Raw genomic sequence first — 44158 nt, forward strand, 5'->3', positions numbered from 1 at the left:
CGCAGGCGGCCGGGCAGCGCGGCGTCGAGCTCCTCGCGGGCGTCCTCGAGCTCACCGTACTCCTCGACCAGGGGCATGAGCTCGTTCACCCGCTCGACGATGCGGCGCTGCTCGGCGAGAGGCGGAACTGGGACCAGAATGACGTTCAATGACTTCTGATTAGTCTTTGGCATTTTGACACGCGTATCACCCTTAAGCGTCTCCTCAGTGAAGAAATTGCTGAGGAGAACCGTGAGGACATATTCAGGTTGCAGCTTGGTGTTGAGCGGATACATATCCGCACTACACAGCCCATCAAAAGGGGCGATAACCGCCTTTCGAAGAGCTGGACGAATCTTCGAATAGAGAATCTGTCCTGCAGAGAACAGGTGATTGGCGCTCTTAACCTCGTCGGCCTTAACACTATGACAGAACAAGAGCTTTCCGGTGCCTTTTTGGATGTTGTCAGGCGCGATATGAGGAAAGTCCTGATATTTCAACGGGTCGACCAAACGCGCTGCAATTCCAATGACTTCACTAAATCTCGCCCAGGCCCAGCTTTCCGGAATCCCAAACGGAACCTCGTCCGCGATGCACTTGTCGCTCAGAACGCGTCCCTTAGTGTCCACGTGCTTCTCATAGGGGGAGCCATCGGAACCGGATTGGCTTTCAACTGTATTCGCGACAAGCGTTGTAAAATCTAGTGAGACGAGCATCCCGGTTGCTCCAGTGCTTCGATGCTCTGGTCTTTGGCGCCTTTCGTTCAGTGGAGGACTGACCGCAAGCGGCGTAAACAAGAAAGGGGACAATCGCAAATGAAAGCAACCGAGGCAAATCTACTCGACCTTATGGGCGTGGCGAAGATGCAGTTCGTCATTCCCGTGTACCAGCGAGTTTACTCGTGGAGTGTAAAAGAGTGCGAGGTGCTTTGGGATGACGTCATGCGAGCGGGTCGTGATGGCGTATCGCACTTCGTGGGGTCAATGCTTTATATCCCCGAGTCCGAGAGCTCTGCCACGAGCATTTCGCGCGTGCTTCTGATTGACGGACAGCAGCGCATGACGACGTTTTCGTTGATGATTGCAGCTTTGGCTGACTATTTGGAGAGCAACCCCGACAAGGCTGGCTTCCTTGGCGACCTCAAAATCTCGGTGCTGAGGAAAAATTACCTCTTTAACGATGACGACTACAACGGTCTGGCACGCTACAAGCTGGTGCTCTCGCAGGACGATAAAGAGACGCTGTTCTCCATCGTGTCTGGGGCTCCCGTGCCAGATGAAAAATCGGATCGCATTGTCGAAAACCATGCGTTCTTCCGTGAAAAGATGCACGGGAAATCATTCGACCCTGCAAGGCTTTGGGCGGGGCTAAACCGCGTGCAGGTCATCGACACTAAGCTCACCGCTGGCGTTGATAATGCCCAGCTCATATTTGAGTCCATGAACTCCAAGGGCAAGCCGCTCACGCCCATTGACCTCATCCGTAACTACGTTCTAATGTCGCTTCCCAACGACGAACAGACCAAGCTTTATGAGGGTTATTGGCATCCACTCGAGTGCTTGTTCGGAAAAGGCGGCGAGGACGAGTTCAATGCATTTATCTGGTACTGGCTGTGGCTTAAAGTTCCCAATAGGATGCCGAAGGAGAACGAGGCCTACTACGAGTTTAAGCGCTATTTCGCCGACGACTACGATGGTGACACCGAGGGCCTGCTTAAGGAGCTGCGCGGGTATGCACATAGATACGCCAGTCTGTTCCTTGGTAAGGAGAAGGACGACGGACTGCGCCGAGTGTTCGGCAGAATCGTAAGCCTCGACGTGAAGCAGATAAGGCCCCTCTTAATGTTGCTTTATTCGGTTTACGAGGGGAATGGACTAGACCGCAATGCGTTTTTACGTATCTGCGAGACTATCGAGTCGTTTCTGTTCAGGCGAGCGGTTTGCGGCAGACTTACCACGGGCCTAAATAATTTCTTTGCCGGCATGTATCGCAATCTCGAGCAGCAGGACGATATCGAGGAGTACGTTACGGCGATGCTCCTTATCCACAGCAGCGGTATGACCGCATACTTTCCGACAGACGAGCATTTTGTCGAGGAGTTTAAGACGCGTGACTGCTACAACCGCTTCTCTAAAAAGCGCTATTACCTGGAACGCATGGAGAACTGGCACCACCCGAAGGAGTCCATCTCAGCCGACGATTACCAGATCGAGCACATCATGCCCCAGACGATCGATGATGAGCACGGCTGGAAGGAATCGCTTGGTGAGAATTGGGAAGACGTCCACGACAGGCTGTGCAACAACTTGGGAAATCTTACGCTGACGGGATACAACCAGGAGTACTCAAACCGGTCGTTCTCGGACAAGCTCAATCTGCCTGACGTCGGATTTAAGTGCAGCCCGCTCTACCTAAACAAATCGATTGTCTCGCATGAAAAATGGGGTGAGGAAGAGATTGGGCAGCGCGCGGACGAGCTGGCGAAAGAAGCGTGCGAGATATGGAAGTATCCCGACCTCCCGGCAGACGTCGTCGACAAGTACCGTCCTTCTCGCGGGGAGTCTGACGAGGCGCCTATTTGGACTCTGCAGGAGAATCACCCCACTTTTGCCGAAGGCGGACTCAACCAGAAGCTTTTCGATGAGGTGCGCGAGTCTGTTCTGAGTGGTAATCCTTCGTGGGAGTCCTATATAGCCAAGTACTATGTAGGACTCAGGTCGGGCAAGCGAAAACTGCATGCCGTGCTAGAAGGCAGGACCAGCAACGGTGGTTGGATCGCCGTTGGCCTGGCAAAGAGCGTGGACGACCTAATTGATCCAGAGGACATGTGTCAGGACAAACGCGCACAGGGCGGATTTGGCCCGGGCTTACCCACTTACGTTGCGCTTCGGAACGCCGATGACATTCCTGCGGTGCTCGATCTCATAAAGCAGTGCTAGGTTGAAGGCCGGGAATCTAATTCCCGGCCCTTGCCAGCTCAAAATCGTCGATGGCCCATTCGCCCGTCTACGCCCCCACAATCCCGCGAGTCGCTTGATTTGGTTTACGGCCCTCAGTTTTCGGCATCTGTTACTCGTCGTCTCCGTCGTTGGGGTCGCCCTTAAGGGTGTTGATGTCCAGGTACTGGTTATCGTCCTCTTTTTGCTGGGTCTCCGACTCCGCTTGGGTGGGGCCGCGGAACAGCTGGAATCCCTCAAACGCAATGATACCGAGCAGGGCAATGATAATGGCGATAAAGGTAACCTTGACTGCCTGCGGAAATTCCGAGAAACGCAGCGCCTTTTCCTCGGCGTAATAATCGGCGAAGCGCTCTTCGCCCGTGCTTTTGGTATAAGCCGGCGCGGACGCGGCCTCCGGATCATATTCCGGTGCGGGCGTGGCAGCGTACGGATCGTTGAGATAATCGCTCGATGCGGTGCCATAATCCTCGGTCTCGATGCGACCGTTGCCAGCATAGCCATCGGAATAATCGGAATATGCCGCACCGCCCTCATAGTCCGCGGCGCTCGTGTTGGCGGCAAAAAGCGGGTTAACTGGAACATCGAGCGCCAGCATGCCGGTAGAGGTCTCATCCAGATCGGCTGCAGCCCAGGAATCATGGCCAACCTGATGGGCAACGGGCTCATCGAGCCGTGTGACCGGAGGCTTGCGTGCCGCAGGAACGGGCAACTGCTGGGCGCTGTACATAACGGTGCTGTCGGCCGATTTGCCCTGCGTCGCCGCAGCGAGAAATGCCGCCGTCTCGGACGGGTCGCTTGCGGGGCGGGGAGCGGTCGTGGGCGCCGAAGTGGGTGCGGGCGTAGGCGCGGGCGTCGAAACAGGCGACTGCGCAGGAGTCGGCGCAGATGCGGACTTAGGTGCAAGTGCGGGATTGGGGCTTGACGGGCGAGCCCCGCCGCCCATGAGTTCGTCGGCGGTCCACGGGCGATCATCCATCACGTCGTCAAGGCTCAGCGAAAACAGGTCGTCTTCACCCTCATCGAACATGCGGTGCACATGTCCACCAATTGCCGGAATCAATCCGCGACCGGTGCATGATGCCTTGCTCAACGCCATTCTGTTCCATCCTTTCGAAATACTAATGACATCGATTATATGGAACTTCCCAAGCTGCTCGGTCTTGGATTCGTGCTTTCCAGAACTCGCGCCCAAAAGGGGAGGGGCAATCCAGGCGAGCGCTTACTTGTCGCCGGCCGCCGCCTTGGCCTCATTGAGGTAGCTATAGAAGCTGTACTTGGAGATGCCAAAGAACTCGCAGGCGCGCTCGCTCGACTTGGAAATGAGGAAGGCGCCGCGACGGTCGAGGTAGCCAATGGCACGAATGCGCTCGTCTTTGGTCATGAGTGCCGCGGGCTTGCCCACAAACTGCTCGCACTCGTGCAGCAGGTCCTCGAGCAGGTCGCCGATGTTCTTGGTAATGGGCTCGGGCTCGGTATAGCCCGTGCCGCCGGTGCCGGTAAAGGCGTCGAGCGAACGCTCAAAAGCCTTCATGAGCGTAATGTCAAAGTTGATGCCCAAAATGCCGACGGGCTTGCCCTCGTCGTTGCGGATAAAGATGGTAGAGGACTTGAGCAGCTTGCCATCGGTGGTTTTGGTGAGGTATGGCTCGCGGTCGTGCACGTCGTTGGTGCCCTCGTGCATGGACTCAAACACGATATGGCTGGGGCCGTCACCCAGTTTGCGCCCGCTGACGTGGCCGTTTTCGATCACTACGATGGAGTGGTCCACGTCCTCGGTCTCCAGATCGTGGACGACGACTTCGCAGTTGGGGCCAAATTGGAGCGCCAGGCCGTGTGCGAGGCGCTTGTAAAACTCAATCTGTGCGGGGGTCATGGGTGCCTTCCTAAAAATTAGTTTGGGCACACTTTGCCATAAACCACACTTGACCGCAAACAAATCCATCAACAAGGCAATTCATGACCGTTCGGCGGCGGAAAAGTACCGATTACGGTAACAAACAATTCGTTAGGTATGCCAATCAAAAAGTGTGATAGAACATTACTAACAAACTTTTTGTTTGGCATCCACATAAAAGTTCAGCCGTGTGAATGGGATCGGGCTGAAACGCGTATGCGGGGGCCGGCAAGAGAGGACTTAAGGAGTTCACCGTATGGCCGATAAGATCCAGTGGGCGGGCAACACGATGCCCAAGAGCGATGACAAGCACTTGGGAATCATGAGCCTCGACCACGTGAAGAAGGCCCGTGCCTTCCACCAGTCGTTCCCTCAATATACCGTCACTCCGCTTGCCCGTCTGGACGGTCAGGCTGCGCGCCTGGGCCTGTCCAACCTGTGCGTTAAGGACGAGAGCTATCGCTTTGGCCTCAACGCCTTTAAGGTTCTGGGCGGCTCGTTTGCCATGGCCAACTACATTGCCGATGAGACCGGCAAGGACGTTGCCGACTGCACCTTCGATTACCTGACTTCCGATCAGCTTGCCAAGGACTTTGGCCAGGCCACCTTCTTTACCGCCACCGACGGCAACCATGGCCGCGGCGTGGCATGGGCTGCCAACAAGCTGGGTCAGAAGGCCGTCGTGCACATGCCCAAGGGTTCCACCAAGCCCCGCTTCGACAACATCGCCGCTGAGGGCGCCACGGTGACCATCGAAGAGGTCAACTACGACGAGTGCGTGCGCATGGCCGCCGCCGAGGCCGACGCCTGCGAGCGCGGCGTCATCGTTCAGGACACCGCCTGGGAGGGCTACGAGAAGATCCCGTCTTGGATTATGGAGGGCTACGGCACCATGGCTTCCGAGGCTGCCGAGCAGCTGCGCGAGATGGCCATCAACCGCCCGACGCACGTCTTTGTCCAGGCCGGTGTAGGCTCGCTCGCCGGCGCCGTGGTGGGCTACTTCACCAACCTGTATCCCGATAACCCGCCCACCTTCGTCGTGGTTGAGTGCGCGCCTGCCGCCTGCCTGTACAAGGGCGCTGCCGCCGGCGACGGTGACCCGCGCATCGTGGACGGCGACATGCCCTCCATCATGGCCGGTCTGTGCTGCGGTGAGCCCAACATCCTGGGCTGGGATATCCTGCGCAACCACGCCACCGCCTTCGTGTCCTGCCCCGACTGGGTCACCGCTCGCGGCATGCGCACCCTGGGCGCTCCCGAGAAGGGCGACCCGCGCGTCATCTCCGGCGAGTCCGGCGCTGTGACCACCGGTCTGGTCGAGACTCTCATGCTCGATCCCGAGTACGCCGAGCTCAAGGAACTCATCGGCCTGGACAAGACGAGCTCCGTGCTCTGCTTCTCCACCGAGGGCGATACGGATCCCGACCAGTATCGCCGCATTGTTTGGGAAGGCGAATATCCCACTTGCTAATCGTTGGGGCGGAGTAAATAGGTATCGCTCCGCCACCTCAAAGGTAGATTCCTTCGTTTGAAAGGTTATGAACAATGGCTAAAGAACTCGATTTCGACGCTATCAAGGCTGCTGCTGAGTCTCATCGTGCTGATATGACTCGCTTCCTGCGCGCTATGATCTCCCATCCCTCTGAGTCCTGCGAGGAGGGTGAGGTTGTTGCTTGCATCAAGGCCGAGATGGAGAACCTTGGCTATGACGAGGTCAAGGTCGACGGCCTGGGCAACGTTATGGGCTTTATGGGCGAGGGCGACAAGATCATCGCCATCGACTCCCACATCGACACCGTCGGCATCGGCAACATCGAGAACTGGGATGCCGATCCCTACGAGGGCTACGAGACCGATGAGATCATCTACGGCCGCGGCGGCTCCGACCAGGAGGGCGGCATGGCTTCTGCTACCTACGCTGCCAAGATGATGAAGGACATGGGCCTCATCCCCGAGGGCTACAAGATCATGGTCGTCGGCACCGTCCAGGAAGAGGACTGCGACGGCATGTGCTGGCAGTACATCTACAACAAGGACGGCATTAAGCCCGAGTTCGTCATTTCCACCGAGCCCACCGACGGCGGCATCTACCGCGGTCACCGCGGCCGCATGGAGATCCGCGTCGACGTTCACGGCACCTCCTGCCACGGCTCCGCTCCCGACCGCGGCGACAACGCCATCTACAAGATGGCCGACATCATCGCCGACGTCCGCGCCCTCAACAACAACGGCTGCGACGAGTCGACCGACATCAAGGGTCTCGTCAAGATGCTCGACCCCAAGTACAATCCCGAGCACTTCGAGGATGCCCGCTTCCTGGGCCGCGGCACCTGCACCGTCAGCCAGATCTTCTACACCAGCCCCAGCCGTTGCGCCGTGGCCGACTCCTGCGCCATCTCCATCGACCGTCGCATGACCGCCGGTGAAACCTGGGAGTCCTGCCTGGACGAGATCCGCAACCTGCCGGCTGCCAAGAAGTACGGCGACGACGTGAAGGTCTCCATGTACATGTACGACCGTCCGTCCTGGACCGGCGAGGTCTACGAGACCGAGGCTTACTTCCCCACGTGGATCAACAAGGAGACCGCTCCGCACGTCAAGGCCCTCGTCGACGCCCACAAGGCCATGTTTGGTGACGAGCGCATCGGCTGTGAGCCCAGCATGGACAAGCGCACCGGTCGCCCGCTGTGCGACAAGTGGACTTTCTCCACGAACTGCGTCTCCATCCAGGGCCGCTACGGCATCCCCTGCGTGGGCTTTGGCCCGGGTGCCGAGTCTCAGGCTCATGCTCCCAACGAGGTCACCTACAAGGACGACCTGGTCACCGCTGCCGCCATGTACGTGGCTGCCCTGAACCTCTACGATCCGAGCCAGGCCGATGGCGACGCCACCGTGTTCCGCGCCGGTCTGACCAACAACAAGATCGATTAGTCCCATTCCTCGATTTTGTTGAGCCGGGGGCCGCTCGTGTCCCCGGCACCCCCTGTTGACTTGGGGCCCGCGGTCGTTATCTCCCATGCTTCCTCAACGGTGGCGGGTCCTCGTCATGGTGCTCTGCATGTTCTAGCCACACGCGCATGCCGGAGCACATCTACTCACTGCGATCGTTTCATCTTTAGAAAGGACATTTCCATGGACGCTAAGTTTACCGAGCTCGTCGAGCAGCTGAACGGCCTCGATTTTAAGGGTATGTACGGCAGCGACTTCCTGCACACCTGGGACAAGACTACCGATGAGCTCAAGGCTCTCTACATCGTCGCCGACGCCCTGCGCGAGCTGCGCGAGAACAACGTCTCGTCCAAGATCTTCGACTCGGGCCTGGCCGTCTCCCTGTTCCGCGACAACTCCACCCGTACGCGCTTCTCCTTCTCTAAGGCCGCCAACCTGCTCGGCCTTGAGCTGCAGGACCTGGACGAGAAGAAGTCCCAGATCGCTCACGGCGAGACCGTCCGCGAGACCGCTACCATGATCTCCTTCATGGCCGACGTCATCGGCATCCGCGATGACATGTACATCGGCAAGGGCGACGCCTACATGGCCGAGGTCTCTGAGTCCGTGCAGCAGGCCTACGAGGACGGCGTTCTGGATCACCGTCCCACGCTCATCTCCCTGCAGTCCGATTCCGACCACCCCACGCAGTCCTCTGCCGACATGCTCTACCTCATCAACGAGTTTGGCGGCCTCGAGAACCTCAAGGGCAAGAAGGTTGCCGTCACCTGGGCCTATTCGCCCTCTTACGGCAAGCCGCTGTCCTGCCCGCAGTCGCTGATCAGCCTGCTGCCCCGCTTTGGCATGGACGTCACCCTGGCTCACCCCGAGGGCTATGACCTCATGCCCGAGGTCGTCGAGCGCGCCAAGGGCTACACCGCCGAGTCCGGCACCACCTTTAAGCAGGTCAACACCATGGCCGAGGCCTTCGAGGGCGCCGACATCGTGATTCCCAAGAGCTGGGCTCCGTTTGCCGCCATGGAGAAGCGTACCAATCTGTACGCCGAGGGCGACGACGCCGGCATCGCTGCGCTCGAGAAGGAGCTGCTCGCCCAGAACGCCACCCATCAGGACTGGTGCTCCACGACCGAGCTCATGGAGAAGACTGCCAACGGCCAGGACACCATCTTTATGCACCCGCTGCCCGCCGACATCTCCGGTGTCTCCTGCGAGCACGGCGAGGTTAACGCCGACGTCTTCGACATGCACCGCGTGGGCATGTACAAGGAGGCCAGCTACAAGCCGTACGCCATCGCAGCCATGATGTTCCTGCAGAAGGTTGCCGATCCCGCCGCTACCCTCAAGGCCCTCGACGAGCGCAACACCGCCCGTTGGTTCCAGGCCTAAAGCCGGGTTGAGGTAAGCCATGTAAAGGGGGCGCTCTGCCAACCGGCGGGGTGCCCCTTTTTTGCATCGCGGGCGTGCGGGATAAGCGCTTTCGATGTGGATGCCCGCGGCGCGAGTTATGGGTACGATGGTTTCAGGGGAGGTATCACCATGAAACTTGGATGCGTCATTATGGCATCGGGCGAGGGCAAGCGGTTTGGCTCTAACAAGATGCTTGCCGATATCTATGGCGAGCCGCTGATTGCCCGGACCATCGATTCGGTTCCCCGGGGCTTTGACGTCGTGGTTTCGACGCGTTGGCCCGGGGTCGCTCAGATTTGCGAGGACAAGCATTGCCCGTGCGTGCTGCATGATAGCGAGCTGCGTAGCGAAAGCGTTCGTGCGGGCCTTTCGTGGGGAGTCGAACGCAACTGGAAAGGTTGCCTCTTTTTGCCGGGCGACCAGCCGCTCGTGAGTTCGGATTCTTTTGAGGCTATGGTTCGTGCATTTGACGAGCGTGGCCGCAAGCATCCGGTGCGTCTTGCGTGCAACGGTGAGCCTTCGAGCCCGGTGCTCTTTCCGGCGGAACTGTTCGATGCACTTATGTGTCTTGAGGGCAAGGACGGCGGCGGTTCGATCCTCAAGGACCGTACCGACGTGGTGCTGGTCGAGGCGCGTGCCTACGAGCTGTGGGACGTCGATACCGCCAAGGGACAGCAACGCATAACGGAGCATATCGCCGCCTGCTCGTATTTTGATCGCGTGGCCAACTGCATCAATCAATAAGGAGCAATTATGATCATCATCAAAAACGGCGCGCTCGTGACGCCACAGGGGCTTCGCCGCGCCGATCTTGCCATGGAGGGCGACAAGATCGTGCGGATTGCCGCGGCGATTGAGCCGGGCGAGGACGATACCGTCCAGGACGCCACGGACTGTTGGGTGTTCCCCGGCTTTATCGACGGCCACACGCACATGCAGTGCTGGACTGGCATGGATTGGACAGCCGATAGCTTTGAAACCGGCACGCGTGCGGCTGCCTGCGGCGGTACGACGACCATCGTGGACTACGCGACGGCCGATCGCGGCGTGACCATGCCCGACGCCCTTGCCGAGTGGCATCGCCGTGCCGACGGAACCTGCACGGCCAACTACGCCTTTCATATGGCACTCGCCGAGTGGAATGAGCGCAACCGCGCCGATCTCGCGGCTATGCGCGAGGCGGGCGTATCGTCGTTTAAGACCTACTTTGCCTACGACCACCTGCGCTTGGACGATGCCGAGACACTCGAGGTGCTGGAGGAGCTCAAGCACCTGGGCGGTATCCTGTGCGTGCATTGCGAGAACGGCACGCTGGTGAATGAACTTCAGAATCGCGTGTACGAGCAGGGGATTCATGGACCCGAGGGGCATGCGCTCAGCCGTCCGGACGTGTGTGAGGCCGAGGCCGTGAGCCGCCTGCTGTATCTGGCGCACCTGGCCGGCGACGCCCCAGTCAACGTGGTGCACCTTTCGACCAAGCTGGGGCTCGAGGCCATTCGCGCTGCCAAAGCGCGCGGGCAGAAGAACATCTATGTCGAGACATGCCCCCAGTATCTGATGCTCGACGACACCTGCTATCTGGAGCAGGGCGAGGACGGCTTTGCGGGCGCCAAGTACGTGATGAGTCCGCCGTTGCGCCATGCCGGCGACCGTGCGGCCCTGCGCGAGGCGCTTGTGGCCGGCGAGATCGATACGATTGCGACCGACCACTGCAGCTTTAACCTGCACGGGCAAAAGGACCGCGGGCGCGACGACTTCCGCGCGATTCCCAACGGCGGGCCCGGCGTGGAGCATCGCCCCGTCGCGATTGCCACGAGCTTTGAGGGCCAGCTGGGCCCCGAGGACCTCTGCCGCTTGATGAGCGAGAACCCGGCGCGCGTCTTTGGCATGTATCCGCGCAAAGGCTGTCTTGCCGAGGGCTCCGATGCCGACGTGTGCGTGTGGGATCCGTGCGCGCGTTGGACGATCAGCGCCGCGACACAGCATCAGGCCGTGGACTACACGCCGCTCGAGGGCTTTGAGGCACATGGCCGCGCCAAGGCCGTGTTTGTGAACGGCGTGCTGGTGGCACGCGACGGCGAGCCCACCGGAGCCCAACCCGGCCGCTACGTGCCCCGCTAACAGGGGGAGTGCCGGACCCCCCCCTCCGCAGTTGCGGTGAAATACGGACTGTTTGCGGCCGTCGGGCGGCCAAACAGTCCGTATTTCACCGCAACTGAGGAGATGGGGCCGGCTACTTGAGGCTGCTGGCGACGACGGGGCGGTCGAGAGCTGCCTCGAAGCGGTCGGCCATCGTGGGGTCGCTGAGCGTGTCGACTTGGTTGAGCATGACGCGTGCGGTGCTGAGTTTCAGCGCCTGCATCTCGGCATTGAGCACCTGGGCGACGCGCTCGGGCGTGGCGATGTCGGTGAGCTCGCAGCCGCAACGCTCGCAAAAGAGCTCGGGGCGGTGGACGGCTTCGTTGATGGGCTTGCTGAGTCCCGAGGCGCCGACGAGCCAGACAACGTTTGCCGTGGCGGCGGGAATTACCGGCTCCCAGGCGGCATGCGCCTTGAGCGGGAGTCGCTTGCTGCCGTCCGCCTCGGCCAGGACGTAGTCAAAGCGCTGCGCCAGCTGGTCGAGCGGCTCGGCAGGGGAGGAGAGTTTGCCCGTCTCCGGGTCCAAAACACCCGCCTGGCAGATACTTCCGCGGCTCATGCCCGCGCATGCCTCGCAGGTGCAACCGGGGACATGCGAGGTGCCTGGCTTCCAAGGCGCGGCGTCCAGGCGACGATTCGACCCGTCCCATGGCACGCCGGCAACGGGAAGCATATGCGTGGTGGTGCAGAGGAGCACGCGGCCGCCAGCGCGCATGAGCTCGAGACCCAGCGCCTTCAGCAAGGTCGACTTGCCGCCGCTGCCGATAATCGCGGTAATGCCCGGCTTGATCCTGAGCGCCGAGGCAAGATTGCCGCTAACCGTTTCCATCTGTTCACCGCCGTATAATACTGTGATAATAAATAATCATCAGAGTAGCGGTCGAACCGCTTTTGCTCTGCTCAAACCGTAGCACAGGGAGGTGCCCCGGGAATGCTCGTTTATGTTCGCGGCGCCGGCGATATTGCCACGGGCGTCGCCGCCCGTTTGGTGCGCGCCGGCGTGTCGGTCGTTATGGCCGATATCGCGGTTCCCACGTGCATCCGCCGCACAATCAGTTTTTGCGAGGCCATTCGCCTGGGCGAGGTCCAGGTCGAGGGCATTCGCGCTCGCTTGGCGCAGACGCCGGCAGAGGCGCTTGCAATTACCGAGGCCGGAGACGTCGCCGTCGTGGTAGACCCCCAGGCCAAGATGCTCGATGAGCTTAAACCCGCTGCCGTGGTCGACGCGATTTTGGCCAAGCGCAACCTGGGTACCACGCGCGACATGGCGCCTGCCGTCATCGCCGTGGGGCCGGGCTTTACCGCGCCGGTTGACTGCGACGCCGTGGTCGAGACCATGCGCGGGCATTTCTTGGGCCGTGTCATTATCCAAGGTTCGCCCCAGCCCAACACGGGCGTGCCGGGCATTATCGCCGGCTATGGCAGGGAGCGCGTAATCCACAGCCCCGCCGCCGGCGTGTTTCGGTCCGACCGCGCAATCGGCGACATCGTGCGCGCCGGAGACGTGATTGGCTACGCGGGCGATACGCCCATGCGCACGCAGATCGATGGCTGTCTGCGCGGGCTTTTGGCGAACGGCGTGCAGGTGACCGAGGGCTTTAAATGCGCCGATGTCGATCCGCGCGGCGATGCCAGCTATATCAACTACATTTCGGACAAGGCGACGTCGGTCGGCGGCGGCGTGCTCGAGGCACTCGCTATGCTCACCGATATCTTTAGAGGATAGAAGGCGGCAATGGAAAAGCTCGATGTTGTGAATGCGGCGCTTGTCGCCCTGCGTACTGGCGAGACGTGCGAGCTCGTGGTCGTGGCCGGCACGGCGGGGTCGTCGCCGCGCGGCGTGGGCGCCTGGATGGTCGTCTTTGCCGACGGCAGCCAGGCGGGCACCATCGGCGGCGGCAAGATCGAGCTCTTTGCGCTGGACGAGGCGCGAGAGCTGCTGGCCGCGGGGCAATCGCGTCTGGTCCGCTACACCATGGGCGGCGAGAACTCCGATACCGGCATGATCTGCGGCGGAGCCATCTGCCTGTGCTATCTGCATCTGGATGCGACCCAGGCACCGTTGTTTCAGGAAATTGCCGACGTCTTGGTCTATCGGCGCATCGGCGACTTCGTCATCGACTTTGAGCCGTTTATCGCGAGCGCGCTCGAGGGCGATGTGGCCGAGTACCATGGCGAGGCATCGCGCCATACCATTGCCGGCTGCCCCGGGCTTTCGCTGGTGGAGGAGGGGAGTAAGGTCACCTACACCAACGCGGCCTCTGAGATTCCCGCGGCGCACATCGAGACGCTCTGCCCCGAGGGCCTGACCTACATCTTTGGCTGCGGCCACGTGGGCGCCGCGACGGCGCGCGTGCTCACGGCGGCGGGCTTTGCCGTCGTGGCCTGCGATGACCGCCCCGGCACGTTGACGCCCGAATGGGTGCCCGGTGTCTACGATCGTCGCCTGGTCGATTACAAGAACCTGAGCGAGCAGTGCCCCATCGGCCCGCGCGACCTGGTGGTCGTGGCCACAGCAGGCCACAAGTCCGATATCGACGTGGTGATTCAGGCCATGCACGCCAAGCCTGCCTACCTGGGCTGTCTGGGTTCGCGCCGCAAGACGGCCTTTGTGCGTGCCCGCCTGGAGCAGGAAGGCTTTACGCAGGACCAGATCGACGAGCTGCACCTGCCGATCGGCGTTGCCATCGAGGCCGAGGACCCCGAGGAGATTGCCATCTCCATCGCCGCCGAGATGATTCACCTGCGCCGCACCAAACTCGTCCCCCGCAAGCGCTAATCGCATCCCCACCAATTAAGTTGCGGTGAAATACGGATTGTTTAAGCCTGTTGGGCCGCCCAACAGTCCCTATTTCACCGCAACTGCTTTTTGGGATCAATTTGTGCGGGGGAGTTGTGGAGTTGTGCAGGCAGACGAGGTTTTTCTGGAAATACGCTCCCGATGCGCGTATAGTACCGATTGTTTTGTCGGCTCCTGCTGCGTCGAGTCCAAACCGCGAAATGCCATGAGCGGCGCGGATGCAGCCAGGAGGCACGAGGACAACCCATCGTGGCCACGCCCCGTGCTTAAAACCCCAAGAAGGAGTGAACAATGGCAGAAGAGAAGTATGTGCCGCGTCTGAAGACCAAGTACAACAACGAGGTCAAGCAGCAGCTTCAGGACAAGTTCCAGTACGAGAACGTCATGATGATCCCCAAGTTTGAGAAGATCGTCGTGAACATGGGTGTCGGCGAGGCCGCTACCGATTCCAAGGCCATCGACGGTGCCGTGCGCGACCTGCGCGCCATCACCGGCCAGCAGCCGATGATCACCCGTGCCCGCAAGTCCATCGCTACCTTCCGCCTGCGCGCTGGTATGCCGATCGGCTGCAAGGTTACCCTGCGTGGCGACCGTATGTGGGAGTTCTTCGATCGTCTGACCTCCGTCGCGATCCCCCGTATCCGCGACTTCCGCGGCATCTCCGCCAAGAGTTTCGACGGCCGTGGTAACTTCTCCATGGGCGTCACCGAGCAGCTCATCTTCCCCGAGATCGACTTCGACTCCGTCGATCACCAGCGCGGTATGGACATCACTTTCGTGACCACCGCCAACACCGATGAGGAGGCCAAGGCCCTTCTGGACGCCTTCGGTTTCCCGTTCAAGAAATAGGTTCACCTGCCCTATAAGCGCCGTTCCCACAAGGGGGCGGCGCTTGGGGCGAACAATACTCTATGTGAGGAGGATATAAGTGGCTAAGACATCGATGATCGTCAAGTGCAATCGCAAGCAGAAGTTCTCTACTCGTGAGTACACGCGCTGCCAGCGCTGCGGCCGTCCGCACTCTGTGTACCGCAAGTTCGGCCTGTGCCGTGTCTGCTTCCGCGAGCTTGCACTCAAGGGCGAGCTTCCCGGCGTTAAGAAGGCCAGCTGGTAAGTCACTACCAGCGTTTCAAGCATCAGTTTGGAACAGGGAAAACGCGCTAAAAAGGCTTTGCCGTTAAGGGCGGCGAAGAACCAAGAGCACGTGTTCATCAAGAACGAAGGAGAATCTGTATGAACCTTACAGACCCGATCGCAGATATGCTTACGCGCATCCGTAACGCTAACTCTGTGAACAAGGCCACGGTCTCCATGCCGAGCAGCAAGAAGCTCGTCGAGATCGCTCGTGTTCTGCACGAGGAGGGCTACATCGAGGGCTACGATGTCGAGGACACCGTTCCCCAGAAGACTCTGCACATCACGCTTAAGTATGGTCCCAAGAAGGCTAAGGTCATCAACGGCATCCGCCGCATTTCCAAGCCGGGCCTGCGTAAGTACACCGGCGTTGCCGACATGCCCCGCGTCCGCGGTGGCCTTGGTACCGCCATTATTTCCACCAGCCATGGCGTCATGACCGACCGCGATGCTCGCAAGCACAACGTCGGCGGCGAGATCATCGCTTACGTCTGGTAATTCGCTCGGTAGGTAGAAGGAAAGGAGATCACCGTGTCTCGTATCGGTAATAAGCCTGTCCAGATTCCCGCCGGAGTCGAAGTGGCAGTCAACGGCAACAACGTTGTCGTCAAGGGCCCCAAGGGCCAGCTCGAGCTCGATGTCTTTGAGAAGCTCGCTATCAACGTCGAGGACAACGTCCTCACCGTTTCCCGTCCCGACGACGAGCGTGAGACCCGTGCCCGCCACGGCCTCACCCGCGCCCTCATCCACAACATGGTTGTTGGCGTTTCCGAGGGCTTCGAGAAGAAGCTCGAGCTCGCCGGCGTCGGTTACCGCGTGCAGCAGAAGGGTAAGAACCTCGAGTTCTCCCTGGGCTTCTCGCACCCCGTGATCGTCGAGGCTCCCGAGGGCATCACCTTCGAGGTTCCCGACAACACCCACGTGAACGTCAAGGGTATCAACAAGCAGCAGGTCGGTCAGATCGCCGCTGAGATCCGCGGCCATCGTCCTCCCGAGCCTTACAAGGGCAAGGGTATCCATTACGTTGGCGAGCACATCCGCCGCAAGCTGGGTAAGGCCGCCAAGTAGTCGTAACCGACTCACTCGCATAAGACCAGCACCCCGTCAGGTGCTGGCAAGATCAACCTTTTTAGGAGTTTACGTATGAACAAGCATAAGGCGAAGCTGGAAGGCCTCAAGCGTCGTCAGCGTCGTGTTCGCGGCAAGGTCTCGGGTACCTCCGAGCGTCCGCGTCTTCGCGTGACCCGTACTAACGCCAACATCTATGCCCAGATCATCGACGACAGCAAGGGCTCCAGCCTGACGCTCGTCTCTGCCTCGACCCTCGAGGCCGAGTTCAAGGGCACCCACACCTCGAACAAGGAGGCTGCGGAGAAGGTCGGTCAGCTCGTTGGCAAGCGCGCCATCGAGGCCGGCATCACCAAGGTCGCCTTCGATCGCGGTGGCCGTATCTACCATGGCCGCGTCAAGGCCCTCGCCGACGGTGCTCGTGCCGCCGGTCTCGAGTTCTAGGAGGTATGTAGCACATGGCTCGTAATCAGAAGCAGCAGCGCGAGGCCTCCGAGTTCGAGGAGCGCGTCGTTTACATCAACCGCGTGTCGAAGACCGTCAAGGGTGGTCGTCGCATGAGCCTCGTCGCTCTCGTCGTCGTTGGCGACGGCAAGGGCAACGTCGGCGTTGGCATGGGCAAGTCCGCTGAGGTGCCCATGGCCATCTCCAAGGCGTCTCTCGATGCCAAGAAGAACATGTTCCACGTGCCGGTGACCGAGCAGGGCACCATCCCGCACGAGGTTCTCGGCCACTTTGGTGCCGGCCGCATCATCATCAAGCCCGCTGTCGAGGGTACCGGCGTTATCGCCGGCGGCGCTGTGCGTCCCCTCTTTGAGCTTGCTGGCATCAAGAACGTCCTGTCCAAGTCCCTCGGTACCGACAACGGCCTCAACATCATCAAGGCTGCCGTCGAGGGCCTCAAGGAGCTCTCCAGCCCTGAGGACGTCGCGGCTCGCCGTGGCCTGACGGTCTCCGAGATGTTCGTCGGTAAGGAGAACTAAGCATGGCTGACACCATCAAGATCAAGCAGGTCCGCAGCACCAATGGTTGCAAGCAGGACCAGGTCCGTACTGTCCGTGCCCTCGGTCTCCACAGGATCCGCGAGGTTCGCGAGATTGCTGACAACGAGTCCGTCCGCGGCATGATCTTCAAGGTCAAGCACCTTGTCGAGATTGTAGAGGAGTAGCAAATGCAGCTTCACGATCTTACTCCCGCGCCCGGTTCCACCAAGAACCGTAAGCGCGTCGGCCGTGGCAATTCTTCGGGTCACGGCACCACTTCTGGCCGCGGCCAGAAGGGCCAGGGTTCCCGCTCTGGCGGCACCAAGGGTGCCGGCTTCGAGGGTGGCCAGACTCCGCTGGCTATGCGCCTGCCCAAGCTTCCGGGCTTCCGCAACCCCCGTCGTATCGAGTACACCGCCGTTAACGTTGAGCGTCTCGAGCGTAAGTTCGAGGACGGCGCTGTGATCGACGGTGCCGCTCTTAAGGCCGCTCGCATCACCAAGAGCGAGTTCGAGCCCGTCAAGGTGCTCGGCAATGGTGAGCTCACCAAGAAGTTCACGGTCAAGGTCGACAAGGTCAGCGCTTCTGCGCAGGCCAAGATCGAGGCCGCCGGCGGAAAGGTCGAGCTGCCGTGCTAAATGGTCTTAAGAATGCTTTCCGCATCAAAGAATTGCGCGAAAAGATTCTTTTTACCATAGCTATGCTCGTCGTGTACCGCATTGGTGCGCACGTTCCTGTGCCCGGCATTCCCTTTAAGGGGATGCTGGGCCTTTTCTCGACCGATAACAATTCGGTCGCCGCAGGTGCTATGGCCCTCCTGAATCTTTTCTCTGGCGGCGCGTTGAGCTATGTGTCGGTGTTTTCGCTGGGCATCATGCCTTACATCACCAGCTCGATCATCCTCCAGATGCTCCAGGCCGTTGTGCCTTCCCTGCATGAGCTTGCCCGCGAGGGCGAGGTCGGTCAGACCAAGATCACGCAGTATTCGCGTTACCTCACCCTGGCTCTGGCAATCCTCAACTCCGTGGGTTACCTCTTCCTCTTTAAGAGCTTCGGCATCAGCTTCAATGGCGCCGGCGCTCCCGAGATCATCTTCGACCTCATGATCGTCGGCACGCTCACTGCGGGCGCCATGCTGATCATGTGGATTGGTGAGCTCATCACCCAGCGCGGTATCGGCAATGGCATGTCGCTGATCATCTTCGCGAACATCATGGCCGGTCTGCCGCAGGCTATCTTCTCCAGCACCGAGGGCAATGCCGGTGGCATCATCACCATGGTGATCATCTGCGCCATCATCCTGCTGGTTATCCCGTTGATTGTTTTCCTTGAGCGCGGCCAGCGCCGCATCCCGGTCTCCTACGCTAAGCGCGTCGTGGGCCGTCGCATGATGGGTGGCCAGACCACCTACCTGCCCATCAAGGTCAACACCGCGGGTGTCGTGCCGATCATCTTCGCTTCGGCGCTGCTGTACTTCCCGGCTCAGATTGCCGTGTTCTTCCCCGGCATCGGCTGGATCCAGGCAGTTGCCTCTGCGCTTTCGCGCGGCTGGCTCAACTGGGTGCTTAACGTTGTCCTCATCGTGTTTTTCGCGTACTTCTACACGTCCATGGTGTTCAACCCCGATGACACGGCCGACAACCTTAAGAAGCAGGGCGGCTTTATTCCGGGCGTGCGTCCGGGTAGGGCTACCGCGGCCTACATCAAGAACGCGCTCAACAAGATTACGCTTCCCAGCGCTGTCTTTTTGGCGCTCATCGCCATCGTGCCTTCGATCATCTTCTCCTTTACGGGTAACCAGCTAATCCAGGCATTTGGCGGCACGTCCATCCTCATCATGGTCGGCGTCGTGCTCGACACGGTCGATAAGCTCGAAGGCCAGATCAAGATGTATGATTACGATGGATTCTTTAAATAGGCTAGAGGAGGATTGCTCATGAACCTCGTATTGCTCGGAGCTCCGGGTGCCGGTAAGGGTACCGTCGCACAGGAGCTCGTCGCCGAGTTTGGCGTCGCTCACATTTCCACGGGCGACCTGCTGCGTGCTGCCGTCAAGGGTGGCACCGAGCTTGGTATTCAGGCTAAGAAGTACATGGACGCTGGCGAGCTCGTTCCCGATCAGCTCGTGATCGACCTTGTCAAGGAGCGCCTTGCCGCCGATGACGCCCAGCAGGGCTTCATCCTCGACGGCTTCCCGCGCAACACCGCCCAGGCCGTGACGCTCGATTCCGAACTCTCCGCCATGGGTCGCGAGATCGACTGCGCCCTTCTGGTCGATGTGGCCCCCGAGGTCATTATCGATCGTCTGTCTTCGCGTCGCACCTGCCGCGCCTGCGGTTACACCGGCACCGCTGCCGATGCTACCTGCCCCAAGTGTGGCGGCGAGATGTATCAGCGCGACGACGACAAGCCCGAGACCATCAAGAACCGTCTCGACGTCTACGAGAAGTCCACGAGCCCGCTCGTCGACTACTATCGTGGCCAGGGTCTGCTCAAGTCGGTCAACGGTGACCAGGCTCGCGAGACCGTGTACGGGGATGTCAAAGAGGCTCTCGGTCTATGATCAAGATTAAGTCTGCAACGCAAATCGAGCAGATGAAGAAGGCAGGAGCGCTATCTAAGATGGCGCTCCGCCACGTTGGAGCCATGGTGCGCCCCGGCGTTTCGACTTTTGAGCTCGATCAGCTCGCGGAGCAGATTATCCGCATGCATGGTGGCACCCCAGCCTTTAAGGGTTACGGCGGGTTTCCCGGAACCATTTGCGCATCGATTAACGATGCCGTGGTACACGGTATTCCCAACCCCGACATGATCCTGCGCGATGGCGATATCATCTCCATCGATACGGGAGCCGTTGTCGACGGTTGGGTCGGCGATAATGCTTGGACGTTTTTCGTCGGCACCCCCACGCCCGAAGCCAAGGCTTTGTGCGAGGTCACGCGCGATTGCCTTAAGGCTGCCATCGAGCAGGCTGTTCCCGGTAACCATATCGGGGACGTCGGTTATGCCGTTCAGTCCCTCGCCGAGTCTCACGGTTACGGTGTGCTTCGTGATTATGTAGGCCATGGCATTGGCCGTGTGATGCACGAGGACCCCAACGTTCCTAACTATGGAAAGAAGGGGAGGGGCGTTCGCCTCCAGGCCGGCATGGTCATTGCCATCGAGCCGATGGTTACGATGGGTTCCAACCATGTGAGCACGGGCTCCGACGGTTGGATTGTTACGACCAACGATCACCTGCCCGCCGCGCACTACGAGAACACCGTCGCCATTACCAATGACGGTCCGGTGATTCTCACCACGGATGCCCAAGGTGCTTGGTGCTCCCTCCAAGGCGGAGAAATGTAACAAGTTCCATTTAGTTGTGGAGTCATTACGAAGTTATTACGATGCGTGCATACGTGTTGTAGAATACTCAATCGCTGTCGTTTTCTAGAGAAAGATGATTGCTTGTGAAGAAGGAAGACGCAATTGAGCTCGAGGGTACGGTAAAGGAACCGTTGCCCAACGCCATGTTTAAGGTCGAGCTCGAGAACGGTCATTCGGTTCTGTGCAACATTTCTGGCAAGATCCGAATGAATTACATCCGTATTCTCCCCGGTGACAGGGTTGTCGTGGAGCTTTCCCCGTACGACCTGACCCGCGGTCGCATCACCTATCGCTACAAATAGCGGCACGCATACACGCACTCCATTTCCGACTGCAGGCTTAGCTCAACCTACGGTCGGATTGTGTGTGAAGACCAGCCATAGTTTTAAACGCCTGCGGCTGGGCGAGTAGATAGTAGGGAAGTAGTTTGAGCGCTACCGAAAGGAAGAACGATGAAGGTACGTCCTTCGGTCAAGAAGATGTGCGATAAGTGCAAAATCATTAGGCGCCATGGCAAGGTCCTCGTCATTTGCGAGAACCCCCGTCATAAGCAGCGTCAGGGTTAAGAGAGGAGACTACGTTGGCCCGTATTAATGGTGTCGACCTCCCGCGTGAGAAGCGCGTTGAGATCGGTCTGACCTACATTTACGGCATCGGCCGCACCACTGCGACGAAGATTTGCGTCGAGTGCAACGTTAACGTGGATACGCGCGTTAAGGACCTCACCGAGGATGAGGTTAACGCCATCCGCGATTATATCGATAAGAACCAGATCATGGTTGAGGGCGACCTCCGCCGTGAGCGCAACCAGAACGTCAAGCGCCTTATGGACATCGGCTGCAACCGCGGCCTTCGTCACCGCAAGGGCCTCCCGGTCCGCGGCCAGCGCACCCACACTAACGCTCGTACCCGCAAGGGCCCGAAGCGTCAGATCGGTGCTAAGAAGAAGAAATAAGGAGCGCTAGATAGATGGCTACTGCTAAGAAGAACGTTCGCGCTGCCCGTCTGAAGCGCGCGGACCGTAAGAACATTTCCGTGGGCCAGGCTCACATTCGTTCTACGTTCAACAACACGATCGTTTCGATCACCGATCCCCAGGGCAACGTCATTTCCTGGAAGTCGGCTGGCCAGGTGGGCTTCAAGGGCTCCCGTAAGTCCACGCCGTTCGCTGCCCAGATGGCTGCCGAGGCTGCTGCCAAGCAGGCCATGGAGCACGGTATGAAGAAGGTTTCCGTCTTCGTCAAGGGCCCCGGCTCCGGTCGTGAGACCGCCATCCGCTCCCTCCAGGCTGCTGGCCTCGAGGTCTCGAGCATCCAGGACAAGACCCCCATTCCGCACAACGGCTGCCGCCCCAAGAAGCGTCGCCGCGTGTAACTGAAAGGATCGTATCAATATGGCAATCGACAGGACTCCTGTTCTTAAGCGCTGCCGTCAGCTCGGGATCGATCCCGCTGAGCTCGGTTACAGCAGCAAGAAGGAATCTATCCGTCAGCCCAAGCGCCGTCGCAAGGAATCTGAGTACGGCATGCAGCTGCGCGAGAAGCAGAAGGTCAAGTTCATCTATGGCGTTCTGGAGAAGCAGTTCCACGGCTACTTCAACAAGGCCCGTAAGATGAACGGCGTCACCGGTGAGAACCTCATGATCATTCTTGAGTCTCGCCTCGACAACGTCGTCTTCCGTCTTGGCTTCGCCCGCACCCGCAAAGAGGCTCGTCAGTCCGTCCGTCACGGTCACTTCACCGTGAACGGCAAGCGCGTGGACATCCCGTCCTACCGCGTCAAGGCCGGCGACGTCGTCGCTGTCGGCGAGAAGTTCCGTGACCTCCTCCCCATCAAGGAGGCCCTGATTTCCTCCGAGCGCTTTGAGGTCCCTGGCTGGCTCGAGGTCGATATCGAGAAGCTGTCTGGTAACGTGCTCGCTCTGCCGACGCGTGAGCAGATCAGCGGTGATATCAACGAGCAGCTCATCGTCGAGCTCTACTCTAAGTAGTCCATCCGGGCTGCTGAGGCTGGAGGTAATACATGTCAGAATTCATTAGGCCTCAGGTTCAGGTCGAAGAGATCAACGAGACGTCTGCTCGTGTCTCCGTCGAGCCGCTCGAGCGTGGTTACGGCGATACGCTGGGTAACTCCCTTCGTCGCGTTCTTCTGTCCTCGCTCGAGGGTGCCGCCGTCGAGGCTATTCAGATCGATGGTGCGCAGCACGAGTTCATGACCATCCCTAACATGGTCGAGGATGTCACCGACATCGTCCTGAATGTCAAGGGTCTTGTCTTCAGGGCTCTCGGCACGACCGACGAGGCGACCGCCACCATCTCGGTTGACGGCCCCTGCGAGGTCACCGGTGCGGACTTCTTTATTCCGTCCGAGTTTGAGCTGGTCAACCCCGAGCAGCACATCGCTACGCTCACCGAGGGTGGCCATCTCACCATGAGCATGCGCATCGGCTATGGCCGCGGCTATGTTTCTGGCGAGGCCAACAAGCGCGACAACGATCCCATCGGTGTGATCCACGTCGACTCGCTGTACTCGCCGGTTTCCCGTTGCGCCAAGCTCGTTGAGGCTTGCCGTGTCGGTCAGCACACCGACTACGACCGCCTTGTCCTCGAGATCGAGACCAACGGCTCCATCGCCCCGCGCGACGCCGTGGTCCAGGCTGCCAATATCATCAACCAGCATATGGCCGCCTTTATGAACCTTGCCGAGACCCCCGAGGTCGAGGAGGAGGCTTCGATCTTCGCTCCCGAGGTCACCAACGACAACGCTGAGCTGGACAAGCAGATCGAGGATCTGGACCTTTCCGTCCGTTCCTACAACTGCCTTAAGCGCGCCAGCATTCACTCGGTCCGTCAGCTCGTTGAGTTCTCGGAGAACGATCTGCTCAACATCCGTAACTTCGGTGTTAAGTCGATCGAGGAAGTGAAGGACAAGCTTGAGTCCATGGGCCTGAGCCTGAAGGCTTAATGCTTCGCATATTTGAGGAGAAACTAGACCATGCGTCACAACGTTAAGAAGGGCCTGAAGCTCGGCACCGATGCGAGCCACACCAAGGCCATGAAGAAGAGCCTTGCTAAGGCTCTCTTCGAGAACGACCGCATCAAGACCACCGAGACCCGCGCTAAGGCGCTGCGTTCGGTCGTCGATCCGATCATCACCTGGGCCAAGAAGGGCGACCTGCACTCTCGTCGTCTGGCTATCGCCAAGCTCGGCGATAAGCAGCTCGTTGCCGAGATCTTCGACAAGGCTGCTCAGGGCATGTGGCAGGACCGCAACGGCGGTTACACCCGCATCATGAAGCTCGGTAACCGCAAGGGCGACAACGCTCCCATCGTTATCATGGAGCTCGTCACCGAGCCTTGCACGCCTAAGGCCAAGAAGGCTGCTCCGGCCCCCAAGAAGGCCGCTGCTCCCAAGAAGGTCGAGGCTGCCGAGGAGGCTCCTGCTGAGGAGACCGCTGAGTAGACAATCTGTCTGCATAGGCTATATTCGAGGGGTACGTTCGCGTACCCCTCTTTTTTTGTCGAAATGTCATTGCCTGTTTGTTGGGAGCGCCCATGACCGCGCCGTCTGATTTCAATTCGATTCCAGAGCTCGATGCCACGCTCGTTTTCCGCGTGGCCTACGATGGCTCGTCCTATAGCGGCTTTGCGGAGCAGCCGGGCCAGACGACGGTTGCGGGCGAGCTGCGCCGCGCTATCGAGACGCTGCTGCGCCGCCCGATAGATCTGACGTGTGCGGGGCGTACCGATGCCGGCGTGCATGCGGTGGCTCAGTATATTAGCGTGCCCGTAACGGACGCTGAGCTTGCTTTGACGCGCCGTAGATGGCTTAGGGCTATGGACGCGCTGCTGCCCAAAGATATCGCCATTAACGAGGTCTACAAGGCCCGCAAAGGCTTTTCTGCGCGCTTTGATGCCCGTTCCCGTACGTATACGTACCGTATTGCCGACCGCGACACGCGTCCTGTGCTCTCACGGGGTGCCGTGTGGTGGCATCGCTATCCCTTGGACGTCGCGGCCATGTCTGCGGCCTGTCCCGCACTTTTGGGCGAGCAGGACTTTAAGAGCTTTTGCAAGGTCGCCTCTGCCGTGGGCAAGCCTACGCACCGCTGCGTGATGCGTGCCGAGTTTGGCCATGAGGTTGCGTTTGGCGAGGATATCCTGACGTTTACCATCGAGGGCAATGCATTTTTACATTCGATGGTGCGTACCATTGTGGGCACCCTTGTCGAGATTGGCATGCATCGCCGCGATCCCGAGTGGATGCGCGAAGTCATTGATGCCTGCGACCGAACCGCCGCGGGCCCCACGGCGCCCGCCTGCGGCCTTACGTTTATGGGCGTGGATTACGATCCCGCCGAGCTCGTCGTGCTCGACTAGGGGGAGGGCTCGTTGCGTCCTTATCGGCGTATGCCATGTGTGAGCTACGCGTGTGCAACATCTGTTCTTGGCGTGCAGCACAGCCGACGTCCCGTTGCTTTTATTGCTGGGGTGTACCATGAACGACGGTTGATTAACAGCTGTCGAGAGGACGGAAAACTTGGTTCGACGTGGTTCGCATCCGCGACTTTCGGTGATCCTTATTGTTGAGGGTTCGCCCAGCTATGCGAGGCGTGCGCTCGAGAGTGTCCAGAACCAAGACCTCTATGACCTGCAAATTGTCGTGGTTTGTCGCGACGTTGCGCCGGGCGTGCGCCATTCGCTTCAAGTTGCTGCCGACAGGGACATCCATATTGATTTGATTGACGTCGAGGACGCGAAGCGCGGTGCTTGTCTTCGTGCCGGTTTTGCTGCCTCGCGTGGCTCTCAAATCATCGCTATGAACGCCGATGAGTGGTTTGCTCCGCAGGCCCTTTCCAAGATGGTCGATATCGCGTGCGATACTGCGGCAGACATTGTGCTCCCCTCGGTGTCGCTCGATCGCTACGATGCGCATCGCGAGCGTCATTCGCGCGTCTTGGATGCTGCCTCTATTGCCATAGAAGACGAGTCTTCTATGGTGACTGGGCTGCCCCAGTTGATTTTGGGCGGCCTAGTCGCTCAGACCTCTGGCGTGATGTATAGCCGTCCGCTGTTTGAGGCATGCCTGTCGCGCGGCAAGGCGTACCGTACGGTTGAGTTTATGGCTTATGCGCTCTCGCAGGCACGATTCGTGTCCGGCTGCGGCGACGCTTGTTTCCACGCGGTGGCACCTAAGCTTACAGATGCCTTTGATCCCACCATGTATGCCAGGATATCCGATGACACTCGAGCGCTCGACGAGCTTGCGGACTCACTCTCGGAAGCAGATAGCGGTGGTCGGCTCAAGCTGGCAAGCCAAAAGTTCTACTTTGCCGGACTGGTCGCCTGCATCGAGAATTTGTGTCTGAGCCCGCATGGGGTGTCGTCAATCGAGCGCTCCGCCCGCATGCGTGATATGCTCGAGGCGCCTCGAACCCGTCAGATGGTCGCCGCGCTCAAGGATAACCATCGGGGGCTCGGTCTGTTGTTTGGGCCGATCGCCAGCGCCAAGCCCGCGCGCTGCGTGATGTGTACGCATCTGGCAGCTTTTCTTAACCGGACGGGCGCAAAAACCGCCTAAACGGCTCATCTCGAAACAAATTTGCATAGAATTGTTTCGAAATGCGTTCTTATACACAAAAGCCTTCAAATAGCGTTAAACTATTCAATCACTAATTGATTGTCTCCGCCATCTTTTGGAGAGAGGGTTTGTATGGCTAAAAAACGCAATGGGCGCCAGGATGCCATTAGAGATATTGTGCGCAATAAGGACGTCCGCACGCAGCGCGTGCTGGTCGATGAGCTCCGTGCTATGGGCTTTGATTGCACGCAGGCGACTGTCTCTCGCGATATTGCCGATATGGGGCTGCGTAAGCTCCCTGAGGGCATCTATGTTCTGGCAGAGGACCTGCACCTGCAGCGTATGGTTTCCGAGCTCGTTACGGGCGTTCTGCGCACCGATAATCTGGTTATGATCAAGGCTCAGCCTGGCACGGCTTCCGGCATCGCCGCCGCCGTTGATGCGGCAGAGTTGCCCGATGTGCTTGGCTCGCTTGCCGGCAACGATACGATTTTGGTTATTGCCCAGACGGCCGAGGACGGCGAGCGTCTCGAGGCGCTGATCAATAAGCTGAGCAATTCTCGCAAGTAGGCGTGCGGGTCGTGCGCTCGGCACTGTGCGCGCTGACATCGTGGCTTGTAAGGGGTATCGACGTTGGTCGGTACCCCCTTTATGTTTGCCGGTATAAAGACCGCCCACCAGGTCGCTTCAAACTAAAAGGCCCCCGAGCAGTTCAATAGGCTGCTCGGGGGCCTTGTTGCATATGGCTGGATGATTTCTAGCCGACCGTATCGTCAGGCGTGGGCGAGGGGTCGGGAGTGGGCGTAGGCGTAGGCGTGCCGCCATCGCCGCCGGTCGAACCACCAGTGGAGCCGCCAGTCGAGCCACCGGTCGTACCGGTGTCGCCGGTGGTGTCGCCGCCCGTGGTCTCGGTGGTCGTGGTCGTCGTGGTAGTCGTTGTGGTAGTTTCCTCTTCGTCCTCGTTCTCGTCCTTGTCCTTGTCGTCGTTTTCCGTCTTCTTGGCGTTGTTGGTGCCGTAGAACTTCCAGACGCTGTTGTTCTTGTAGGTGGGCGCCGTTCCGGTCGCAAACTCCTCGCGCTCGGTACCGGTCAGAACGGTGTTCATAAACCGCTTAAAGACAGGCAGGTTGGTGCTGTCGCCCAGCAGGTCCGTGCCGTATTTTTGGATGGGGATCTCGCCCGCGGAATAGCCGGTCCACAGGGCGCACGCCAGCTGCGGGGTATAGCCGCAGAACCACAGGTTGGTGGTGTTGTCGGTGGTGCCTGTTTTGCCGGCATAGGGCTGGTTGACGCTCAGGGCGCCAGCAGCGCCCGTACCGCCGCCCTGCATGACGCCGGACAGAACATCGGTGACCGCGGCGGCCTCGCCCTCGGTGAGCACCTGTGAGGGATTGTCGGTGTGCTGGTACAGCACCGAACCGGTACGAGAGTCAATCTCGGTGATGGCGATCGGCTGGCGATAGTAGCCGCCGTTGGCAAACGTCGCGTAGGCGGCAGCCATCTCGAGCGGCGAGATCGAGCCGGTGCCGAGCGTCATGACGGGAACGTCCTCGATGTTGTCCTTGGCGGGATCGATGCCGAGCTTTTTGACGAGCGAGATGATCTTGCTGTTGCCGACGGCTTCCGCCACCTGGATGTAGCCGGTGTTGGAGGAGTATGCTGTCGCCTGCTTAAGCGTGATGTTGCCATAGCTATGGTTGGCGTAGTTTTGGACCTCGGTCGTGGTGCCCTTGGCCTTGAGCGGCGAGTTGCAGTTGAGGGTGACGTTGGGGTTCATGCCGTTTTGGATGGCAGTTGCCAGCGTAAAGGCCTTGAAGGTGGAGCCAACGGGGCGCTTCGCCGTAGCGTGGTTCACATGGTTCTCGTCGGCGTTGTAGTCGTAGCCGCCCACCATGCACTTGATGTAGCCGGTCTTGGGGTCGACGACGACCATGCCCATGTCCAGGCCGTCGAGCGAGAGCGTGTCGAGCTGCTCGCGGACGGCATTCTCTGCTACCTGCTGCATCGTGGGGTCGATGGTGGTCTTGACGGTCAGGCCGCCCTTAAAGAGCACGTCGGTCGAGAACTCCTGCTCCAGCAGCTGCTTAACATAGGCGACAAAGTAGGGCTGCGAGTATACGTCGACGCCGCTGCCCGAGATTTCGGTCACGTTGAGGGTGATGGGCTCGGCCTGTGCGGCATCGTGCTCCTCCTGCGTAATGTGGCCCAGGCGCAACATGTTGTCGAGGACCTTGTTGCGGCGAGACAGTGCCAGATCGGGATTGACCGTGGGGTCGTACTGCGAAGGCGAGTTGGGAAGGCCGATCAACAGTGCGGCTTCGCTCAGGGTGAGGTCGGCGGCGCTCTTGGACAGGTAGGTCTCGGCTGCGGCCTCGATGCCGTAGGCGCCGTGGCCGTAATAGATGGTGTTGAGGTACATCATGAGGATCTCGTCTTTGGAGTACATGTCCTCCATCTTTACGGCGATGTAGGCCTCGCGCACCTTACGCTCGATGGTCGAGTCGAACTGCTCCTCCTGCAGGATGGTGTTGCGCACCAGCTGCTGGGTGATAGTCGAGGCGCCTTCGTGCCCGCCGCCGAGGGTTGCCACCGCAGCACGCGCGATACCCCACAGGTCGATACCGCCGTGCTCGTAGAAGCGCTCGTCCTCGACGTCAACGGTGCCCTGCAGCACGTAGGGGGAGACCTCGTCCTTGGTGATGGACTTGCGGTTTTGCGTGTAGAAGCTCGCGATCTTGTTGCCGTTGCAGTCGACGATCTCGGTGGGCTCGCTCACCAGATACGCGTTGGCGTCGGTGTAGTCGGGCAGATCGGACAGCCAGCGGTTGACGTTGCCGACCATGCCGATGCCAAATGCCACGCCCGCAATCAGCAGAAAGCCCAAAAACGAGAGCAGGATTATGGGCAGGGCATGCGTCTTTGAACGGCTGCGTCCCTGTCGTTGGCGAGGACCCATATATTGACCTCCAGGTATGTCGTGCCGGACGGTGGATGTGCCGTCGGGGCAGGATGGACATAAGTTATTACACGATAAACCAAACGGGGCGCGCGAGGCCTCGTGTATGCTGGAAGACGGCATTTTTCAGAGTGAATGCATACCTTGGTAAGGAGTTTGTCGATGGCGATTCGGACGATGGGGCCGAGCGGACAATACGAGACTGGATTGGATGCTGCTGGTGCGGCGCTGCCCGAGTTGCTGGCGCCGGCGGGCGGGCTCGACCAGATGCTTGCGGCCATCGCCGCGGGTGCCGATGCCATCTATGCGGGGTTGGGCGGCTTTAACGCCCGTGTGAGCGCCCATGGCTTTACGGATAACGAGTTTGCGCGCGGCTGCGCCGTGGCGCATGCCCATGGCGTGCGTGTGTACGTAACGCTCAACGTGTTCGTGTTTGACGATGAGTTGTCCGACGCGGTGGTGTTGGGAGCTCATGCACTGGAGCTGGGCGCCGATGCTCTGATTGTCGCCGATGCCGGGTTGGCCTGCGCGCTGCGCGCGGCGATTCCCGGGGTCGAGATTCACCTGTCTACGCAGGCGGGCGTTCATAGCGAAGGCGCCGTGCGGCTTGCCGCCAATGAGCTGGGGGTCGAGCGCGTGACGACGGCACGCGAGCTGACGGTCGACGAGATTGCGGCGCTATGTGCCACGGGTGTGCCCATCGAGGTATTCTGCCACGGTGCGATTTGCATCGGCTATTCGGGGGCGTGCGAGTTCTCTGCCCTGCGGCGTGGGCGCTCGGCGATGCGCGGCGACTGCACGCAGCCGTGCCGTCTGGCGTACGACCTGGTGGACGAGGCGGGGCAGAGCGTTGTCGCCGTCGAGGGAGATCGCCTGCTGTGCCCGCGTGACTATCTGGGTATTGCGCATCTGCCCGAGCTTGTAGATGCCGGCGTGGCGTCGCTCAAGATCGAGGGGCGCATGAAGAACCCCGATTACGTATTCAACGTGGTGCGGGTGTGGCGCCGGGCACTCGATATGCTGCGCGACGGCGCGTGGGACCCCGATGCCGTGGAAGAGCTTGAACGCGAGCTGGGGAGCTCGTTTAACCGTGGGTTTACCGATGCGTACCTGCGAGGGCGTTCGGGTGCCGAGCTGATGAGCTTTGAGCGCGCAATTAACCAGGGCGTGCGCGTGGGGCGTTTGGTCGCTGTGGGCCACGAAGAGGTGACCGTTGAGCTCGACGCCGCCGTGGCGGCGGGTGACACGCTCGAGATCCGGTTTTATCCGGGTGTCGACGCGCGTCCCGATGTGCCCAAGCGCTGGCCGCAGGTGCCCTGCCCGGTGGATGCCGCAGCGGGGAAGCGCGTCGTCGTGCATTGCAAGCGTAAGGTGGACACGGGCTGCGAGGTATACCTGATTCGCAGCGCCGGCGTGTTGGATCAGACGGCGGCGGTGTTGGAGCGCATGCGGGCCGAGGCGGATGCGATTGCGCCCGTTGCACGTGCCGTTGAGGTACTGCCCTTTGAGGACGTTGTGGTGGATGGCGGTGCGTCGACGGAGTTGGTGGAGTGCGCGGTTCCCGCTCGCATGGTTTTTGCTTGGCAGCTGATGGATGCCGACCCGCGCGGAGAGCTCGATTTGTCCGACGCCGTTGTGGTGCTTGACGAGGTGTGCCGCACGGGTGACGCTGACCGGACCCGCTCACTGATGCAGCGCGCCGGGCGCGTCGTCTGCCGCAACCTAGGACAGGTGGTGATCGCTCGCGAGCTGGGCGTGACGTTTGACGTGGCGGAGCCGGTGTTCTGCGCGAATCGGGCCACGCTTACCTGGCTGCGCGGACTCGGTGCGGGGCGGGTGTACTTGCCGGCCGAGTTGCTCGGCAATGATGCGGAGCGTATTGCCGAACTGGCTGCTGAACCCGGCGTCTTGGGTCCGGTCGACGCCGACCGTCCCGAGCTTATGGTGTGCGAGCACTGCCTGCTGACCGCCGAGGGCGTCTGCGCCACCGATGCGACGGGGCGGGTCTGTTGCCGCGACTGTTTGCGTCGTCGGCAGGTACGCTATCTGGTCGAGCGTGACGGTACACGTCTGCCAGTTGCCATCGACGCATGCGGCAGGACGAGGATTTTCCTGTCGTAGGTGCTGCGTCGCGTCAGTTTGTTATCATATGAGAGTTTATGGACTTCCAGCACCGCCGTTTTCGGCGAGGGTGCTATAGCAAAAGGAGGATACCCAATGCTGTCTGTTGACGAGCAAATGCGTATCATCACCTCGGGCGCCGCGCAGATCGTTCCCGAGGCCGACCTTCGCAAGAAGCTTGAGAAGGGCGAGCCCCTCAACATCAAGCTCGGCGTCGACCCCACCAGCCCCGACCTGCACCTGGGCCACGCCGTGCCGCTGCGCAAGATGCGTCAGTTCCAGGACCTGGGCCACAACGTCACCCTCATCATCGGCAACGGTACCGCGTTGATTGGCGACCCTTCGGGCAAGAATTCCACCCGTCCGCAGCTTTCGCAGGAGCAGATCGAGGCCAATGCCGAGACCTACGTGAGCCAGGCCATGAAGATCCTGGATCCCGAGAAGACCACCATCGTGCACAACGGTGACTGGATCCTTTCGATGGATCTGGCCGGTCTGCTGCAGGTGTGCTCCAAGTTCACCGTCGCCCGCATCCTCGAGCGCGACGACTTTACCAAGCGCTACCAGTCTCAGACGCCGATCGCCCTGCATGAGTTCCTGTATCCCGTGATGCAGGCTTTCGACTCCGTGCAGATCAAGGCCGACGTCGAGATGGGCGGCACCGACCAGCTCTTCAACCTGCTCGCTGGCCGTGAGCTCATGGAGAAGATGGGCATGGAGCCGCAGATCGCGCTCACCATGCCGCTGCTCGAGGGTACCGACGGCGTGCGCAAGATGTCCAAGTCATACGGCAACTACATCGGCCTGACCGACGCGCCCAAGGACATGTTCGGCAAGACCATGTCCATCCCCGACGAGATGATCGGCAAGTACTATCGTCTGGCCAGCTCGCTCACCCCGGCCGAGGTCGACAAGATCGACGCCGCCCTGGCCGACGGCTCTGCCGATCCCTATGAGCTCAAGCGCGCTCTGGGTCGCGACCTGTGCGACACCTACCACGGCGCCGGTGCCGGCGACGAGGCTCAGGCCGAGTTCGACCGCGTGTTCAAGGAGGGCCAGCTCGCCGACTTCCCCGAGAAGCACGTTGAGCTGACTGTTAACGACGAGGGCCAGATCTACCTCGCCGGCCTGCTCAAGGACTTGGGTCTTTCGGCGAGCGCCGGCCAGGCTCGGCGCGATATCGACGGCGGCGGCGTCAAAATCAACGGCAAGGCCGTGGCTCCCAAGAGCTATAACATCGATCCCAGCGCCCTCAAGCTGGGCGACACCCTTTCTGTGGGTAAGCGCAAGGGCTTCAAATTGGTCTAGCAAGTAGGTCAACTTAACATGTGCAATAGGGCCGCAGCCGGGAATCCCGACTGCGGCCTTTTTTGGCACTTGGGGACGTTCCTTTTGTGCCGGCACTTTGGGACACTCCTTGTCATTGGTGCAAAGTAACCTGCCCCCATTGCGCCAAGCGGCGTGTGCCGTTAAGCGGAGAGGCGTATTGTTGACCCATCGTTTGGGCATACAATGGCTATTGGTTTGCTGCGGTGAAGGTCTGTCCGCTCCGCAGCTTTTTTCTACGGTTAAAGGAGTATGTATGTCCGTTGAGGTCATGAGGTCTGTGATCGAGGCCGCCGAGGGGCGCGTGCCCGTCGACACGCTGTTTACCAATGCGCAGATTGTCGACGTGTATGGCCAGCGTGTGGCGCCCGGTAGCGTTGCCGTCAAGGACGGTGTAATCGTCGGCGTGCTCTACGATGGTCGCGACGATGCCGCTGGCACCTACGAGGCAACTGAGGTCATCGACTGCCAGGGTCGCTATCTCACTCCCGGTTTTATTGACGGGCATCTGCATATCGAGTCTTCGAACATCCGTCCCGCCGAGTATGCTCGCATGGCCGCGACGCGCGGTACTACCACTGCCATTGCCGACAGCCACGAGATTGCCAATGTTGCCGGTCTCGACGGCTTGCGCTTTATGATCGAGGATGGCCGCCGCGCACCCATCTCCATCAAGTACATGATGCCTTCGTGCGTGCCCGCGCTGCCCGACGAGCAGGCCGGTGCCGTTATTTCGGCTGCCGATATGCAGGCGTTTTTTGCCGAGCATCCAGGCGATGTCTTTGGTCTGGGCGAAATGATGAACCTGCCGGGCGTCTTTATGGCCGACCCCGAGACCTGCGCTCGCATCGATGCTGCCAACCAGACGCCGTCCAAGCAGGTTGACGGCCACGCGCCGCTCGTTGCCGGTAAGGACCTCAATGCCTATGCCGCAGCGGGCATTATCGCCGACCACGAGTCGACGATTCCCGAGGAGGCACTCGACAAGCTATCCCGCGGCATGTATGTGATGCTGCGTGAGGGCACGTGCAGCCACGACCTGGCCAATTTGTCCCCGATGCTGCTGGAGAATCCTGCCCGCGCCCGCCGCTGCTGCTTTGCGACCGACGATCGCGCTCCCTCCGATGCTCTTTCGACCGGCATGATCGACAATGCCTGCCGCGTGGCTATCGAGGCCGGTATCGACCCCGTGGTCGCCATCTCTATGGCGTCCCTTTCCACGGCTGAGGCATTTGGCCTGGACCACGGCTGCCGCGACCCGCACGAGCTCCGCGGCGCGATCGCTCCGGGCAAGCGCGCCGACCTGCTGGTGCTCGATGACCTGACCTTTGCCACGGCCCCGCATCGCGTATATGCCGCCGGTGCTCTGGTGGCGCAGGATGGCACCTTTGTGGGCGAGATCGCACCCGAGACGGCCGAGGTCGCAGCGCTTGCCGATGAGCTGCGTGCTTCCGTTAAGCTGCCGAAGCTATCGCTCGACGTGTTCGACTATGCCTTTAAGCCGGGCGAGGCGGTTATCGATGTGATCCCGGGCATGGCTATCACGGGCATGGTCCGTCCCGAGAGCGCCGAGGACTTGCGTCGCATTATGCTTATCGAGCGCCATGGCCGCGGCGTGTCGCTGCAGGCCGAGGGCGCCGATGGCGACGGTCCCGCCGGCATGGGGCTCGTCGGCAAGCATATCGGTCGCGGCTGGGTGCGCGGTTTCACCATCACGGGCGGTGCCATTGCCTCCACGATCGGCCACGACTCGCACAACGTGTGCGTGGTGGGCGACAACGCTGCCGATATGATGACTGCCGTTGAGGCCGTGGGCCAGGGCGGCCACGTGCTGGTGCGCAACGGCGAGGTCGTGGCGCGCATTCCGCTGGCGCTCGGTGGCCTGATGAGCGAGGGCACGGCCGAGGACGTTGCCGCGCAGCACGATGACTTTATGGTCAAGGCGCGCGCCATGGGTATTGAGCCGCCGCTCGACCCCATCATGGGCATCATCTTCCTGCCCCTGCCGGTCATCCCGACGCTCCGCATCCGCCCCGAGGGCATGTTCGACGTTACAACCTTCACCTACGCCGACTAGTCATCGGGGACGTTCTTAAACGACTAGTCATTGGGGACGCTCTTTGGCGGGCTGCCTGACGCCGCGACCGTAGGGCCTCTGGCATGTGTGAGCTATTTGCCAGGTCCTTGTAACGTTTACGCCCGCGGAGTCTTATTTGAGCTCCCTTTGGGTACGTTGGAATCGGATATGCGTTCGATTCCAACAAGCCCGAAGGGAGCTTTTCATTGTTTAAACTGATTGCATCCGATATGGACGGCACACTGCTTGACGAAAACGGCCAGGTGCCTCCCGAGACCTACGAACTGATTCTGGCGCTACACGAGCATGGCGTGCATTTCGCTGCATCGTCAGGTCGTCGCTACGATCGCCTGTGCGAGTTCTTTGCGCCCGTTCGCGACAAGATGGACTTTGTCGCCGCTAACGGCGCCCAGGTCTACGCCGACGGTAAGATGATAGACCGTGAGGTGTATTCCCACCTGGCGATTCGAAGGCTCGCCCAAGCCGTCAGGACGTTTCCCAATCTGCATCTTGCGCTCTTTGACCGAACCAAGTCCTTCCTGCTCGATGACGAGTGCAAGTTCGTGCGTGAGGTCGATAAGGACCTTCCCAATGCCGAGCGCATTTGGGAGCTGCCCGATCCCAGCGTAAATATCATCAAAGCGAGTATCTTTTGCGACGACAGTGCGGTTATGGACAGCGCGTACGTGCTACAGCGCGAACTTGGTCAGCTCTTTACTTTTGCGCCTTCGGGCAACGCGTGGATCGATGCCATGCAGCCTGGTGTGTCGAAGGCCTCGGGTATCGCGCAGCTCGCGGAGCATTACGGCATTGGTCGCGACGAGGTCATGGCGTTTGGCGACTCGATGAACGACTACGAGATCATTCGCTTTGTCGGCACGGGCTGCGCGATGGAAAACGCGCGCCCCGCGCTCAAGGCGGTGGCCGATCGTGTGGTGGGTTGTAACCGCGACCACGCCGTCCAGCAGGAGCTCCGTCGCGTGCTGGAGAGTCTCTCCTAATCCGGCAGATGGGGACGTTCCCTTTCTGCCGACAGTGGGGGACAGTCCTTGCGGCTTTTTGCGAAGAGTGTCCCCAACGACTAGTCGTTTAAGAACGTCCCCAATGACTAGGCGAGGGCGTCCATGATGGTGCGGGCGACGCCGTCGTGGTCGTTGTCGTATTCGGTGATGGCGTCGGCGGCCTCGCGATCTTCGGGCTCGGCGTTGATCATGGCCATGCCATGGCCCGCTGCCTGCAGCATGGGGATGTCGTTGATGTTGTCACCGAACGCCCAGGCGTCGGCGAGACGCTCGCCCAGGTGCTCGCATAGCCACGTGAGGGCCGTTCCCTTGGTGGCGCCCTCGCCCATGACCTCGATATTCATGGCGTACGAACGCGTGACCTCAATGCCTCCGAGCGTGTCGAGCTCCGCCGCGATGGCGTCGCGATCGGCCGGGTCGTGCCAGTACATGGCGATGCGTTCGAGCGTCTCGACCTCGTCGATCTTGCTGTCGATATCCATGTCGATCGGTGTTCGTGTGCGCTTGAGCGAAGCTGCGATGTGGGGGTCGCCGCCGCAGAACTCATCCAGGCGCGTGTAGAGCGAGTGGGGGAGGAAGCACTGCCCGTCCGCGAAGATATCGAAGGTCACATCGTGGCCGGCGGCGATGCGGCGGATGCGATGGGCAATGCCGCAATCGAGCGGTCGGCTCAAGATGCGCGTGGCGCGCGAGGCGTCGGTGGGCACATCGTCGTCGAGCTGCCAGACGCTGGCGCCATTGGCGCAGACGGCATAGTGCACGGCGGGATGGGCGAGGATGGGCTCAAAGATGCCCGACAGCGGACGTCCCGTGCAGGGCACAAATTCAATCCCGCGTCGAGCGAGCTCGTCGAGCATCGCCCAGGTGGCATCGCTCATCTGCTTATCGCTCGTCAACAGCGTTCCATCCATATCGGAAAACACAATCATTTGATGCAGCCCTTTCTGCTGGCATAAAAAGCGTGGCCGAGGGCGGTGATGCCCTGGCCACGCTCGGGTTCTATAACGGTCCGCGTCCTAGCGGTCGGCGAGCGGCTTGTATTCCAGCGGCTCGATCACCGGACGGTATGCCGGGCGGATGATGCGATGCGCGCAGAAGAGCTCTTCCATGCGGTGTGCCGACCAGCCGGCCATGCGGGCGACGGCGAAAAGCGGCGTAAAAAGCGTCTCGGGCACGCCGAGCATCTTGTAGATAAAGCCTGTGTACAGGTCGATGTTGGCGCAGATAGGCTTGGTCATGCCGTGGTCGCGCATCACCTGCGGTGCCAGGCGCTCGATGCGCTCGATGAGTGCGAACTCTTCGCCCAAGTCCTTCTTGGCTGCCAGTGAGCGCGCGTAACGGCGGCAGACCTCGGCGCGCGGGTCGCTGAGCGTATAGACGGCGTGGCCCATGCCGTAGATGAGGCCCGTGCCGTCGAAGGCCTGCTTGTCGAGGATCTTGCCCAGGTAGGCCGCGACCTCGTCCTCGTCCTCCCAGTTGGAGACATGCGCGCGGATGTCCTCGTGCATAGACACGACCTTGGCATTGGCGCCGCCGTGGCGCGGGCCCTTGAGCGAGCCGATAGCCGCGGCGTAGGCGGAATACGGGTCGGTGGCCGAAGACGACAGCACGCGGCAAGCGAAGGTGGAGTTGTTGCCGCCGCCGTGCTCGGCATGCAGCATGAGCATAACGTCGAGCAGCATCGCCTCATCGCGGGTGAACGCCATGCCGCCGCGCAGGACCTGTAGGATGGTCTCGGCGGTGGAGAGACCGGGCGTAGGGTGCGGCACGTGAACCTCGGAGCCGCGAAGCTTGGCGACCGAGGCCATGTGTGCGAAGGCGGCGATGCGCGGGAGACGTGCGAGCATGGAAATGGCGACGTCGATTTCGTGCTCAGGCGTGATCACGTCTGGTTCGGCATCGAAGGCGTAGAGCAGCAGTACGGCGCGCTGGAGCACGTTCATGATGCTCGACGACACCGTGGTCATAGGGAACTCTTTAACGTACTCGTCGCTCAGATGTCTAAAGGCGCCCAGGCGCTCGCAAAAGCCGTCGAGCTCTTCCTTGTTGGGCAGCGAGCCCGTGATAAGCAGATAGGCGACTTCTTCGTAGCCGTAGCGATTCTCGGCCTGGGCATTGTTGACCAGATCCTCGATGCTGTAGCCGCGAAGCGTGAGCTTGCCCTGATCGGGCACGACCTTTCCGTCGACCTTGTTGTAGCCGTGCACATCCGAGATACGAGTGAGGCCCGCGACCACGCCCGAGCCGTCGGCATTGCGCAGGCCGCGCTTGACATTGTGCTCTTCGAACAAGCCCTCGTCATAAGGGTCGGTCGGCAGGCCGTGGTAGAGGCTTTCGCTCTCAGACGAAATCTGGCGGCTTGCTTCGTAATCCAGAACCAGTCGGCTCAAGTGGTCATCGAAGCGGTAATAGATTTTCTTGGCGTCGTAGGCCATGCGCGCTCCTCTCCGGGCCGCATCGGGGTGGCTTGCATGGGCATGCGCGCGTCAGGCTATCCCCAGCGGCTTGTTCGCTACAGGCGGTACATAAAGTTAAAGACGTCCTCGCGCTGGATGGACACGTTGACGCCCGAAAGCTCGCCGGCCTCGGCCAGGGCCTTCTGCAGCTCAGCGAAGTCGAGCTTGGACTCGGCGGTATCGGCCAGCATGGTCATGGTGAAGATGTCCTCGATAATGGACTGCGTGATGTCGCGGATGTCGACGTTGGCCTCGCCCAGGACGCGGGTGACGCCGGCGACGATGCCGGGGCGGTTCTTGCCAAGGACGGTGATGACGATACGGGAGGACGAGATCTCGGCCATGGGAAACCCTTTCGCGTGATTGCGGCGCGCGCGGGGCGCTCCGCTACGGTACAGTGTTCATCATTGTACCTGTCTGGCGCAAAAAAGGCGCGCTCGCTGCGGCGTTACATGCCTGCAACATGAGCGTAAGGGGGAAGGCCGTACGGGGAAGAGCCGTCTGGCGCGTGTCCGGCTCGTGTTGGGTTGATTTCCGATCTCAGCCGAACACATTGAGCGGACAGGCCGTTCCCGCAGTCAGCCGAACGCCTCCGACGGCTGATTCCGAACTGGAAGCGGAGGGCATCCCCGCCCTTCGGTAGGGGATACCGCTCCGCGGCGCATGCCGCGGGCGGCGCCCCTATCGGACCACCGTGACCTCAGTTGGGATGGGCCCAGCACTGCCGCGTACTCGGTGAGCTAGAGCCAACTGTTCGTCTTCACGTCGCGTATGGCGATATTTCGGTCGTCCGGCTCGGTGATGCCGTAGCCGAACGCCTGGAGCGTCTCGATGGACTCCTGGATCCTCTGTTGGAACATGGGACCCGGATCGACCCTCGGCCCGAGGTGCCCGCGCCAAAGGCACGGCGTGGCGCGCAGCATGTTATGGATTTTGGAGATGGGCTCGATGTCGGCGTAGACGTTGAGCGTCGCCATGGCGTCCTTGTGGCCGAGGATCGATTGGAGCGCCTTGATATCGCCGCCTTGGCGGATCCACTGCGTTGCGAACGTGTGGCGAAGGCCGTGGAACGTGATCAGCTCGTCGTTGGTGCCCATGAGGCCGTTGGTCTCCGAGAACGTCTTGAACGCCCTGCGGATATAGCTTGTCGTCGCGAAGGTCGCGCCCGGCTCCGACAGGATGTAGCAGTCCCCGATCTCGACCGCCCCGGTAAGGCCGCGCAAGCGCAGCTTTCCGCAGTCGATCTCGTGGGTCTCCTTCAGGAAGGGGAGTAGGCCGACCGGGTCGATGGGGATACCCCTGGCGTCATGGGTCTTGGTGTCCTTGATGAACGAACCCATTCCCTTCGCGTACGCCACCGAGTGTCTGATCGAGATCAGGCCCGTCTCGAAATCCACATCGCACCACCGAAGGCCGCAGACCTCGCCGATTCGCATCCCCGTGTGCAGGGCGAGTACGACCGCCCTCTAATCCTCGGCGGACCAATCGAGTCCGAACTCCTTTCGGGCATCCTCTTCGCTCATGACTTCGAGAAGGTCTCCGGGTTGGCAACGAAGGGCGAGGCATAGCTGCTCGAGTGTGTTGAAGCGAATGCCGCGAATATGCCCTTTTTTAATACGGGACAGGTTCACGGGCGTGGTTCCAATCCTTTCGGCAAGTTCGTTCGAGGAAATCTTTCGCTCGGCCATGATCTTGTCGAGGCGAACAATTACGGGCATGGCGTTTCCTTACGCAATCTCGTCGGAGTCGAGGTACAGCTCTCGGGCGTACAAGAAGAGCTGGGAAAGCATGAACAGGACGATGCCGAGAACCAGAGAGGTCCAATCGAATGATGAAGCGATCTCTTGGGCGCCGACGGCCCCCTCGCCGCCAAACATCGAAACGGAGGTTTTGAGTGAGCCGGCGTAGAGGCTGGTGGCAGCTTGAACAACGAAGAGAATGCCGAGCACCTTCAAGCATGTCGCAGACCCTTTCTTGAAGGGGTCTGCGCTCTTGATCGTCCACACGAGAACGGCGCTGAGGATGGTCGTAGCGATACCGATGACGGCAGGGACCAATGTCGAGATCGCAAGGGCTGGATACGCGGGGGAGTCTGCAATTACAGGGTTGTCGAGCACTTCGATTGCTGGCTTTAAGGAGAACGCCACTTGTGCGATGGCGGTGGCGCAAAGGGTCGCAGAGGCTATCGCACATGCGATGCGGAAGGAATGAAGCCGGGGAGTGCGATTGTCGGAACTCATAATAACCTCCGAAGAATTTAAAAAATTCAGGTTACTTTTTAACAGTTTATGTTAAATTGAATTTGCCGGCAAGTAATCACAGCATACTGCAACCGAAGCCCCTCTAGATTGGAGAGGATTATGTTCAGTACTGTTAAGTCGTGTAAGCTCTTGGTTTTCCTCGGCCTCGCTCTTTGTCTGTTGCTGCCGGGAGCCCCCGCTTTTGCGGATACCCCGATGCCTCCTTCCCAGGAGAGCAGCCAGTGTGCCCTCGTTGAGCCCCTCGGGTATACGGACGACGTCGTCGATACCTACTGGAGCTACAGCTGTCCTCGCGGCGTAAGCGGGCACAGCATCTCGATGTTCAACATCTCTTACAAGACGATCTCCTACCGAAATGGCTATCGCCGATCCGCGCATCATAGGGAATCCCGCCTCGCTGCAATGTGCTCCTGTGGTGTTCTTGGCACAACTGATAAATGGCAATTTGTCTATAGCACCTACTAGATGCGAGGAAGGGCCGAGCATTTTGTTCGGCCCCTCTGTTCCGACTGGATGAGGTTAAGGTTGGCGATGAATATGCTCAAAATCTCGAAGGCGATCTTTAGGTCGCTTCTCTCCTCCAGGTCGCTCTGTGTTGTCGTTGTTGCGTTGATGGTTCTTTGTACTCTGCCCGTCTTCAGGAGCGCGGCTGGCATCGACGGACGGGTCGAATACCTCGAGTCGGGAATAACCCGTGTTGAGCAGGAATTGTCAGCATCCTATGCGGATGCGCTTGTGAATGCGGGGGAGGACGGTGTCTATACCTCTTCATCAAGCATGCCCGCGCTTCTGTACCCTCTTGCCGCGGGACGTCTTATCTTGGCACCGCTCTCTCCCCTACTTCCGTTTCTGCAGATATCGGATGGAGAGTACACCTATTATGACGGATCGAAGGAGTACTTGCTATGGGTCGCAACGGCCGTTGCCGTCTCGTTCCTTGCCGCGCGTCTTAACAAACGTGAAAAGCTCATCATCCAGGCACCGATGGGCGAGCTGGGTAGACTTGTTGCATCGAGCGTATGGGCGAGTGTTTTTGCAATGCTTGCCGTCCTCGCCATCAATCTTCCAGGGATAATCGCCGCGCTTGTGAAGAATGGCCCGGGCTCGCCGTTCTATCCGATAGGCTACATTCAATATGCGACTCCGGTTATCAAACCGGCTTGGCTGGTGTTCGCGCAGACGGCCATCTTGCAATTCTTGGTGGCAGCGTTCATCTCGCTTGTCGTTCACCTTGCCGTGAAGATTGCCAATAACCCTACGCTTGGAATCGTGTTCGTATGTGCCCTGATGGGGGTGACGATGGTTCCCGGGTATTACGGAAGATCCATCGCTTTACGTGAGTTCGCCCTGTTGAATCCCCTTACGTATGCGAACACTGAGTTGACCGTCGGCGCCTATAGCCCGTACCCGACAACGCAGATAGTGAATCTGCCTGGACTTTGCTTCGAGCGTGGCGCGATTGCCCTCGTATGCGCAATCGGGATCGAGGTGCTGGCAATTAGCCTGCTTTGCGTTGCTGGAAAGAGCGGCTGCGCGTGCCCGATATCCCCGATTTGTCTTGAGAGAGGTTCCTTCACTGCATCGAGAACGGCAACTCGTTCGAGCGCTTGTGCCTCCGCCGTTGCATACGTAAGAACGATGGGGAAACTGCTCCTGCGTTCTCCTACCCTCGCCGTATGCGCGATTGCAATGTCGACGACGATGCTGGCCCCGGCTCTGGTCGAGATGTTTCCTGACGCTGATAACGTTTCCGCTGTTCGGTATAGGGATGGGGAGCTCCGTTCAATAGATCGGTATCTAGAGCAGAACGCTGCGAATATGGACGTCGAGGGCAAAGCGGCCCTGGAAGACATGCGGGATGCTCTTTCGGGTTTCGTGTACGCGCCTATGCCTGCGGAGGGGTTTCGAAGCCTTGCGACGTACGAGCGCGCTCGAGGTGAGCTGGGCGCGGCAGATGCGACTCTCCTGCAATCGATCGGAATCGAGCCGGAGACTCCTTCTCGTGCGGAGGCGCGCGCCCTTCTGCTTGAGTCGATCGCGAGCTTGCCGGACCCCAAGGTTTACGAGTTAAGTACGAAGATGCCCCCATTAATCCTCCTTTCGTATCTCCAGGCAGCGCTTCCCTCCTTATTTTTGCTGTTGCCCGTGGTTGTCACATCGCTCGCGTGCACCCACCTGCAGTGTCGTTCCCTTCTGGTTCTCCAGATCCCCGCAACAGCGCATGTGCGTTTTCTGACGGCTGTTGCGCTGGCTCTCCTGCTTGGCTTGGTGCTGCTTTTGGTGTCGATGGTTCCCGCTGTCGTTGTGTCCGTGATTAAGAACGGTGCGGGTGGATCGGAGTATCCCGTCGCTCTCATTCGGGCGGGAGCTTCGACAACGTCCACGGTGGGGGAGGCGGTGTTGTGCAGTATTCCGTTGCTGGTCATGGCATACGGCGTGATTTCCGTCGTCGCTGCGTTGACAGCAGCGATTAGCCGCAACCCCGTTGTCACCGGAATGGTTTGCGCGGTTCTCTTGGTGTTGGGTTCGTTGAGCGCTCATGTTGAAAGCGTGGGCATGGGCGTCGCGCTGCTGGCTCCATTCGCCTCGTTTGATCCCGCTTCCCAGGTGGGGACGATTGGGTTCCTTGGGCGAGGGACGAACGCGATGCCTTTTGGAGAGGTCGTCGGCGCATCGGGCGCTCTGCTGGTGGTCTTGGGCGCCGTATCTCCGTTGATGGTGCGCCTGAGTGTTCCAAAGATCGAAAGGGGATGATCTCGATGATTGACCTTCAAACGCTGACGATCTCTTATGGAAAGAAGGTGCTCGTAGATTCGGTGAACGCTGAGTTTGCCCCGGGTACGGTCTACGGTCTCGTCGCTCCGAACGGGCATGGAAAGACGACGTTGCTGCGTGCGATGGCAGGTTTGCCGGGTCCTCGCGTGGACGGGAGCATCGTTCTGGATGAGGTGCAGGGTACGGGTGCGAGAGAGGTCCGTTCTATGATCTTCTATGCACCTGGTGAGGGGACGCTGCTGTATCCCGGATTGCGTGCGGAAGATCACCTCAAGATGGTTTGCGATATGTGGCCGCATGCTCGCGATATCGAAGAGATAGTGGAACAAACGCAGATAGGCGAGTTCGCGAAGATGAGGATCCGCACTCTGAGCCAGGGCATGAAGCAGCAGCTTACCCTGGCGATTGCGTATGCGACGGGCGCGCGGTACCTTCTATTAGATGAGCCCATGAACGCGCTCGACCCCAGCAGGGTGGACTTGCATTCCGAGATTCTCAGGAAGCTGGCCGATTCTGGTACGTGCATCATCATGTCATCCCACATCTTGGATTCGGTCGATAGGCTGTGCGATGAGATTCTGTTTTTGAAGGATGGGAGGCTCATTAGAAGCATTCCGCAAGATGATGCTGCGCCGAAGTCTCCTGGATCCCATATCGCAAAGCCTGCCGGACGCGCCGAGGGTGCGCTAAGCACGTATCGGCGACTCTACGAAAAGGGCGGGTAGAAATGCAAGTTAAAAATCTATGTGGCCAATGTGATACCGTTGAACCCGCATATCGATACCGCTCAGCCATTCGCCTCGCCCCCGTCGCACGCATCTTCATCCGGTCTGTTACTTTTAATCTAACAATTCTTTGAGGAACGTAGGTGCTTCTAAATGTACTGTCGACTGCTTCTCAAA

At 60.1% G+C, this 44158-nt stretch carries 46 protein-coding genes; 35 read left to right on the plus strand and 11 right to left on the minus strand.

The annotated features are described in order from the left end of the window. A partial coding sequence (locus tag AAA021_RS08705) for a restriction endonuclease subunit S (protein ID WP_349088906.1) occupies window positions 1–608 on the minus strand: 608 nt, incomplete at its 3' end. Between the two features lie 186 nt (window positions 609–794). Between AAA021_RS08705 and AAA021_RS08710 the strand changes: the two genes are divergently transcribed. After that, a complete protein-coding gene (locus tag AAA021_RS08710; protein WP_349088908.1) occupies window positions 795–2918 on the plus strand; it encodes a DUF262 domain-containing protein in 2124 nt (707 codons plus the stop codon). 130 nt (window positions 2919–3048) lie between these two features. Here AAA021_RS08710 and AAA021_RS08715 read toward each other — a convergent pair whose 3' ends face one another. Both AAA021_RS08715 and AAA021_RS08720 read right to left on the minus strand, forming a co-directional pair. After that, a complete protein-coding gene (locus tag AAA021_RS08715) occupies window positions 3049–4035 on the minus strand; it encodes a hypothetical protein (protein ID WP_349088909.1) in 987 nt (328 codons plus the stop codon). Window positions 4036–4158: 123 nt separating this feature from the next. Further along, complete coding sequence (locus AAA021_RS08720) at window positions 4159–4812, minus strand: helix-turn-helix transcriptional regulator (RefSeq protein ID WP_349088910.1); 654 nt, start codon at window positions 4810–4812, stop codon at window positions 4159–4161. Between the two features lie 277 nt (window positions 4813–5089). Here AAA021_RS08720 and dpaL point away from each other — a divergent pair, with 277 nt between their 5' ends. From dpaL to hydA, 5 genes are all read left to right on the plus strand, one after another. Then, on the plus strand, window positions 5090–6304 hold the full coding sequence (gene dpaL / locus AAA021_RS08725) for a diaminopropionate ammonia-lyase (protein ID WP_117769413.1): 1215 nt from the start codon (window positions 5090–5092) through the stop codon (window positions 6302–6304). Window positions 6305–6378: 74 nt separating this feature from the next. Beyond that, on the plus strand, window positions 6379–7764 hold the full coding sequence (locus tag AAA021_RS08730) for a YgeY family selenium metabolism-linked hydrolase (protein WP_117821229.1): 1386 nt from the start codon (window positions 6379–6381) through the stop codon (window positions 7762–7764). 201 nt (window positions 7765–7965) lie between these two features. After that, on the plus strand, window positions 7966–9168 hold the full coding sequence (ygeW, locus tag AAA021_RS08735) for a knotted carbamoyltransferase YgeW (RefSeq protein ID WP_118259146.1): 1203 nt from the start codon (window positions 7966–7968) through the stop codon (window positions 9166–9168). Window positions 9169–9318: 150 nt separating this feature from the next. Beyond that, a complete protein-coding gene (locus AAA021_RS08740; protein ID WP_349088912.1) occupies window positions 9319–9933 on the plus strand; it encodes a nucleotidyltransferase family protein in 615 nt (204 codons plus the stop codon). A 9-nt stretch (window positions 9934–9942) separates the two neighbouring features. Then, window positions 9943–11310, plus strand: a complete 1368-nt coding sequence (gene hydA, locus AAA021_RS08745) for a dihydropyrimidinase (protein ID WP_349088913.1) — start codon at window positions 9943–9945, stop codon at window positions 11308–11310. Between the two features lie 112 nt (window positions 11311–11422). Here hydA and yqeC read toward each other — a convergent pair whose 3' ends face one another. Further along, on the minus strand, window positions 11423–12157 hold the full coding sequence (gene yqeC, locus AAA021_RS08750; protein WP_349088914.1) for a selenium cofactor biosynthesis protein YqeC: 735 nt from the start codon (window positions 12155–12157) through the stop codon (window positions 11423–11425). 102 nt (window positions 12158–12259) lie between these two features. On the opposite strand from yqeC, the gene yqeB reads away from it, so the two are divergent. The 23 genes from yqeB (at window position 12260) to AAA021_RS08865 (ending at window position 26832) form a co-directional block, all read left to right on the plus strand. Further along, the gene (gene yqeB / locus AAA021_RS08755) at window positions 12260–13054 is read left to right on the plus strand and encodes a selenium-dependent molybdenum cofactor biosynthesis protein YqeB (RefSeq protein WP_349088915.1); all 795 of its coding nucleotides are present in this window, start codon (window positions 12260–12262) and stop codon (window positions 13052–13054) included. A gap of 9 nt (window positions 13055–13063) precedes the next feature. Beyond that, window positions 13064–14107 carry an XdhC family protein gene (locus AAA021_RS08760; protein ID WP_349088917.1) on the plus strand — a complete coding sequence of 348 codons (1044 nt, stop codon included), beginning with the start codon at window positions 13064–13066 and terminating at the stop codon, window positions 14105–14107. A 312-nt stretch (window positions 14108–14419) separates the two neighbouring features. After that, on the plus strand, window positions 14420–14977 hold the full coding sequence (gene rplE / locus AAA021_RS08765; protein WP_006235260.1) for a 50S ribosomal protein L5: 558 nt from the start codon (window positions 14420–14422) through the stop codon (window positions 14975–14977). Window positions 14978–15056: 79 nt separating this feature from the next. Further along, on the plus strand, window positions 15057–15242 hold the full coding sequence (locus tag AAA021_RS08770; protein ID WP_022094280.1) for a type Z 30S ribosomal protein S14: 186 nt from the start codon (window positions 15057–15059) through the stop codon (window positions 15240–15242). A gap of 119 nt (window positions 15243–15361) precedes the next feature. Then, complete coding sequence (rpsH, locus tag AAA021_RS08775) at window positions 15362–15760, plus strand: 30S ribosomal protein S8 (RefSeq protein ID WP_006235262.1); 399 nt, start codon at window positions 15362–15364, stop codon at window positions 15758–15760. A 33-nt stretch (window positions 15761–15793) separates the two neighbouring features. Next, window positions 15794–16330, plus strand: a complete 537-nt coding sequence (gene rplF, locus AAA021_RS08780) for a 50S ribosomal protein L6 (RefSeq protein WP_006235263.1) — start codon at window positions 15794–15796, stop codon at window positions 16328–16330. Between the two features lie 75 nt (window positions 16331–16405). Beyond that, window positions 16406–16774 carry a 50S ribosomal protein L18 gene (rplR, locus tag AAA021_RS08785; RefSeq protein ID WP_006235264.1) on the plus strand — a complete coding sequence of 123 codons (369 nt, stop codon included), beginning with the start codon at window positions 16406–16408 and terminating at the stop codon, window positions 16772–16774. Between the two features lie 14 nt (window positions 16775–16788). Beyond that, window positions 16789–17313, plus strand: a complete 525-nt coding sequence (rpsE, locus tag AAA021_RS08790) for a 30S ribosomal protein S5 (protein WP_006235265.1) — start codon at window positions 16789–16791, stop codon at window positions 17311–17313. A 2-nt stretch (window positions 17314–17315) separates the two neighbouring features. Next, complete coding sequence (rpmD, locus tag AAA021_RS08795) at window positions 17316–17498, plus strand: 50S ribosomal protein L30 (RefSeq protein WP_006235266.1); 183 nt, start codon at window positions 17316–17318, stop codon at window positions 17496–17498. 3 nt (window positions 17499–17501) lie between these two features. Then, complete coding sequence (rplO, locus tag AAA021_RS08800) at window positions 17502–17951, plus strand: 50S ribosomal protein L15 (RefSeq protein ID WP_006235267.1); 450 nt, start codon at window positions 17502–17504, stop codon at window positions 17949–17951. Next, window positions 17945–19231: a preprotein translocase subunit SecY gene (gene secY / locus AAA021_RS08805; RefSeq protein WP_349088919.1), complete on the plus strand. Its 1287-nt coding sequence runs from the start codon at window positions 17945–17947 to the stop codon at window positions 19229–19231. Before rplO ends, secY begins: the two co-directional genes overlap by 7 nt. A gap of 18 nt (window positions 19232–19249) precedes the next feature. After that, window positions 19250–19876 (plus strand): adenylate kinase, encoded by a 627-nt coding sequence (locus tag AAA021_RS08810; protein WP_006235269.1) that lies wholly within the window; start codon window positions 19250–19252, stop codon window positions 19874–19876. After that, window positions 19873–20661, plus strand: a complete 789-nt coding sequence (map, locus tag AAA021_RS08815; RefSeq protein WP_006235270.1) for a type I methionyl aminopeptidase — start codon at window positions 19873–19875, stop codon at window positions 20659–20661. The genes AAA021_RS08810 and map overlap by 4 nt, the downstream gene beginning before the upstream one ends. A 104-nt stretch (window positions 20662–20765) precedes the next feature. Further along, window positions 20766–20984, plus strand: a complete 219-nt coding sequence (infA, locus tag AAA021_RS08820) for a translation initiation factor IF-1 (protein WP_035137443.1) — start codon at window positions 20766–20768, stop codon at window positions 20982–20984. 150 nt (window positions 20985–21134) lie between these two features. Beyond that, entirely contained in the window at window positions 21135–21248 is a 114-nt protein-coding gene (rpmJ, locus tag AAA021_RS08825) for a 50S ribosomal protein L36 (RefSeq protein ID WP_006363204.1), read from the plus strand. A 14-nt stretch (window positions 21249–21262) separates the two neighbouring features. Further along, window positions 21263–21637 carry a 30S ribosomal protein S13 gene (gene rpsM, locus AAA021_RS08830; RefSeq protein ID WP_022094275.1) on the plus strand — a complete coding sequence of 125 codons (375 nt, stop codon included), beginning with the start codon at window positions 21263–21265 and terminating at the stop codon, window positions 21635–21637. A 14-nt stretch (window positions 21638–21651) separates the two neighbouring features. Next, a complete protein-coding gene (gene rpsK, locus AAA021_RS08835) occupies window positions 21652–22056 on the plus strand; it encodes a 30S ribosomal protein S11 (protein WP_006235274.1) in 405 nt (134 codons plus the stop codon). A 19-nt stretch (window positions 22057–22075) separates the two neighbouring features. Further along, window positions 22076–22672, plus strand: a complete 597-nt coding sequence (rpsD, locus tag AAA021_RS08840; RefSeq protein ID WP_006235275.1) for a 30S ribosomal protein S4 — start codon at window positions 22076–22078, stop codon at window positions 22670–22672. Between the two features lie 32 nt (window positions 22673–22704). Further along, the gene (locus AAA021_RS08845; protein ID WP_006235276.1) at window positions 22705–23646 is read left to right on the plus strand and encodes a DNA-directed RNA polymerase subunit alpha; all 942 of its coding nucleotides are present in this window, start codon (window positions 22705–22707) and stop codon (window positions 23644–23646) included. Between the two features lie 30 nt (window positions 23647–23676). Further along, window positions 23677–24144: a 50S ribosomal protein L17 gene (gene rplQ, locus AAA021_RS08850; RefSeq protein WP_055287451.1), complete on the plus strand. Its 468-nt coding sequence runs from the start codon at window positions 23677–23679 to the stop codon at window positions 24142–24144. A gap of 92 nt (window positions 24145–24236) precedes the next feature. Beyond that, a complete protein-coding gene (gene truA / locus AAA021_RS08855) occupies window positions 24237–25061 on the plus strand; it encodes a tRNA pseudouridine(38-40) synthase TruA (RefSeq protein ID WP_349088920.1) in 825 nt (274 codons plus the stop codon). 160 nt (window positions 25062–25221) lie between these two features. After that, window positions 25222–26262, plus strand: coding sequence for a glycosyltransferase (locus AAA021_RS08860; protein WP_349088921.1), 1041 nt, complete (start codon window positions 25222–25224; stop codon window positions 26260–26262). Between the two features lie 132 nt (window positions 26263–26394). Continuing rightward, window positions 26395–26832 carry an ArgR family transcriptional regulator gene (locus tag AAA021_RS08865; RefSeq protein WP_006235280.1) on the plus strand — a complete coding sequence of 146 codons (438 nt, stop codon included), beginning with the start codon at window positions 26395–26397 and terminating at the stop codon, window positions 26830–26832. 187 nt (window positions 26833–27019) lie between these two features. Here AAA021_RS08865 and AAA021_RS08870 read toward each other — a convergent pair whose 3' ends face one another. Then, entirely contained in the window at window positions 27020–29218 is a 2199-nt protein-coding gene (locus AAA021_RS08870) for a PBP1A family penicillin-binding protein (RefSeq protein ID WP_349088922.1), read from the minus strand. 162 nt (window positions 29219–29380) lie between these two features. Between AAA021_RS08870 and AAA021_RS08875 the strand changes: the two genes are divergently transcribed. The 4 genes from AAA021_RS08875 (at window position 29381) to AAA021_RS08890 (ending at window position 35743) form a co-directional block, all read left to right on the plus strand. After that, window positions 29381–31339 (plus strand): U32 family peptidase, encoded by a 1959-nt coding sequence (locus tag AAA021_RS08875; protein ID WP_349088923.1) that lies wholly within the window; start codon window positions 29381–29383, stop codon window positions 31337–31339. Between the two features lie 96 nt (window positions 31340–31435). After that, window positions 31436–32647, plus strand: coding sequence for a tyrosine--tRNA ligase (gene tyrS / locus AAA021_RS08880; protein WP_035137437.1), 1212 nt, complete (start codon window positions 31436–31438; stop codon window positions 32645–32647). Window positions 32648–32921: 274 nt separating this feature from the next. Then, window positions 32922–34742, plus strand: a complete 1821-nt coding sequence (locus AAA021_RS08885; protein WP_349088925.1) for an adenine deaminase C-terminal domain-containing protein — start codon at window positions 32922–32924, stop codon at window positions 34740–34742. Window positions 34743–34948: 206 nt separating this feature from the next. Beyond that, entirely contained in the window at window positions 34949–35743 is a 795-nt protein-coding gene (locus AAA021_RS08890) for an HAD family hydrolase (protein WP_349088926.1), read from the plus strand. 107 nt (window positions 35744–35850) lie between these two features. Here the strand turns inward: AAA021_RS08890 and AAA021_RS08895 are convergent, their stop codons facing one another. The 6 genes from AAA021_RS08895 to AAA021_RS08920 form a co-directional block, all read right to left on the minus strand. Further along, window positions 35851–36693, minus strand: coding sequence for a Cof-type HAD-IIB family hydrolase (locus AAA021_RS08895; RefSeq protein ID WP_349088928.1), 843 nt, complete (start codon window positions 36691–36693; stop codon window positions 35851–35853). A gap of 87 nt (window positions 36694–36780) precedes the next feature. Next, a complete protein-coding gene (locus tag AAA021_RS08900; protein ID WP_006235288.1) occupies window positions 36781–38199 on the minus strand; it encodes a citrate synthase in 1419 nt (472 codons plus the stop codon). Between the two features lie 77 nt (window positions 38200–38276). Next, entirely contained in the window at window positions 38277–38564 is a 288-nt protein-coding gene (locus AAA021_RS08905) for an ACT domain-containing protein (RefSeq protein ID WP_006235289.1), read from the minus strand. Between the two features lie 396 nt (window positions 38565–38960). Beyond that, window positions 38961–39668, minus strand: coding sequence for a site-specific integrase (locus tag AAA021_RS08910; RefSeq protein ID WP_255360342.1), 708 nt, complete (start codon window positions 39666–39668; stop codon window positions 38961–38963). A gap of 18 nt (window positions 39669–39686) precedes the next feature. Next, window positions 39687–39938, minus strand: coding sequence for a helix-turn-helix transcriptional regulator (locus AAA021_RS08915; protein WP_006235292.1), 252 nt, complete (start codon window positions 39936–39938; stop codon window positions 39687–39689). 9 nt (window positions 39939–39947) lie between these two features. Continuing rightward, entirely contained in the window at window positions 39948–40460 is a 513-nt protein-coding gene (locus AAA021_RS08920; protein ID WP_147336061.1) for a hypothetical protein, read from the minus strand. A gap of 552 nt (window positions 40461–41012) precedes the next feature. On the opposite strand from AAA021_RS08920, the gene AAA021_RS08925 reads away from it, so the two are divergent. Together AAA021_RS08925 and AAA021_RS08930 are read left to right on the plus strand one after the other, a co-directional pair. Further along, the gene (locus tag AAA021_RS08925) at window positions 41013–43235 is read left to right on the plus strand and encodes a hypothetical protein (RefSeq protein ID WP_349088931.1); all 2223 of its coding nucleotides are present in this window, start codon (window positions 41013–41015) and stop codon (window positions 43233–43235) included. Between the two features lie 5 nt (window positions 43236–43240). Beyond that, window positions 43241–43981: an ABC transporter ATP-binding protein gene (locus AAA021_RS08930; RefSeq protein WP_349088933.1), complete on the plus strand. Its 741-nt coding sequence runs from the start codon at window positions 43241–43243 to the stop codon at window positions 43979–43981. Window positions 43982–44158 lie beyond the last annotated feature (177 nt).

Source organism: Collinsella sp. CLA-JM-H32 (genome assembly GCF_040098165.1).
Taxonomy (GTDB): domain Bacteria; phylum Actinomycetota; class Coriobacteriia; order Coriobacteriales; family Coriobacteriaceae; genus Collinsella.

Excerpts from the sequence above, each read along its gene's own strand:
- AAA021_RS08710 (WP_349088908.1), top strand. The coding sequence starts at position 795 with ATGAAAGCAACCGAGGCAAATCTACTCGACCTTATGGGCGTGGCGAAG.
- AAA021_RS08715 (WP_349088909.1), bottom strand. The coding sequence starts at position 4,035 with ATGGCGTTGAGCAAGGCATCATGCACCGGTCGCGGATTGATTCCGGCA.
- AAA021_RS08720 (WP_349088910.1), bottom strand. The coding sequence starts at position 4,812 with ATGACCCCCGCACAGATTGAGTTTTACAAGCGCCTCGCACACGGCCTG.
- dpaL (WP_117769413.1), top strand. The coding sequence starts at position 5,090 with ATGGCCGATAAGATCCAGTGGGCGGGCAACACGATGCCCAAGAGCGAT.
- AAA021_RS08730 (WP_117821229.1), top strand. The coding sequence starts at position 6,379 with ATGGCTAAAGAACTCGATTTCGACGCTATCAAGGCTGCTGCTGAGTCT.
- ygeW (WP_118259146.1), top strand. The coding sequence starts at position 7,966 with ATGGACGCTAAGTTTACCGAGCTCGTCGAGCAGCTGAACGGCCTCGAT.
- AAA021_RS08740 (WP_349088912.1), top strand. The coding sequence starts at position 9,319 with ATGAAACTTGGATGCGTCATTATGGCATCGGGCGAGGGCAAGCGGTTT.
- hydA (WP_349088913.1), top strand. The coding sequence starts at position 9,943 with ATGATCATCATCAAAAACGGCGCGCTCGTGACGCCACAGGGGCTTCGC.
- yqeC (WP_349088914.1), bottom strand. The coding sequence starts at position 12,157 with ATGGAAACGGTTAGCGGCAATCTTGCCTCGGCGCTCAGGATCAAGCCG.
- yqeB (WP_349088915.1), top strand. The coding sequence starts at position 12,260 with ATGCTCGTTTATGTTCGCGGCGCCGGCGATATTGCCACGGGCGTCGCC.
- AAA021_RS08760 (WP_349088917.1), top strand. The coding sequence starts at position 13,064 with ATGGAAAAGCTCGATGTTGTGAATGCGGCGCTTGTCGCCCTGCGTACT.
- rplE (WP_006235260.1), top strand. The coding sequence starts at position 14,420 with ATGGCAGAAGAGAAGTATGTGCCGCGTCTGAAGACCAAGTACAACAAC.
- rpsH (WP_006235262.1), top strand. The coding sequence starts at position 15,362 with ATGAACCTTACAGACCCGATCGCAGATATGCTTACGCGCATCCGTAAC.
- rplR (WP_006235264.1), top strand. The coding sequence starts at position 16,406 with ATGAACAAGCATAAGGCGAAGCTGGAAGGCCTCAAGCGTCGTCAGCGT.
- rpsE (WP_006235265.1), top strand. The coding sequence starts at position 16,789 with ATGGCTCGTAATCAGAAGCAGCAGCGCGAGGCCTCCGAGTTCGAGGAG.
- rpmD (WP_006235266.1), top strand. The coding sequence starts at position 17,316 with ATGGCTGACACCATCAAGATCAAGCAGGTCCGCAGCACCAATGGTTGC.
- rplO (WP_006235267.1), top strand. The coding sequence starts at position 17,502 with ATGCAGCTTCACGATCTTACTCCCGCGCCCGGTTCCACCAAGAACCGT.
- AAA021_RS08810 (WP_006235269.1), top strand. The coding sequence starts at position 19,250 with ATGAACCTCGTATTGCTCGGAGCTCCGGGTGCCGGTAAGGGTACCGTC.
- map (WP_006235270.1), top strand. The coding sequence starts at position 19,873 with ATGATCAAGATTAAGTCTGCAACGCAAATCGAGCAGATGAAGAAGGCA.
- rpmJ (WP_006363204.1), top strand. The coding sequence starts at position 21,135 with ATGAAGGTACGTCCTTCGGTCAAGAAGATGTGCGATAAGTGCAAAATC.
- rpsK (WP_006235274.1), top strand. The coding sequence starts at position 21,652 with ATGGCTACTGCTAAGAAGAACGTTCGCGCTGCCCGTCTGAAGCGCGCG.
- rpsD (WP_006235275.1), top strand. The coding sequence starts at position 22,076 with ATGGCAATCGACAGGACTCCTGTTCTTAAGCGCTGCCGTCAGCTCGGG.
- AAA021_RS08845 (WP_006235276.1), top strand. The coding sequence starts at position 22,705 with ATGTCAGAATTCATTAGGCCTCAGGTTCAGGTCGAAGAGATCAACGAG.
- rplQ (WP_055287451.1), top strand. The coding sequence starts at position 23,677 with ATGCGTCACAACGTTAAGAAGGGCCTGAAGCTCGGCACCGATGCGAGC.
- truA (WP_349088920.1), top strand. The coding sequence starts at position 24,237 with ATGACCGCGCCGTCTGATTTCAATTCGATTCCAGAGCTCGATGCCACG.
- AAA021_RS08865 (WP_006235280.1), top strand. The coding sequence starts at position 26,395 with ATGGCTAAAAAACGCAATGGGCGCCAGGATGCCATTAGAGATATTGTG.
- AAA021_RS08870 (WP_349088922.1), bottom strand. The coding sequence starts at position 29,218 with ATGGGTCCTCGCCAACGACAGGGACGCAGCCGTTCAAAGACGCATGCC.
- AAA021_RS08875 (WP_349088923.1), top strand. The coding sequence starts at position 29,381 with ATGGCGATTCGGACGATGGGGCCGAGCGGACAATACGAGACTGGATTG.
- tyrS (WP_035137437.1), top strand. The coding sequence starts at position 31,436 with ATGCTGTCTGTTGACGAGCAAATGCGTATCATCACCTCGGGCGCCGCG.
- AAA021_RS08885 (WP_349088925.1), top strand. The coding sequence starts at position 32,922 with ATGTCCGTTGAGGTCATGAGGTCTGTGATCGAGGCCGCCGAGGGGCGC.
- AAA021_RS08895 (WP_349088928.1), bottom strand. The coding sequence starts at position 36,693 with ATGATTGTGTTTTCCGATATGGATGGAACGCTGTTGACGAGCGATAAG.
- AAA021_RS08900 (WP_006235288.1), bottom strand. The coding sequence starts at position 38,199 with ATGGCCTACGACGCCAAGAAAATCTATTACCGCTTCGATGACCACTTG.
- AAA021_RS08905 (WP_006235289.1), bottom strand. The coding sequence starts at position 38,564 with ATGGCCGAGATCTCGTCCTCCCGTATCGTCATCACCGTCCTTGGCAAG.
- AAA021_RS08915 (WP_006235292.1), bottom strand. The coding sequence starts at position 39,938 with ATGCCCGTAATTGTTCGCCTCGACAAGATCATGGCCGAGCGAAAGATT.
- AAA021_RS08920 (WP_147336061.1), bottom strand. The coding sequence starts at position 40,460 with ATGAGTTCCGACAATCGCACTCCCCGGCTTCATTCCTTCCGCATCGCA.
- AAA021_RS08925 (WP_349088931.1), top strand. The coding sequence starts at position 41,013 with ATGAATATGCTCAAAATCTCGAAGGCGATCTTTAGGTCGCTTCTCTCC.
- AAA021_RS08930 (WP_349088933.1), top strand. The coding sequence starts at position 43,241 with ATGATTGACCTTCAAACGCTGACGATCTCTTATGGAAAGAAGGTGCTC.